The organism is Sphingomonas zeicaulis, from assembly GCF_050433225.1.
GTDB lineage: Bacteria > Pseudomonadota > Alphaproteobacteria > Sphingomonadales > Sphingomonadaceae > Sphingomonas_D > Sphingomonas_D zeicaulis.
The window spans coordinates 279,880-334,975 of record NZ_JBNPXQ010000004.1; the positions used below are offsets into that span (position 1 = coordinate 279,880).

At 66.7% G+C, this 55,096-nt stretch carries 56 protein-coding genes (2 of these 56 running past the window's edge); 29 read left to right on the top strand and 27 right to left on the bottom strand.

Annotated features, from left to right (window positions below):
* Window positions 1–30, top strand: the 3' end of a protein-coding gene (locus FHS96_RS16510) for a hypothetical protein (RefSeq protein WP_429593808.1). Its footprint begins 141 nt before the window's first position; 30 of the gene's 171 nt are visible here — the last part of the coding sequence; its start codon lies off the left edge, out of view; the stop codon is at window positions 28–30.
* 44 nt (window positions 31–74) lie between these two features.
* On the opposite strand, the gene FHS96_RS16515 is transcribed toward FHS96_RS16510, so the two are convergent.
* Both FHS96_RS16515 and FHS96_RS16520 read right to left on the bottom strand, forming a co-directional pair.
* Window positions 75–1,277, bottom strand: a complete 1,203-nt coding sequence (locus FHS96_RS16515; protein WP_429593811.1) for a hypothetical protein — start codon at window positions 1,275–1,277, stop codon at window positions 75–77.
* 104 nt (window positions 1,278–1,381) lie between these two features.
* Window positions 1,382–1,588: a helix-turn-helix transcriptional regulator gene (locus FHS96_RS16520; RefSeq protein ID WP_429593814.1), complete on the bottom strand. Its 207-nt coding sequence runs from the start codon at window positions 1,586–1,588 to the stop codon at window positions 1,382–1,384.
* A 735-nt stretch (window positions 1,589–2,323) separates the two neighbouring features.
* Between FHS96_RS16520 and FHS96_RS16525 the strand changes: the two genes are divergently transcribed.
* The 3 genes from FHS96_RS16525 to FHS96_RS16535 all read left to right on the top strand — a co-directional run bounded on the left by FHS96_RS16525 (window position 2,324) and on the right by FHS96_RS16535 (window position 5,345).
* Window positions 2,324–4,054, top strand: coding sequence for a ParB/RepB/Spo0J family partition protein (locus tag FHS96_RS16525; RefSeq protein WP_429593817.1), 1,731 nt, complete (start codon window positions 2,324–2,326; stop codon window positions 4,052–4,054).
* Between the two features lie 53 nt (window positions 4,055–4,107).
* Window positions 4,108–4,347 carry a sigma factor-like helix-turn-helix DNA-binding protein gene (locus tag FHS96_RS16530; protein ID WP_429593820.1) on the top strand — a complete coding sequence of 80 codons (240 nt, stop codon included), beginning with the start codon at window positions 4,108–4,110 and terminating at the stop codon, window positions 4,345–4,347.
* Window positions 4,348–4,421: 74 nt separating this feature from the next.
* Window positions 4,422–5,345 carry a HEPN domain-containing protein gene (locus FHS96_RS16535; protein WP_429593823.1) on the top strand — a complete coding sequence of 308 codons (924 nt, stop codon included), beginning with the start codon at window positions 4,422–4,424 and terminating at the stop codon, window positions 5,343–5,345.
* A 4-nt stretch (window positions 5,346–5,349) separates the two neighbouring features.
* On the opposite strand, the gene FHS96_RS16540 is transcribed toward FHS96_RS16535, so the two are convergent.
* The 3 genes from FHS96_RS16540 to FHS96_RS16550 are packed head-to-tail and all read right to left on the bottom strand — an operon-like array spanning window position 5,350 to window position 6,083.
* Entirely contained in the window at window positions 5,350–5,511 is a 162-nt protein-coding gene (locus FHS96_RS16540) for a hypothetical protein (RefSeq protein ID WP_429593826.1), read from the bottom strand.
* Between the two features lie 7 nt (window positions 5,512–5,518).
* On the bottom strand, window positions 5,519–5,743 hold the full coding sequence (locus tag FHS96_RS16545) for a conjugal transfer protein TraD (protein WP_429593828.1): 225 nt from the start codon (window positions 5,741–5,743) through the stop codon (window positions 5,519–5,521).
* Between the two features lie 19 nt (window positions 5,744–5,762).
* On the bottom strand, window positions 5,763–6,083 hold the full coding sequence (locus tag FHS96_RS16550; RefSeq protein WP_429593831.1) for a conjugal transfer protein TraD: 321 nt from the start codon (window positions 6,081–6,083) through the stop codon (window positions 5,763–5,765).
* A gap of 171 nt (window positions 6,084–6,254) precedes the next feature.
* Here FHS96_RS16550 and traA point away from each other — a divergent pair, with 171 nt between their 5' ends.
* Both traA and FHS96_RS16560 read left to right on the top strand, forming a co-directional pair.
* A complete protein-coding gene (gene traA / locus FHS96_RS16555) occupies window positions 6,255–9,278 on the top strand; it encodes a Ti-type conjugative transfer relaxase TraA (RefSeq protein ID WP_429593834.1) in 3,024 nt (1,007 codons plus the stop codon).
* Window positions 9,275–9,988: a DUF6118 family protein gene (locus tag FHS96_RS16560; protein ID WP_429593837.1), complete on the top strand. Its 714-nt coding sequence runs from the start codon at window positions 9,275–9,277 to the stop codon at window positions 9,986–9,988. Before traA ends, FHS96_RS16560 begins: the two co-directional genes overlap by 4 nt.
* A gap of 333 nt (window positions 9,989–10,321) precedes the next feature.
* Here the strand turns inward: FHS96_RS16560 and FHS96_RS16565 are convergent, their stop codons facing one another.
* Complete coding sequence (locus FHS96_RS16565; RefSeq protein WP_429593840.1) at window positions 10,322–10,486, bottom strand: hypothetical protein; 165 nt, start codon at window positions 10,484–10,486, stop codon at window positions 10,322–10,324.
* Between the two features lie 219 nt (window positions 10,487–10,705).
* Window positions 10,706–11,590: a hypothetical protein gene (locus FHS96_RS16570; RefSeq protein WP_110152417.1), complete on the bottom strand. Its 885-nt coding sequence runs from the start codon at window positions 11,588–11,590 to the stop codon at window positions 10,706–10,708.
* A gap of 190 nt (window positions 11,591–11,780) precedes the next feature.
* On the opposite strand from FHS96_RS16570, the gene FHS96_RS16575 reads away from it, so the two are divergent.
* The 4 genes from FHS96_RS16575 to FHS96_RS16590 all read left to right on the top strand — a co-directional run bounded on the left by FHS96_RS16575 (window position 11,781) and on the right by FHS96_RS16590 (window position 13,562).
* Entirely contained in the window at window positions 11,781–12,023 is a 243-nt protein-coding gene (locus FHS96_RS16575; protein WP_429593843.1) for a hypothetical protein, read from the top strand.
* Window positions 12,024–12,242: 219 nt separating this feature from the next.
* The gene (locus tag FHS96_RS16580; RefSeq protein ID WP_429593846.1) at window positions 12,243–12,500 is read left to right on the top strand and encodes a hypothetical protein; all 258 of its coding nucleotides are present in this window, start codon (window positions 12,243–12,245) and stop codon (window positions 12,498–12,500) included.
* A gap of 233 nt (window positions 12,501–12,733) precedes the next feature.
* Window positions 12,734–13,060: a hypothetical protein gene (locus FHS96_RS16585; RefSeq protein ID WP_219997740.1), complete on the top strand. Its 327-nt coding sequence runs from the start codon at window positions 12,734–12,736 to the stop codon at window positions 13,058–13,060.
* A 4-nt stretch (window positions 13,061–13,064) separates the two neighbouring features.
* Entirely contained in the window at window positions 13,065–13,562 is a 498-nt protein-coding gene (locus tag FHS96_RS16590) for a hypothetical protein (RefSeq protein WP_110152421.1), read from the top strand.
* Window positions 13,563–13,909: 347 nt separating this feature from the next.
* Here FHS96_RS16590 and FHS96_RS16595 read toward each other — a convergent pair whose 3' ends face one another.
* The 3 genes from FHS96_RS16595 to FHS96_RS16605 form a co-directional block, all read right to left on the bottom strand.
* Window positions 13,910–14,992, bottom strand: coding sequence for an HNH endonuclease family protein (locus FHS96_RS16595; RefSeq protein WP_429593849.1), 1,083 nt, complete (start codon window positions 14,990–14,992; stop codon window positions 13,910–13,912).
* Entirely contained in the window at window positions 14,989–16,203 is a 1,215-nt protein-coding gene (locus tag FHS96_RS16600) for an adenine-specific methyltransferase EcoRI family protein (RefSeq protein WP_429593852.1), read from the bottom strand. Before FHS96_RS16600 ends, FHS96_RS16595 begins: the two co-directional genes overlap by 4 nt.
* Window positions 16,204–17,546: 1,343 nt before the next feature.
* Window positions 17,547–18,926: a DUF418 domain-containing protein gene (locus FHS96_RS16605; RefSeq protein WP_429593855.1), complete on the bottom strand. Its 1,380-nt coding sequence runs from the start codon at window positions 18,924–18,926 to the stop codon at window positions 17,547–17,549.
* Between the two features lie 271 nt (window positions 18,927–19,197).
* Between FHS96_RS16605 and FHS96_RS16610 the strand changes: the two genes are divergently transcribed.
* Complete coding sequence (locus tag FHS96_RS16610; RefSeq protein WP_429593858.1) at window positions 19,198–19,569, top strand: nuclear transport factor 2 family protein; 372 nt, start codon at window positions 19,198–19,200, stop codon at window positions 19,567–19,569.
* A 3-nt stretch (window positions 19,570–19,572) separates the two neighbouring features.
* Here the strand turns inward: FHS96_RS16610 and chrA are convergent, their stop codons facing one another.
* Window positions 19,573–20,952, bottom strand: coding sequence for a chromate efflux transporter (gene chrA / locus FHS96_RS16615; protein WP_429593861.1), 1,380 nt, complete (start codon window positions 20,950–20,952; stop codon window positions 19,573–19,575).
* The gene (locus FHS96_RS16620; RefSeq protein ID WP_429593864.1) at window positions 20,949–21,899 is read right to left on the bottom strand and encodes a chromate resistance protein ChrB domain-containing protein; all 951 of its coding nucleotides are present in this window, start codon (window positions 21,897–21,899) and stop codon (window positions 20,949–20,951) included. Before FHS96_RS16620 ends, chrA begins: the two co-directional genes overlap by 4 nt.
* Window positions 21,900–21,947: 48 nt before the next feature.
* Here FHS96_RS16620 and FHS96_RS16625 point away from each other — a divergent pair, with 48 nt between their 5' ends.
* Window positions 21,948–23,300 carry an alginate export family protein gene (locus FHS96_RS16625; protein ID WP_429593867.1) on the top strand — a complete coding sequence of 451 codons (1,353 nt, stop codon included), beginning with the start codon at window positions 21,948–21,950 and terminating at the stop codon, window positions 23,298–23,300.
* Here the strand turns inward: FHS96_RS16625 and FHS96_RS16630 are convergent.
* Window positions 23,297–23,731: an ATP-binding protein gene (locus FHS96_RS16630; protein ID WP_429593870.1), complete on the bottom strand. Its 435-nt coding sequence runs from the start codon at window positions 23,729–23,731 to the stop codon at window positions 23,297–23,299. The genes FHS96_RS16625 and FHS96_RS16630 overlap by 4 nt on opposite strands.
* Window positions 23,732–23,850: 119 nt before the next feature.
* Between FHS96_RS16630 and FHS96_RS16635 the strand changes: the two genes are divergently transcribed.
* Window positions 23,851–24,285, top strand: a complete 435-nt coding sequence (locus tag FHS96_RS16635; RefSeq protein WP_429593873.1) for a FecR family protein — start codon at window positions 23,851–23,853, stop codon at window positions 24,283–24,285.
* Complete coding sequence (locus tag FHS96_RS16640) at window positions 24,282–24,887, top strand: OmpA family protein (RefSeq protein ID WP_429593876.1); 606 nt, start codon at window positions 24,282–24,284, stop codon at window positions 24,885–24,887. The genes FHS96_RS16635 and FHS96_RS16640 overlap by 4 nt, the downstream gene beginning before the upstream one ends.
* Window positions 24,888–24,941: 54 nt before the next feature.
* Here the strand turns inward: FHS96_RS16640 and FHS96_RS16645 are convergent, their stop codons facing one another.
* The 4 genes from FHS96_RS16645 to FHS96_RS16660 all read right to left on the bottom strand — a co-directional run bounded on the left by FHS96_RS16645 (window position 24,942) and on the right by FHS96_RS16660 (window position 29,799).
* On the bottom strand, window positions 24,942–27,041 hold the full coding sequence (locus FHS96_RS16645; RefSeq protein WP_429593879.1) for a CHASE2 domain-containing protein: 2,100 nt from the start codon (window positions 27,039–27,041) through the stop codon (window positions 24,942–24,944).
* A complete protein-coding gene (locus FHS96_RS16650) occupies window positions 27,016–27,978 on the bottom strand; it encodes an MBL fold metallo-hydrolase (protein ID WP_429593882.1) in 963 nt (320 codons plus the stop codon). The genes FHS96_RS16645 and FHS96_RS16650 overlap by 26 nt, the downstream gene beginning before the upstream one ends.
* Before the next feature lie 11 nt (window positions 27,979–27,989).
* The gene (locus FHS96_RS16655; protein ID WP_429593885.1) at window positions 27,990–28,316 is read right to left on the bottom strand and encodes an STAS domain-containing protein; all 327 of its coding nucleotides are present in this window, start codon (window positions 28,314–28,316) and stop codon (window positions 27,990–27,992) included.
* Window positions 28,317–28,464: 148 nt separating this feature from the next.
* Entirely contained in the window at window positions 28,465–29,799 is a 1,335-nt protein-coding gene (locus FHS96_RS16660; RefSeq protein WP_429593888.1) for a PQQ-dependent sugar dehydrogenase, read from the bottom strand.
* Between the two features lie 95 nt (window positions 29,800–29,894).
* On the opposite strand from FHS96_RS16660, the gene FHS96_RS16665 reads away from it, so the two are divergent.
* A complete protein-coding gene (locus tag FHS96_RS16665) occupies window positions 29,895–31,094 on the top strand; it encodes an MBL fold metallo-hydrolase (protein ID WP_429593891.1) in 1,200 nt (399 codons plus the stop codon).
* Between the two features lie 347 nt (window positions 31,095–31,441).
* Here the strand turns inward: FHS96_RS16665 and FHS96_RS16670 are convergent, their stop codons facing one another.
* Window positions 31,442–32,560 carry a 2OG-Fe(II) oxygenase gene (locus FHS96_RS16670; protein WP_429593893.1) on the bottom strand — a complete coding sequence of 373 codons (1,119 nt, stop codon included), beginning with the start codon at window positions 32,558–32,560 and terminating at the stop codon, window positions 31,442–31,444.
* Window positions 32,561–32,646: 86 nt separating this feature from the next.
* On the opposite strand from FHS96_RS16670, the gene FHS96_RS16675 reads away from it, so the two are divergent.
* Window positions 32,647–34,530, top strand: a complete 1,884-nt coding sequence (locus FHS96_RS16675; protein ID WP_429593896.1) for an ABC-F family ATP-binding cassette domain-containing protein — start codon at window positions 32,647–32,649, stop codon at window positions 34,528–34,530.
* 99 nt (window positions 34,531–34,629) lie between these two features.
* Here FHS96_RS16675 and FHS96_RS16680 read toward each other — a convergent pair whose 3' ends face one another.
* Window positions 34,630–35,385: an SDR family NAD(P)-dependent oxidoreductase gene (locus tag FHS96_RS16680; protein WP_429593899.1), complete on the bottom strand. Its 756-nt coding sequence runs from the start codon at window positions 35,383–35,385 to the stop codon at window positions 34,630–34,632.
* 110 nt (window positions 35,386–35,495) lie between these two features.
* On the opposite strand from FHS96_RS16680, the gene FHS96_RS16685 reads away from it, so the two are divergent.
* Entirely contained in the window at window positions 35,496–36,092 is a 597-nt protein-coding gene (locus FHS96_RS16685; protein ID WP_429593902.1) for a TetR/AcrR family transcriptional regulator, read from the top strand.
* 59 nt (window positions 36,093–36,151) lie between these two features.
* Here the strand turns inward: FHS96_RS16685 and FHS96_RS16690 are convergent, their stop codons facing one another.
* Both FHS96_RS16690 and FHS96_RS16695 read right to left on the bottom strand, forming a co-directional pair.
* Window positions 36,152–36,982, bottom strand: coding sequence for a 23S rRNA (adenine(2030)-N(6))-methyltransferase RlmJ (locus tag FHS96_RS16690; protein ID WP_429593905.1), 831 nt, complete (start codon window positions 36,980–36,982; stop codon window positions 36,152–36,154).
* A 224-nt stretch (window positions 36,983–37,206) separates the two neighbouring features.
* On the bottom strand, window positions 37,207–37,806 hold the full coding sequence (locus FHS96_RS16695; RefSeq protein WP_429594119.1) for a pseudouridine synthase: 600 nt from the start codon (window positions 37,804–37,806) through the stop codon (window positions 37,207–37,209).
* Window positions 37,807–37,985: 179 nt separating this feature from the next.
* Here FHS96_RS16695 and FHS96_RS16700 point away from each other — a divergent pair, with 179 nt between their 5' ends.
* The gene (locus FHS96_RS16700; RefSeq protein WP_429593908.1) at window positions 37,986–38,306 is read left to right on the top strand and encodes a hypothetical protein; all 321 of its coding nucleotides are present in this window, start codon (window positions 37,986–37,988) and stop codon (window positions 38,304–38,306) included.
* Between the two features lie 289 nt (window positions 38,307–38,595).
* Here the strand turns inward: FHS96_RS16700 and FHS96_RS16705 are convergent, their stop codons facing one another.
* Window positions 38,596–38,826 carry a hypothetical protein gene (locus FHS96_RS16705; RefSeq protein ID WP_429593911.1) on the bottom strand — a complete coding sequence of 77 codons (231 nt, stop codon included), beginning with the start codon at window positions 38,824–38,826 and terminating at the stop codon, window positions 38,596–38,598.
* Window positions 38,827–38,834: 8 nt separating this feature from the next.
* Here FHS96_RS16705 and FHS96_RS16710 point away from each other — a divergent pair, with 8 nt between their 5' ends.
* The gene (locus FHS96_RS16710) at window positions 38,835–39,194 is read left to right on the top strand and encodes a type 2 periplasmic-binding domain-containing protein (RefSeq protein WP_429593914.1); all 360 of its coding nucleotides are present in this window, start codon (window positions 38,835–38,837) and stop codon (window positions 39,192–39,194) included.
* Between the two features lie 54 nt (window positions 39,195–39,248).
* Here the strand turns inward: FHS96_RS16710 and glnA are convergent, their stop codons facing one another.
* The 3 genes from glnA to map all read right to left on the bottom strand — a co-directional run bounded on the left by glnA (window position 39,249) and on the right by map (window position 42,216).
* Window positions 39,249–40,661, bottom strand: coding sequence for a type I glutamate--ammonia ligase (glnA, locus tag FHS96_RS16715; RefSeq protein ID WP_429593917.1), 1,413 nt, complete (start codon window positions 40,659–40,661; stop codon window positions 39,249–39,251).
* A 62-nt stretch (window positions 40,662–40,723) separates the two neighbouring features.
* Complete coding sequence (locus tag FHS96_RS16720) at window positions 40,724–41,062, bottom strand: P-II family nitrogen regulator (protein WP_025293470.1); 339 nt, start codon at window positions 41,060–41,062, stop codon at window positions 40,724–40,726.
* Window positions 41,063–41,388: 326 nt separating this feature from the next.
* Window positions 41,389–42,216, bottom strand: a complete 828-nt coding sequence (gene map / locus FHS96_RS16725; RefSeq protein WP_429593921.1) for a type I methionyl aminopeptidase — start codon at window positions 42,214–42,216, stop codon at window positions 41,389–41,391.
* 134 nt (window positions 42,217–42,350) lie between these two features.
* Between map and FHS96_RS16730 the strand changes: the two genes are divergently transcribed.
* Both FHS96_RS16730 and FHS96_RS16735 read left to right on the top strand, forming a co-directional pair.
* Entirely contained in the window at window positions 42,351–43,112 is a 762-nt protein-coding gene (locus FHS96_RS16730; protein WP_429594122.1) for a competence/damage-inducible protein A, read from the top strand.
* Between the two features lie 9 nt (window positions 43,113–43,121).
* Window positions 43,122–44,300 (top strand): glycosyl transferase-like UDP-glucuronosyltransferase, encoded by a 1,179-nt coding sequence (locus tag FHS96_RS16735; protein ID WP_429593924.1) that lies wholly within the window; start codon window positions 43,122–43,124, stop codon window positions 44,298–44,300.
* A gap of 121 nt (window positions 44,301–44,421) precedes the next feature.
* Here the strand turns inward: FHS96_RS16735 and FHS96_RS16740 are convergent, their stop codons facing one another.
* Window positions 44,422–45,678 (bottom strand): TCR/Tet family MFS transporter, encoded by a 1,257-nt coding sequence (locus FHS96_RS16740; RefSeq protein WP_429593927.1) that lies wholly within the window; start codon window positions 45,676–45,678, stop codon window positions 44,422–44,424.
* Here FHS96_RS16740 and FHS96_RS16745 point away from each other — a divergent pair.
* From FHS96_RS16745 to FHS96_RS16775, 7 genes are all read left to right on the top strand, one after another.
* Window positions 45,602–46,897, top strand: a complete 1,296-nt coding sequence (locus tag FHS96_RS16745; RefSeq protein ID WP_429593930.1) for an AAA family ATPase — start codon at window positions 45,602–45,604, stop codon at window positions 46,895–46,897. The two genes, FHS96_RS16740 and FHS96_RS16745, sit on opposite strands and share 77 nt — an antisense overlap.
* A gap of 93 nt (window positions 46,898–46,990) precedes the next feature.
* Window positions 46,991–48,814, top strand: a complete 1,824-nt coding sequence (edd, locus tag FHS96_RS16750; protein ID WP_429593933.1) for a phosphogluconate dehydratase — start codon at window positions 46,991–46,993, stop codon at window positions 48,812–48,814.
* 4 nt (window positions 48,815–48,818) lie between these two features.
* Window positions 48,819–49,784 (top strand): glucokinase, encoded by a 966-nt coding sequence (gene glk / locus FHS96_RS16755; protein ID WP_429593936.1) that lies wholly within the window; start codon window positions 48,819–48,821, stop codon window positions 49,782–49,784.
* Complete coding sequence (eda, locus tag FHS96_RS16760) at window positions 49,784–50,395, top strand: bifunctional 4-hydroxy-2-oxoglutarate aldolase/2-dehydro-3-deoxy-phosphogluconate aldolase (RefSeq protein WP_429593939.1); 612 nt, start codon at window positions 49,784–49,786, stop codon at window positions 50,393–50,395. Before glk ends, eda begins: the two co-directional genes overlap by 1 nt.
* A 94-nt stretch (window positions 50,396–50,489) precedes the next feature.
* A complete protein-coding gene (locus tag FHS96_RS16765; RefSeq protein WP_429593942.1) occupies window positions 50,490–52,337 on the top strand; it encodes a cation:proton antiporter in 1,848 nt (615 codons plus the stop codon).
* Window positions 52,334–52,960, top strand: coding sequence for an OmpA family protein (locus tag FHS96_RS16770; RefSeq protein ID WP_429593945.1), 627 nt, complete (start codon window positions 52,334–52,336; stop codon window positions 52,958–52,960). Before FHS96_RS16765 ends, FHS96_RS16770 begins: the two co-directional genes overlap by 4 nt.
* A 52-nt stretch (window positions 52,961–53,012) precedes the next feature.
* The gene (locus FHS96_RS16775; RefSeq protein ID WP_429593948.1) at window positions 53,013–53,201 is read left to right on the top strand and encodes a hypothetical protein; all 189 of its coding nucleotides are present in this window, start codon (window positions 53,013–53,015) and stop codon (window positions 53,199–53,201) included.
* Between the two features lie 4 nt (window positions 53,202–53,205).
* Here FHS96_RS16775 and FHS96_RS16780 read toward each other — a convergent pair whose 3' ends face one another.
* The gene (locus FHS96_RS16780; RefSeq protein ID WP_429593951.1) at window positions 53,206–54,432 is read right to left on the bottom strand and encodes an NHL repeat-containing protein; all 1,227 of its coding nucleotides are present in this window, start codon (window positions 54,430–54,432) and stop codon (window positions 53,206–53,208) included.
* 156 nt (window positions 54,433–54,588) lie between these two features.
* On the opposite strand from FHS96_RS16780, the gene FHS96_RS16785 reads away from it, so the two are divergent.
* Window positions 54,589–55,096, top strand: partial view of a trimeric intracellular cation channel family protein gene (locus FHS96_RS16785; protein WP_429593954.1) — the 5' portion only. The gene runs 110 nt beyond the window's last position; only the first 508 of its 618 coding nucleotides appear in the window; it begins with the start codon at window positions 54,589–54,591; the stop codon falls past the right edge of the window.

Here is a 55,096-nt window from a genome sequence, read left to right on the forward strand (position 1 = left end):
AACGGTAAGCTTTCGCGCATTTGCGCCTGAACGGTGCGGACCGGGCGACCGCCTCGCCAAGTCCGCATTGGCCGCTACTGCCCTAGCGGTTTGACGATCAGGTGCTCGTCCACCTGTCCTGACATCACCGGATCGATCCGGTCGGCCTCTTTCGCCGCCCACTGCTTCCACTCGGCCAGAGCAGCCGGGTCGAGATCGCGACGCCCTTGCTCGATCGCCGCGCCCACCGAAGCGATCAGCGCCCGCAAGTCCTGCGCAGTGCGCAGCAGTTCGGCGCTTCGATGCAGGGCTGCGAGACGCTCCTGATTGCGTTTGGCGAGAGCCTCTTGCCGGCGCTCCTCGCGCCATGCCTCCATGTCGGCCTGCTGCTTCAGTCGCTCCCTGATGCTCAGGCGGTAGCGCGCTTCCCCCGCGGCGATGATGGCTGCCGCAATATCGGCGACGATCGCCTCCAGCTTGACCTCTCCGTCCTGCCACATTCGCGGAAACCCCTCGGGCAGCGTCGGGTACAGCTCGACGCGCAAGGGTTCCTTGGGTGGTGCTGGAAACGGGTCGCCGTGACGACGGTGGGTCAGCGACGTCTCGCTTGGGTGTCGGATATGCACTTGCACCTGATGATCGCCGATGGTGACGCGAAAGCCGGGTTCTTCACCCCAAAGCTCGCAATGGTGGCCCAGCCGGGTGAGTACCTGCATCAGCGCATCCGCGATCCGGAGCTTTCGCTGTTGCTCTGGCGGCTCGAACACCAGGGCAAGCTCCCATTTGGGAAAGCGCGATGCGGCAATCTTGTCGAGCCTCCGCTCATCGCGACGTAGCAACGTCTGCAGGGCGCGATGGGGCCGTTCCAGCTTCCGCGGCACAGACACCTTGCCGATCTGCTTGAGCGCGTCCTGCCTCAGCTGATGCAGATCTTCCGGCACGTTTTCGGTGGCGAACGGACCCTCCGGGCTCTCGGCTAGGCCCTGATCCTCGCGGAAACGATCGGCGAGTGTGCCATTGACCAGCAGGAGCATATCCTGCCCCGGCTTCCGCGCCGGTAGCGGCGTCCGCTGCACGGGCTTTCCGGCCTGCAGCTTGTTCCAATAGCCCGCCGGCGGAAGCGGGATGCCATGCTTCCGCAGCGCTGTCGTTAGCCGGTGTTCTGAAACGCCGAGTTCGGCCGAGAGCTGGCGCATCGGCCCGGACCAGGCAAGGTCGTACAGCCGAGCGCGGCTGACCCGCACTTCCGCCTGCTGCATCGGCCACCAGGTTGAGCTGGAGCCTCCGATGATCGACATACGACTCTCCGTCAGGACGGGAGTCTTGTTGCCTCAGCTGCCCTTCCTAGCCAACACCGCCGGAGCCGAGTCCTGCATGCGGACGGCCCCGTTACCGCGAGCGGCTAGCCGTCGCTGCGTTGGTAGAACATCGGGTTCCTGAGCCATTCGGCGATCGCGGACTCTCGCCAGCCGGCGCAGCGGGTGCTGATCTGGACGTTCTTCGGGAAGGTGCCGTTCTGCATCTTGCGGTACATGGTCGATCGGCTGAGGCCGGTGCGTTCGAGGACCGTTTTGATCCGGAGGATTCGGTCGGGTGTGTCGGTCTGCATTGGTATCACCTTGCATGGAGTGCGTGTCGGTGGTGCTCCCCGGACAAGGTTGTGCAGGATGGCGGCTGGAGAAAAGAGCCTCTCTGGGGTCAGTGGGGGCATTGGCGGTGCTTGGCGGTACAAAGGTAGGTTAGCGTAGCCTCCAGCTTTGCGAGGGGTTGGTTCAGGACGTCCCACGCTGCGCGTGGCCGCGCTCTACGCCGCGAACGCGACGCCGAGTCGCTGCGCGTCTCGGCCCTTTTGGGTAACGATCGCATGACGCGAGCGGCTGTCGCCGCGAGCAGAACGCGACGATTGATGGGCGTGCTCTGGCCGCTTCTGCGAAGCCGCCAGGGTCCGCAGCACCTTTGCTTTTCGCGTGGCACGCTCGATCCGGCCGGGAGGCGCGGCGGCGGCTGGCCCCCAGGCCCGCGCGCACGCCGCCGCGACGGCCGCCCGGATTCGAGAGAGCGACTCTGCTGGGCTCCTGGCGGAGCCGGACGCGCTTCGCGCTGATGACTGCGGACGCGCTGCTGCGCGGCGCGGCGTTTGGCCTCCGGCACTCGATCTGGCGGGGTGGGCGTCGCTACCCTCTAGTCGCGCCGCGGCGTGCCGCAAGCTGGCTGCGCCAGCTCCTCCTCTTAGTTGCGGCCCTTCGGGTGCGGCCCGCCTCTGCCGGCGGGACTGCCGGTCCGCTCCTGCCGCCCACCCCGCCATTCCGGCGCCGGTTGCGGTGGTTTTTGAGGAGTAGGGACAATGGAACTGAGGCATATCGATACCGCAAAGCTCTGCATCTCGGGCACCAACATGCGGGCCAAAGGCAAGCCGGACTTGTCGCACATCCTTCCGTCGATCCGGGCGCGGGGCGTGCTGGTGCCGCTGATCGTGCGGCCGGCGGACGAGGATCGGTTCGAGATCGTGGCGGGTAAGCGGCGCTATCATGCGGCGCTGGCGGTTGCGGCGGAGAGCGGCGAGGACGAGGCGCTTCCCTGTGCCGTCATGGCGGCAGGCGATGACGCGGCGGCGCTGGAGGCGTCGCTCATCGAGAATGTCGCGCGGCTTGACCCGGACGAGGTGACGCTGTGGGAGAGCTTCACCCGGCTGGTGCGCGAGGGGCGTTCGCCTGGGGATATCGCCCTCACCTTTGGGCTGACCGAGCTGCAGGTGAAGCGGACGCTGGCGTTGGGCAACCTGCTGCCGCGCATCCGCTCGCTCTACCGCAAGGGCGATCTTGATGCGGCGACGGTGCGGCATCTGACCCTCGCCTCCAAGGTTCGGCAGCGCGACTGGCTGGCGCTGTTTGACGATCCGGCGGCGCATTGCCCGACCGGGCACCAGTTGAAGGCGTGGCTGTTCGGCGGGGCATCGATCCCGGTAAGCGCGGCGCTGTTCGACATATCCGACTATCCGGGCGAAGTGGTCTGCGACCTGTTCGGCGACGAGCGCTGGTTCGCGGATAGCGCCAGCTTCTGGACGGCGCAGAATGCGGCCATCGCGGCAAAGGCCGAGAGTTTCCGGGATGCAGGCTGGCGCGAGGTAATCGTGCTGCCGACCGGCGAGACGTTTCAGCATTGGGAACATGAGCGCTGCCCCAAGCGGAAGGGCGGTAAGGTGTTCGTGGCGGTCAGTTCGCGGGGCGAGGTGACCGTGCACGAGGGCTATGTCACGCGTGCCGAGGCGCGGAAGGCGGAATTGGGCGATGCGCTGGTGAAGCCGGTGCGTCCCGAGATGAGCGCGCCGCTCCAGAACTATGTCGACCTCCACCGGCACGCGGCGGTGCGCGCCGACCTGATCGGCCAGCCTTCGGTGGCGCTGCGGCTGATGGTGGCGCATGCCATTGTCGGCTCGCCTTTGTGGGATGTTCGGGTCGAGGCGCAGCGTGCATCGAGCGATGCCATTGCGGAGAGCGTCGAATGCTGCGTTTCGGAAGCGCGGTTCGATGAGAAGCGGCGGGCGGTGCTGGCCCTGCTCGGCTTCGATCCCGAGACCCCGACGGTGCGCGGCGGCTTTGACGGCGACCTTGCCATTGCCGGTCTGTTCGTGCAGCTGTTGCAGCTTCCCGATCCTGCCTTGTTCGATGTGGCGGCGATCGTCATGGGCGAGACGCTGGAAGCCGGGAGCGCGCTGATCGAAGTGCTGGGGCCGTTGCTCGGCACCGACATGGCCAAGGTCTGGCAGGCCGACGACGCCTTGCTCGACTTGATCCGCGACCGCGAGGTGATCGGCTGCGTCCTGGCCGATGTCGCGGGGGAGCCGGTCGCCACTGCCAACGACGGCGCGACCGGCAAGGTGAAGCGCAAGATCGTGCGCGATTGCCTGACCGGCGAGAACGGGCGCGCCAAGGTCAAAGGCTGGGTGCCGAAGTGGATGGCGTTTCCCCCTGCCGCCTACACCGAGCGAGGTGGCGTTCCGACCGTTGCCCGCGCCGAAAAGGTGGCGACCCTCGCCATCACCCCCGAACCGCTGCCGCTGCGTGCGGCCGCGTGAGCGATGCTGGCGGTCGCGAGGCCGCCAGCTTCCTCTTTTGAGGGAGACCTCCGATGATCGAGACACCCGATCCCCGCACGCTGAAGCGGCTTCGGCGCGCGATCCGCAGGCTGCCGCGCAACCAGCACGAAGTGTTCTGCGCCGCCCGTTACGAGGACCTGAGCTATGAGCAGATCGCCGAACGCAATGGCCTCACCGTCCGCGAAGTAGAACAGCTGCTGGCGCAGGCACTGTTCGCAATCATGCGCGACATGGACCGTGCGCCGCGCCGCCGCTGGTGGCGCTTCTGGTAGCCGAGCCCTGGCCTCGCGGCGGGCGCGCCGCGAGGCTGTGCTTTGCTGCAATCACCCGATAGGATCGTTTCGCCATGCGCACCGACCTCGACCATCTGCCACCGGCCAAGCAGCGCGAGCTGGAGCGCGTCGTCCAAATCCTCTTCGAGGAGTTCGGCGACGCGACCGCCATCGCCAACTCCGAGTGGAAGAAGAACGCGCGCATCCTCAAGGTCATCCTCTACGGGAGCTATGCGCGCGGGGGCTGGGTCGATGAGCCACACACCGCCAAGGGCTATCAGTCAGACTTTGACCTGCTGATCATCGTCAACAACGACAAGCTGACCGACCGCGTCGAGTTCTGGGTCAACGCCGAGGACCGACTCAATCGCGAGCTTTCGATCACGAAGACGCTGCGCACGCCGGTCAATTTCATCGTCCACACGCTCGCGGAGGTGAACGACGGACTGGCGCACGGGCGCTACTTCTTCATGGACATCGCTCGGGACGGGATCGCGCTGTATCAGAGCGAGGATACCGAGTTTCACAAGCCGAAGCCCAAGACGCCGCCGCAGGCGTTGGCGATGGCTCGGGAGTATTTCGAGGAGTGGTATCCGAGCGCGATGCGCGCGCATATCAACTTCGGCGACGACCTAAGGCGGGGCTGGCTGAAGGAAGCTGCGTTCATGCTTCACCAGTCCACAGAGCGGCTCTACCATTGCGTGCTGCTGGTATGCACCTTCTACACGCCGCACGTGCACAATCTCGGCTTCCTCCGCACGCAGGCCGAGCGGATCGATCCGCGTCTGATCGACGCTTGGCCGCGCGACAATCGCGCCGACCGGTCGCGGTTCGAGAAGCTCAAGGAAGCCTATGTGAAGGCCCGCTACTCGAAGCACTACCGGATCAGTGAAGAGGAACTCGCATGGCTCGGCGAGCGTGTCGAAGTGCTCGGCCAGGCCGTGCAGGTGATCTGCGAAGAGCGCATTGCTGCGCTGGAGCAAAGCGCCGCCGCCTGATCCATCAGGAGCGTCCGGTCTCTTTCAGTGCCTTCGCAACCATGGCGCCGAGCGCTTCCTCGGCGCGGGCGCGGGTACTCTTTTCCTTGGACAGCAACTCCTGCCGAATCCAGTCAGGCGCCCGCGCGATGATGGCGGTGATCGTCACCTGCAGATCGTCAGCCATCGCGGCGCTATGGCTCCCCTGCGGCATCGTCCGCAAGCGCGAAGGCGCGCTTGCCACGGCGACGCCATAGCGCGAGCGCTTCGTCGCGTCGTTCGCTACGCAATGCCGCTGCTCCTTCGTCCAGTAGGCCGAAGATCACGGCGCGATCGTCGTCGGTTAGTTCGACGAGCCCGGCCTTGGCGACCAAGCCCCCAAGTTCGATCAGCTGGCGCGTTCGCTCGCGGCGTTTCACAACCCATTTCCGCCTGTCGTCACGCGCGATCTTGGCGTTCAGCCGGTGATGCGCCGCTGTCGCTCGCCTGAGCGCCGCGCGCGTTCTGGCGACCGCCGCCGCCAGTCCGACCCGACCCTTGAAAGAACGCTGCGCCCTGCTTGCGCCAGCCCTCCTTCACGGCAGCGTCTTTGCTTTGGACAGCGCTCAGCAAGGCGCCGGCGAGCTGCTCGATCGACAATGCATCGGCGCCGGTGGCGGCGACCAACTCGCCGAGCTGCTGCACCTTGCGTTCCTTGAGCTGTCTCGCCTTGTCGCCGAGTGCCTTCAGTTCAGAATCATAGTCGCGAGGTTTACGCATCGCACCGACCTCAATTGCTGCTTGAGAAGCACTCAGTTAGTAATTGCGTCGATCATCGTAAATATCTTGAAACATCGTGGGACAACCGTGTCCCGAAGAAGATGAAATCTTTTGAGGGCGCGCTTATACGTTGTGCCAACGTCGCTTGGATCGTGTAAGTGGATTGCCGTCATGGCGATCTACCACTTCTCCGCCAAGATCATCAGCCGCGCGAACGGCTCGTCGGCTTTAGCGTCGGCGGCCTACCGGTCCGCGTCGCGGCTGCACGACGAGCGGCTCGACCGGCACCACGACTTCTCGAACAAGGCCGGCGTCGTCCACTCCGAAGTGATGCTGCCGGATGGCGCGCCGGAGCATTTCGCCGATCGCGAAAAGCTGTGGAATGCGGTCGAGGCGGCCGAGCTGCGCAAGGATGCGCAGCTGTCGCGCGAGGTGGAGTTCGCGATCCCGCGTGAACTGGACCAAGCCGAAGGAATTCGGCTGGCGCGCGAGTTCGTCGAACGCGAATTCGTGGCGCGCGGGATGATCGCCGACCTCAATGTGCATTGGGATGTTGGTGCTGAAGGCGAGCCCAAGCCGCACGCGCACGTGATGCTAACCCTGCGCGATGTCGACGAGAACGGGTTCGGCAAGAAGAACCGCGACTGGAACCGCACCGACCTTCTGGAGAAATGGCGCGAGCGCTGGGCCGAACATGCCAACCAGCGGCTCGCCGAACTCGATATCGATGCGCGCATCGATCATCGCAGCTTCGAAGCACAAGGCATCGGCCTGGAACCACAGCATAAGATCGGCCCGGCGGCGTCGCGCATGGCCGCAAAGGGGCTCGAACTCGAACGCGTCGACGAGCATCGCGAGATTGCCCGCTCGAACGGCGCGAAGATCATCGTGCAGCCGCGCATCGCACTCGATGCGATCACTCACAACCAGGCAACCTTCACGACGCGTGACCTCGCGATGTTCGTACACCGGCATAGCGTAGGTAAGGAGCAGTTCGACCACGTCATGGCCGCGGTGCACGGTTCTTCCGACCTGATCGCGCTCGGCAAGGACGGGCGCGGCCAGGATCGCTTCACCAGCCGGGACATGATCGAGACCGAACAGCGGCTCGCACACGAGGCGCAGATGCTCGCGGAGCGCGACCGGCATCGCGTCTCCCAGCAGGATCGCGAGCGCGCCATCATGGGTGCGGAACGGCGCGGTCTCGTCCTTTCCGCCGAGCAGCGGTCAGCGTTCGAACACGTGACCAGCTCGAAAGATCTCGGCGTGGTGCTTGGCTACGCCGGCACCGGAAAGTCGGCGATGCTCGGCATTGCCCGCGAAGCATGGGAGAGTGCCGGCTATCAGGTGCAGGGACTCGCCCTCTCGGGCATCGCCGCCGAGAATCTCGAGAACGGCTCCGGCATAACTTCGCGCACGGTCGCGAGCCTTGAACATCAGTGGGGACAGGGCCGCGAACAGCTGATGCCCGATCATGTGCTGGTGATTGATGAAGCCGGCATGATTGGCTCGCGCCAGATGGAGCGCGTGATTGCCGAGGCGGAGAAGCGAGGCGCCAAGGTCGTGCTCGTCGGCGACCCCGAGCAGCTTCAGGCGATCGAGGCCGGCGCCGCGTTCCGCTCGATTGCCGAGCGGCATGGCAGTGTCGAGATCACCGGCATTCGCCGCCAGCGCGAGGACTGGCAGCGCGACGCCACACGCCAGCTCGCTACCGGCCGCACAGCAGAGGCGCTGGACTCTTACCGAAGCGCCGGGATGGTGGTCGAGTCGGAGACCCGAGAAGCTGCCCGAAGCGCACTGATCGACCGCTGGGACAGCGACCGCACCGACGATCCGGCGCTCTCGCGCATCATCCTGACGCATACCCGGGAAGAATGCGATGAACTGAATGGGTTGGCCCGGGACCGGATGAAGCAGCATGGGATGTTAGTCACTGATATTGCGGTCAAAACCTCGCGCGGCGAGCGCTTGTTTGCCGCAGAGGACCGCATCATGTTCCTCCGCAACGAACGCGAACTGGGCGTGAAGAATGGCTCGCTTGGCACCGTTGAACAGGTGGATCGCAGCCGCATGGCAGTGCTGCTCGATGACGGCCGGCGCGTCGCCTTCGACCTCAAGGACTATGCGGACGTCGCCCACGGCTACGCCGCCACAATTCACAAGGCGCAGGGAGTCACCGTCGACCGGACCCATGTGCTGGCCACCCCCGGGCTCGACCGGCACGCGACCTATGTCGCGCTGTCGCGGCACCGCGACGCCGTTCATCTGCATTATGGCCGCGACGACTTTGCCGATGGCGATCGGCTCGCCCGCACGCTGTCGCGTGACCGGCCGAAGGACAACGCGCTCGATTACGAACAGAGCACGACCTGCTTTGCCGAGCGGCGGGGTTTCGACCGGTCCGCAATCCTCGACGCTCTCGCGCAGGAGCGGCTGGTCGACCGCAGCCATACCGCGCCGGAGCCGGAACGCCGTCGAGGCAGGTTCGACGGACTGCGCCTGCGCGTGCCCGCTGCCGATGTCGAGCAGAAGCGGGGCAGGTTCGACGGGCTCAGGCTGTCGGCGCCAGCCGAGCCGCAGCCGGTGGAGCGGGGCAGCGGGCTCGCTGCCGCTGTCCAGCGCTACGCCCGCGCGCTCGAGGACATCGATCGAATGACTGGGCAGCGTCTTCCCGCGCTGGAATATCAGAAGGCTGCCCGCGTGCAGGCAGCGCAGGCGCTAGACGCTGTACAGCAGCACGGCGCTCTCGATCTGGACGCCGCATTCGCGCGCGAGCCCGCATTGGTCAGCGAGGCCGCCAATGGCCGCACAGCGATCGCCATTCGCCAGATGCAGCTCGAGACCGAGCTGCGCATCAATCCCGAGTTGCGCGCCGACCGGTTCGTGCAGGCATGGCAGCAGCTCAGGAGTCAGCGCGACAAGCTGAACGGCTGGCAAAACGAGGAAGCTCGCGGCGCGGTCGAGAACCGCATGCGGGCAATGGCGAAGAGCTTGGAGAAGGACCCGGCGTTAGGCGCTGCGCTCAGCAAGCGGGGCAACCAACTGCTCGGCCGGCAATGGTCCCCCGAATGGTCGCCGGGCAGCCGCGACGGTGGCATCGGCATGGCGATCGGGGATCAGGTGCGCACGCGAGCAGTAATCCAGCAACTGACGTTCTCGATCGAACGAGGGCGCGATCTGGGGATCGGACTATGACCGCTGAGACCGCAAGTCCACCTGCGGACGCGATCGACGATCCGGAGGTGGCATTCGCGGCGATGAGCCGGAAACTTTCGGGGCTGACTGCGGCGGTTGAGGGGTTTGCGGCACGCCAGCAGGAGCTGCATGCGCGCGACTATGGACCAGATCTCGCCACGATCCACGAGCGGCTGGAGAAAATGAAAGACGCAATCCTGACGCTCAACGAGCGTCCGGCGATGCAGCTCACGCCCGAGAAGATCGGATCGCAGATCAGGTTCGCGGGTGAGCAAGGTCGCGCAGCCGACCACCAGGCATGGGACATCGCTAATCAGCAACTCGGCTGCGCGATCAGGTCCTTGAACGGCGTCGTGGCCTCCGCGCGGATGGCCGAGACGCAAAGGCGGTGGATTGCAGGCGCCGCGGCGCTCGCGCTGACAGTCGGGTTTGTCCTCGGAACGGTTCTGCCCACCCGGATCGCGCAGGCCGTGCCGGAGAGCTGGCATTGGCCGGAGGCGAGGGCCGCGCGCATTTTGCAACGTGATGGCTGGAGCGCCGGAGAGCGATTGCTCCAGGTCTCGAACCTCCCGCGGTGGAATGAAATGGTCGATGCCATCAGGATCGTCGACCAAAACGCGGAGGCGTTGACGAACTGCCGCGAACGCATCGCACGAAAGGGCAAACCTGTCGATTGTGCTATCCAGGTAGGCACAGCGCCATCTCGCTAGCGGAGCGACGGCAGTTTTGAGCCGACACCCGCCGTTCGGCCGCCAGCTTCGTTTGGCCAGAAGCGGTCATCCGTTTAATTAAAAACCGGTCGGACGCAGTCTCGACCGTAACCACCGCCATTGCCACTGCCGGAGAAGGCGTTTGGGCAATAAGTTGCATGCTCCAGGGCGGATGACCGCCCAAGCCGACCCTTGCTATTCCAGGGGCGGATCTGTTCGAGCCACACCTTCGTGGACGTTCCGCGACCCTCGTGACTCGGGGTAGTGCCCGGGGACGCGGATATGCGCAGAAGACGCGGACCTCCGTGAAGAGGCCCGCGTCCGTTGTGCTAGTCAGCGCTTCTTCGGCGCCTGTCCGGCGGTCTGGTCCTGCCCGAGAGCAGTGGCTGCGAGGGTGTTGATCTGCGCCTTGGTGGGGGTCACCCGCCCGGCGAGCACGTTGGAGGCCAGCGTCGAGACCTTGCTCGACGTCTGACGCGGGGGCGTCGACTTCGACATTGTGTAAGCTCCGTTTTTGACTTGGTAACGCGGGAAGCGTAGACGGAGCCCGCGAGGCGCGCCGCTCGCGACGCGCCTAGCGGGCTTCAGCTAACCGCTGTTGTTCGGGCCATGAACCACATGGCGCACCTCCTTTCCTCCGGGAAGGACATCCGCACGAACCCGGCCAAGGACTGCCGTGCGGTGTCAGGGAGATTGTGACGGCGGCTGGTCATCCGATCAGCCGCCGTTGTCTTGTAGGGGCGGACGCGGCCCAGCCGGTGCGGGCTCTCCGCCGGACACCTTGATGGTTCCCTCGCCCGTGTAGATGAGCTTGAACATCGTCGCCGCCGCCGTCAGCCAGTCGACGCGCTTGTCTACGGACCATGCCGTCTTCGCGGGTGGCAGCTCGTGCAAGAGGCCGACGATGAAGGGGTGCAGACCCGGCGGGAGCTCGGAGCCAGCCCCACCAGCCCCCCCGCCGTTCCCGCCGCCACCATTGCCGTTTCCATTGCCGCCGCTCTCGCCGTTCTGACGCTCATCGGGGCGATCAGCCGGAGGCGACGGCGCCGCAAACGCGGGCTTGGTGAGCCGACCGGTCTGCCCGTCAATGTAGCCAGCGTACTGAGCGGATTTCGTGAAGGTCTGCCTCGCCCGGTCCTTCTGCTTGGGCGCAACGCCCATGCTCTCCATCTGGCTCTCAATCGCGCCGGGGGGCGGAAGCGCGTAACCTTTGTACTTCTCGTACATCTGACGGTAAAGCGGCACACGAAGGAACGCCTCAGCCAGCGCGGGCGCCGAGCGGTCGCCGTCGAGAGCGTCGAGGCCCATAGACGTGACCGTAATGTGCGGCCCGCTCGTCTCGATCAGCCCGAACATGCGCCCCGCCGAAAGCCGCGAGCGGAAGCCGCCGCCGGAGGCAGTCTGATTCATCCATGCCGCAAGCTGGACGTCCTCGGCCTGGGTGCCGGCCTTGGTGTGGAGGGTGCGCACCATCTCCACGGTGGACTCAAGATCGCTGTAGGGGAACTCGATGGTCGATCGCTCACGCGTCCGCTTCGCGGGCGCCTCCTGAGGAGCGTCGCCACCGAGCAATTCTTCGAACTCGTCGCCCGTGTCGGCCACCCGGACCTCCCAATATTCGCGAGCACAGCACCCGCAGCAGCATCCATATGCTACTCCGCAGACGAACTGTCAATCATGACCGGGATTTTCGTATTGCGATGCAGACGGTGACGGCTGCGGACTCGTCTTTTTCTGGGTTGCGGCGCAGACGGCGGGCATAGCTTACGCCTTCACCAGCGCGTTCACACCGGTGGCCAGCTACCGTCAGCGGCATGGCAACGGCATCCCACTGTCAGTCGAACGCAAGGCGGCGTTCCCGGCGCCGAGCTTGCGCCGTTCTTCGGCTTCCTCGGTCACCGCCTTGGAGGCCGCACGATTTGGAGCGACGCCCTGCGCGGCCTCGGTGCCCAGCTACACGGCGCGGCAACGGGCAACGCGCGAGCAGGCGGCCGCGCTGGGCATCGCGCAGATGGTCGCCGACCTGCCGTCGTGAGTCACCGCCCGTCACGCATCTACCACGGCGCGGACTGGCAAAGGCCGCCGATCACCCGCCGGCCCTACTTCCGGTGTCGCCGCGCCTTCTACAGCCACGGCCCAGGCAACCGGATGTGCGAGCCGTGCGCGTGAGGTCGGCGCACGCGAGCCCCTTTACCGTCCGATACTCCTCCTCAAAGTCGTTGGCCACGAGGCCATCAGAGCCTATATCGACGGTATGGCAAAGACCCCCTCCAAGAGTTGGCTTCCCAAGCGCAGCGGGTCCTCAGGTCCCTTTCTGACAGCCAAGGAGGGAAGTGACAGGGCGCGAACCACTGAAACCGAGAAAATCGGCAGCGAGGGTCGTTCCAGCAACACCCACTATCGCAGCAGCGTGTCAGGGCGCTTTGTTCTCCCGAACGGCGAGTACATCACCACCGTGCGCAAGGACGTGATGGACCGAGCGTTGGGCCGCGGCGAGTTTAAGAAGAAATGAACGAGGCTGCGCCTAATCAGGAGGCGCGAGCCCCAGCACACAGCCGAGCCTTCGAGGCACTTGTTCAGGGACCAGATGACCTTGTGGGGCTTCTTGCGTACGCGACCTACAAGCAGTCGGTGCGAGAGGCCGCTCTGGCCGGGCAAGCTTTGCCTGACAGGGCGGCGCGGAGCCTTCCGCCCGCGTTGGTTGCGGCGCTCCGCTCTTCCGCAGAGCAGACACTCACGAAGGTCGTGAGCGACGGTATCGCGCAGGCAACACCCGACATTCAGAACAGCGCTATGATCGCGACCCTCAATGGCAATCAGAAGGAGCTGTTGAGTGCCCTTCAAGGCGAGCGCCAGAGGATCGAGGGGCACATCACGTCACGCACGGGAGTGATCTCGTCCTTTCTGACGAACTTGGCCGCTTGGGGCGTCACCCTTCTGATCGCCGTCGCTATCCTCTATCTCTCCAACCGGCCGTCGGTGGAGTCGACAATCCTGAAGTCGATTGACAAGCCTGCGGCTCCTCAGCCGCGGCAAGGTGCGCTCCCGCCTTCGGCTCCCACGAAAGGATAAGCGTGTGTTACTGGGCATCGAACGTGTCGTCCCCAACCGCGAGATTGAGCCCGGAAGGTTCTACTTGGCGCCGCACTACGATGATGAGTCGGTGCTTTTTCAGTGCATCAGGATTGGGGAGACAGGCGATGGCGAGCCTGACCTGCGGGCGCTGAGGTTCTCGCCCGGCACGCAGTACCCCATATCGCTCGAAAGCATCCCTCACAACGGTCCGCTCGTCGCCCTTCCTGAGGTCCACGTCCGAGTAGATGCGCCCTCGCTGACGGCCACGAGCCACACATCGAGTGTACGCTCCGGCATGTTCCTTGTTGCCGGCAACGAAGCCTTCGTCGCCGCTCCTCAGGGCTTCCGGGAGTGGGCTCTGATAAACATTTCGACCGGTCGCCCGACCGTTGGACGCTGGCGAGCGGATTGGGCAGCGTTCTCGCGCTGGCTGCTCGTAATCGAGGACAACGGCGAAGAGATACCTATCGCCGATTTCACGGGGACCGAGAGCGCCTGAATCGGACCGTGAACAGGCCGAGCTTATCCGCCGAGATTTTCCGCGAGGCGCGGCGCTCATATTGCCCGGGGAGCTACCCCGTCTAAGGCCGCCCGGACGGGCGGCCTTACAAACTACCTGTTCGGCACGCCGCACTCTACAATAGCAGCTATTGGGCCGGTTCAGGACTGGCAGGTTTCAGCCGACCATGTCGGGAAAGCCGCCGCAGAAATCGACTGACCCACGCATGACGGCTTCCAACCAACATGCGTCGTTCGCGATGCCGTTTTCAACGTCAGCTAGCACCGGAACCTGCCGTTCGCTCAGAGCGAGGCTGTGTGGCAGCAACGCGCCCCAATTACGGACATTCAGCGACCACCCTTGCGGCGGTTGTCCTCCAAGCAGAGCATCTGGCAATTGGCGGCAGTCGTTTTGCCGCCAGCGTGCCAAGGCGTAATGTGGTCGGCTTCCATGCCCTCAATCTCGTAATGCTTCTCGCAGTCGGGGCAGATGCCCTTTTGGCGCTCATACGCCTCGCGCCGCATTGCTGGGCTGAACGCGCGAATGCTCAGGTGCTTCTCCTTGCCGTCGAGCAGGTAGGAGTAGATGCCTCGCTTCCGCTCCACGTCCTCGTCCAGCATGAGCCGCGTGACCTCGTCCTCCAGCTTCTTGGAGTCGAAGGGAACGGTCTTGAACTGGTTGAAGAGTTCACCCCAGGAAACGCCCTTCATCTCCTTGCGGTAATGCGGGAAGGTCGCCTGCACCCACGCGATTACGCCTTGAAAGTAGAGCCATAGTTCGTTGGCGTTCGGGTCATGCTGATGCTTGGCCATGTAGCCTTCGACATAACCATCGTTGATCCAACCGATCGCCGTTTCCAGGTACGCCTGGCGGTTCAGTTCGCCGTTGATGTATTTGCTACCCAGGCCGTAGGCCGCGCATCCGTTCTTGCTGAAGTACCGCTTGGCATCCGTCACCCAAGATCCGGCATACACGGCGTTGCGGAGTTCCTGGTGGGTCAGCTGGACGCCGGCGATGTTGATCGTCTGAAACCAGTCCAGCTTCTCGCTGTCCGTGCCGCTGCACTGATAGACCATCAACTCGTAGGCGAGCACCTTCGCCTTCTCGTCGGGCTGGAGATTGTAGAAGTAGCGGCCCTTGAACGAGAACTCACCGTTCACGTACTGGCAGATTGAGATGGTGCGTTGCTGGCCGTCGATGACCTCGAAGTCGCCATCCTCGCGAACCGCCCAATACATTACGTTCAGGGGGAAGCCCTTAAACACGGTCTCGATGACCGCGGCGCGTTGCTTGTCCTTATAGATGAACTCGCGCTGGTACGGAGGGCGAATGTCCAGCTTTCCGCCGAAGCCGACAACGCCATTCTCGGCGTTGTCCTCATAGTCGGCCGTCAGGTCGCCAATCGTGATCCGCTCCAGCTCGATCTTCACGAAACCGCTCCCTTTCGCCGAATGAACAAGCGCCTGTAGATGCCTCGAACCGGATAACCCACGTCGAAATGAGTGCCCGCGCCGAAGGTGTCCGTCCGCACAACGCAACCAAGCGTCCCAGTGTTGGATTTCTGTCGCACACCGTCGACGACGCGCTCCTTCGTCCCGTAGTTTTTTGTTCTAGGATAATCCAAACCGCTGAGTCCCAGTATCTCGAACTGCTCAGGGTTGTACTTGTCCAAAAACGTCAGCGGGACACCCATAACCCCATCGTAATCCGCTGGTATGTCGGCGACTCTGGCTACTTCGATCGCGTCATAGTTGTCGTATGTGGGATACTCTTCCGGTGAGTAGGTCCGGTAGAGGATCAAGTTCTCATGCCGCTTTGCAATGTCGAGATTCGTGAACCAGCACGCATTTCCGAGACTTCGCCACTTCTTACCTTCCTCATCGACCCAGAAGCGCGTCTCGCGAGGTGGATAGGAATCTGGCACGCGGAAACTCATGTCGCCGTTGTGGTTTCCTAGCCACATCTTATCTTCCTGAATCAGGCGGAAGATTTCTTTGTAGCTGATAGCGTTCTGGTTACCCACCAAGATGAACTTCTTGTCATGCTTGTTCAGGAGCGTGACGAACTCGCGAAACAGTGAGAAAGGTGGATTGGTGACGACGATGTCAGCCTGCTTGAGAAGTTCAATGCTCTCCGGGCTACGAAAGTCACCGTTACCTTCAAGTGGCTGAACGCCGATCTCGCTAGGATCGGGAACCATGTTGTGATTCTTGTCCCCGTTGTATTCGAGGAAGATCGCCTTCTCCGAGTTGTTCTGGCTGAACAGGTCGGCATCCTGATTCTTGTAGCAGGTGGCGATGAGTCGCTTGAGGCCCAACTCCTCGAACGAGTAGCTAAAATAGTGGAAGAAGTTGCTGACGCGAGGGTCGTCGCAGTTGCAGTAGACAACCTGGCCCTTGAAGTGCTTCTTGTAGTGTCGCAGTTCGCGCTCAATGTCGGGAAGCTGGGTGTAAAACTCGTCTTCCTTGGCCTTCTTCGCGTCCGCAAGATTACTGTTCAGACTCTTACTCGCCACGCTGGTCTCCGTTGCTGGTCGTACCCAGCCATGTTCAATTCCAGTTTGTTCCTCCCACACCTGGTCGCCAGCGGCAAGGAAAGGATCACCGCCGCGACCTGCTAACCCTATGTCAGTCGACGTCACACCGTCTCGTCATCGCCGTGCTGAAGCAGCGACAACGCTAAGTCGGCTTCTGACAAGGGCTGACATCGACTTTTGGCTTGGGAACGGGGGCTAAGTCCCAAACTCAGCCATGCCCCCGTCGCATCAGCGAACGGCGGCTTTCAGGCTTGACCTGACGGGTTCCGCATGACTGGGATTGGGCGCAAAGCGGTCGCGGGCCGTACCGCATTGTGCCGTGAAATCTCGCCCGAAGTGTGGGGGAAAGTGTGGGGCAGCGAGCAGTGGGGGAGTAGATTCCGCTGGAAAATCAATTCGCTACGAAACGCTCCGGGATTCCTCCCGCTCCGCCAGTCAATCCCGAGGATCGCCGGAGTGCGAGGGTCGGAAGGCGCGCCGCCGCCAGCACCAGCTTATCTTTTTTCACGCATCGACATGGGAACCTTCGGCCGGGTTCGGCCATTTTCCCGACATCTGCGGCGCCCCCTTTGCCCCCCCCCGCTCGGGCGCCGCGGATCCCAATTGATAGGCGGCAGGGCTCCGGCTCTGCCGCCCTTTTTGTGTCGGAAGATCCTGCGCCGACTCGTCGCCCGGCCGGATATGCGGCCAGCCGATAGATGAAGATTAGGGACAGCCGCCGGCTTGTGCTGCATGAGCCGCGCACTGCTGCTGAGCATCGCTCGCGCGGTGGCTCGGCGGTATCGTGGGGTACCGCCGAGCCTCTTCGTCATGCCCGCCAGCCGCGCGATCCGCAGGATGCGACGCGGGCGGCGGCGTCTTTCGGATCGGGTTGCGTGAACTTGCTGTTTGTTGATGCGCGACGATTGCGTTTCATGCATCCCGGGCTCAGCCGGGCTGCTCTCCCCACGAGCTTATGCCCGGCAGGTCTGGCACAATCCTATCGCACATCGCCAGGCCGCGTCACCGAACGAATCTGGCGTTCGGTGATTTCGACGGCGCGCGCCCCACACGCGCGTCGCAGCATATATGCGCCGGAACTTGCAGCGGCGGAGCCTTCGGCTCCGTCGCTTTTTCCCCGCGCGCCCACTCACCACAGACTTCCTGCAAACCGCTCTGCCAGCCGCTGCGTGCGGACGGCGTCTGCAACCCAGTCGATGAAGGCGCAGGTCTTGCGCGGCAGCAAGGATCTGATCGCCCGCGCGCGACAGGCCGGCCACACCCGCATCGTCTGCGAAATTAACGCCCACCCGCCGAACCCGGCTTTCCGAAGCCTTCCATCGCAAGCTGGGCTTCACCGTCGTGGGATCGGCGATGCTGTCGGGCGGAACGATCGTGGCGCATCAGGAATTGCGGCTGGCCGACTGAGCCCCGCCGTTGGGGGCATAAGCCGGACCAGCCCCCTTCCCTCAGCCGGCCACCCGGCTGAGCAGCATCGGCTGCGGCTTCCAGTAGACCAGCGAGCGCCAGCCCCATTCGAGTGGGCCATAGGCGAAGGTGCGGAGCCACAGCGCGCTGAAGACGAGGTTTAGCATCCACACCGCGGCGACGACATAGAGCTGCTGATAATATTCGATGGCGCCATACAGCTTCCACGGTCCCCAGGCGAACAGCAACTGACACAGCAGGCTGGTGGCGATATAGTTGCTGAACGCCGTCCGCCCGACATTGCCGAGCAGCCCGGTGACGGGTTTCAGCCAGCCGCTGCGCACGATCAGCAGCAGGATGGAGGCATTGGCAACTGCCCCGGCAAATATCTGGAGACTATAGGGGAGGACCAACCAGCGCACGACCGCGGGGGCGGAAAAGCCATCGGCATGCGCCATCGAAATGCCGAGGAAGGCGATCGGCAGCGCGATCGCATAGCCGGTCGCCGCAACAGACAGGTAGAGGCGGCGGGATCGCATGCCGGTCAGATAACCGCCTTTGAACAGCCCCATGCCCAGCATCATGCTGCCCACCACCTCAAGAATGAGGCCGTTGGTGAAGAGGGCCGTGACAAAGCCTGTATAGCCAGATGCCCGATGCCCGATGCTGTCGAGAAAGGAGAGCCGGCCGGTCTGAACCGCCTGCGCGATCTGCGCCGGGGCCTCCGCTTTCTCCTTCGCCTCCGCGGCGATCGCAGCCGCCTGTTCGGCCGTCGGCGTGCGGTGCGCGGCAAGCGCGGCGCGGCCTTCGATCCGCAATTGCTCGGCGGCAAGCGTGGCCGGCGCGCCGACGAAGTTGGCGAGTCCGATCAATCCGCCGATGATTCCGATCGCCAGCCCCAGGATGATCAGCGTACGCGCGACGAGCCGGCGCAGCGGATACATGCACAGCAGCGCGACCAGCGCATATTGGCTCAGGATATCGCCGCCCCAGATCAACGTGCCGTGGATGGCACCGAACAGCAGCAGCCACAAATTGCGCCGGTAGAAGATGTCGGCCGCCTCGGCGCCCTGTCCACGATGTTCGAAACGCTCGGTCAGCAGCACGATACCGGCACCGAACAGCATCGAGAACAAGGTGCGCATCTTGCCTTCGAAGAACATCCATTTGACCGCCAGGATCACGACGTCCAGTTGCGCATGCCAGCCGACAAAGGCCGGTAGCGCGGTGCCCACGGGCACGTCGTGCACCGCCTCCGGCCCGCTGAAATTATCGATGTTGAGCACGAGGATGCCCAGCAGCGCCAAGCCGCGGAGGATGTCCAGCGTCGCGATCCGCTGGTTCGGCGCGGTGGGTCCGGCGACCGGGCGGATGCTGCCCGCGCCGCGAGGCGCTGTCTGGGGAACGGCGGATGGAAGCACATTCTACTCCTGCTATTCGGTAGGAGCCCGGTTCGCGAGGCGGCACTGCGCATGCGTTGCTTCGGCTGGATTTCAGGTTTCGGTGGTAACGACCGGTGCGGCGGCGCGGGCATCCTCCGTGCTTTGCGGCCGGCACGCCGATCGACCGGTCGGGTTTTTTCGGGATAGATCCCAGGTTGCTGGTTATCGGCGGCCGGCTCGTCCAGTTTCCAGGGGGCCCGCTGCCTGCGCTCAACCTCGTCCGCATCGGCTGATTTCAGGAGGATCGATCATGTCCACGAACCAACCCGAGCAGTTGCTCCACGCCAATCTGCAACGTGTGTTCAACGAACGCGACACGGCGTTGCGGGATCGCGCCGTTGCCGAACTCTATGTCGCGATGCCAGTGATGTATGAGCCCGACGCGGTGGTCGAAGGCGGCGCTGCGATCTCCGCGGTCGCCGGCAAATTGCTCGAACAGTTCGGCGCCGATTTCGCCTTCGTGCCCGCGGCGCCCGTGGTGGCGCATCACGGCCTTGCCGCGCTGCGCTGGCACGCCGGGCCGCGCAACGGCCCCGTCGCCGTCACCGGCATGGACGTCGCCGAGATCGTCGATGGCCGCATCGCCCGGCTGTGGGTGATGCTGGATCCGCCGGCGGCATGAGGATCAGGCGGCGCCGGCGAGCACAATGATCGCGCCGAGCGCCGCCGACAGGAGCAGCACGATCGGCACGCCGAGGCGGAAGCGGAACAGCGCCGCCGCGGCGGCGAGCGCGAGGATCGCCGCCGGCGCGTTGAAACTGGCGAGCACCGGCACGTCGAGGCGACCGCCGGCAAAGGCGACGGGCTCGACCCGGCCGAACAAGGTGTGGATCGCGAACCACAGCGCGAGGTTGAGGATCACGCCCACCACCGCCGCCGCGATCGCCGCCAGCGCAGCGGAGAGCGCCTGGTTGCTGCGCAGCCGCTCCACGAAGGGCGCACCCGCGAAGATCCACAGGAAGCAGGGCAGGAAGGTGACCCAGGTGGTCAGCAGCCCGCCCAGCGTGGCGGCGAGCAGCGGCGGCAGCGATCCGGCGTTGCGGAAGGCGGCGAGGAAGCCGACGAACTGTGTCACCATGATCAGCGGCCCCGGCGTGGTTTCGGCCATGCCGAGCCCATCGAGCATCTCGCCGGGGCGCAGCCAGCCATAGCCCTCCACCGCCTGCTGCGCGACATAGGCGAGCACCGCATAGGCGCCCCCGAAAGTGACGACGGCCATCTGGCTGAAGAAGATCGCGATCCGCGAAAACACATCGTCGGGGCCGCGCAGCAGCGCCAGCGCCGCGACCGGCGCCAGCCATAGCAAAAGCAGCGCTCCACAGATGGAGAGCGACCAGCGCGCATCGGGGCGGGCATGCGCCGGCAGCGCTTCGCCCAGCGCGGAATCGCGATCCTCAAGCACCGCGCCGCCCGCCCGCCGGTGCCCGCCACCGCCGCTGAACGCCGCCAACCCCGCACGACCACCCAGAAAGCCGATCAGTCCCGCCAGCAGCACGACGAGCGGGAAGGGCAGGCCGAACAGGAAGATCGCTGCAAAGGCGAAGGCGGCGATCGCGCGCATCGTGCCATTGCCCAGCGCGCGCGATCCCACCCGGATCACCGCCTGCACGACGATCGCCAGCACCGCCGCCTTCAGCCCGAAGAACAAACCCTCGATCAGCGGCAGATGGCCGAGCAGCACATAGGCATAGCTCAGCGCGAGGATCGCGATCAGCCCCGGCAGCACGAACAGCGCGCCCGCGACCAGCCCGCCCTTCGTGCGGTGGAGCAGCCAGCCGATGTAGATCGCCAGTTGCTGCGCCTCGGGCCCCGGCAGCAGCATGCAATAGTTGAGCGCGTGGAGGAAGCGCGCCTCTCCGATCCAGCGTTTCTCGTCGACGAGGATGCGGTGCATCACCGCGATCTGCCCCGCGGGCCCGCCGAAGCTCAGCGCCGCGATCCGTGCCCAGACCGCCACGGCCTCGCCGAAGCCGATGCCATGATCGTCCGCAGTGTTGCTCATCATCCGGCCTTTCGCGCGCTGAAGAAGGCGTGGAACTGGTCGAGTATGTCGCTGGCGCGCGCGATGCGCTCGCCATCCTCGTCGCTGGTCGCACAGATCGCCTGCAGCATCGCTCCCAGTCCTGGCGTTTCGGGGCGGCCGAACCTGCCGTCGCGGATGTCGAGATCGTGGATGATCTCGCCGATCGCGACGAGCGAGGCATCCTCGGTCAGCCCCGCGCGCAGCAGCAGCGTTTCGAAGCTGCACCGTTCTTCCTCATGGGTGAATTCGGCATCGGCCATGTCGAAGCGCAATTCGTTCGCGCCGGGCATATGGCTGCGGCCGGCGACGAAGCGGAAGCGGGCGTCACGATCAATGAAGCGGCGGATCAGCCACGCGCAGGCGATGCGATCGACATGGACGCCGCTGCGCGTCACCCATACCCGCCCCTTGAGGTCGCCCGGCGTCGCCGGCGCTACCATGGTACGGCCGATATCGGGATGCTGGTCGCGCCGCCGGTCGAGCTCGGCGAGTGCGGCCTCCGCCTGCTGGCGACCATGCGCGCCGAACGGATCGAGCGCACCCACCTCGGCGAAGCGCTTGTGCAGCCGGGCTACCTCGGCCTCGCTGGCGGGGCCGGTCTCGATCAGCCGCTGCGCGGTCTCGACGATGTCGGCATAATCGGCATCCCGCGCGGCATCGAACAGCGCTCGAACATCCTCATCGTTTTGCCCGGCGAGCAGCACCCCATCGATCAGCGTGGCATCCCCGCCGCTGGCGACGACCTCATCGAGCAGCGCACGAAACACGGCCTCGTTGGCGCTCGTCCGCGGCAGCACATGCACCGCATTCTTCAGCGGCACCGCGCCGATCGCCTGCAGACGTCGCCAGATCTTCACGCGGAGGTAAGGGGGCTTCGTCGGCAACTGATGGAGCAGCGCGAGCCAGCGAGCAGGGCGGGTTGTCGGCATGATGATATAGGTATATCATGCGATGCAGGGATAAGGAATAGCTATATCATGAGATTGTCGGCGGCTTGTTTCTGGCTTTGCGCGGCTGGCGCCGGTGCGGCGCTGTGGAGCGCGCCGGCAGCGGCGCAGAAGGAGGGGCTGTCGCTCTCGGGCGCGGTGCGGCTGCGTTACGAGACGATCGCCGGCCAGCCGCGGGTCGGGTTCGATCGCAAGGATGGTCTGCTCAACCTGCGCACCAACATTCTGGCGATGTACCGTGCGGACCGGGTGCGGGTCGGGCTCGAGCTTTATGACAGCCGGGTGTGGGGGGATGATCCGGGCACGCCGGTAACGACCGGCGAGGTCAACGCGCTGGAGCCGGTGCAGGCCTATGTCGCCGCCGATTTCGACGGCGCGCTCGGACCCGGCAGCCGGCTGGCGCTGACCGCGGGGCGGATGATGCTCAACCTCGGCTCGCGGCGGCTGGTCGCCGCCGACGATTACCGCAACACCACCAACAGCTATACCGGGCTGCGTGCGGACGCGGCGCTCAAGGGCGGCTGGGCGGCGACGCTCATCTACATGCTGCCGCAGCAGCGCCGGCCGGAGGATGATGCCGGCATCCGCCGCGCAGCGGTGCGGCTGGATCGCGAGGGCTTCGACACCGTTCTGTGGGGCGGGCAGGTGACAAAGGCGCGGGCGATCGGCCCGGCAACGGCGGAACTCACCTATTTCCACCTCGGCGAACGCGACGCCGCTGATCGGCCGACGCGGGACCGGTCGCTCGACACGTTCGGCGGCCGCATCGTCGCCGAGCCGCATGCCGGTGCGTTCGATTATGAGGTCGAGATGCTCTACCAGACGGGGCATGTCAGCACGGGCCTCGCCGCCAATGCGCCGCGTCAGTCGGTGGGCGCCAGCTTCGTCCATGCGGATGTCGGCTACAGCTTCAAGGGCCCGTGGAAGCCGCGGCTGTCGATCGAATTCGATCGTGCCAGCGGCGATCGTCGCGGCGGCCGCAATGGCCGGTTCGACACGCTGTATGGCATGCGCCGCGCCGATTTCGCCCCCTCGGGCCTCTATGCCGCAATCGGGCGGACCAACATCGTGACGCCCGGCGTGCGGGTGGAAGCGACGCCGAGCCCGCGGCTCGACGGCTTCGCGGTCTATCGCGCGATGTGGCTGGCGGCGGACGAAGACGCCTTCTCCACCACCGGCGTGCGCGACGCCACCGGCGGCTCCGGCGCCTTCGCCGGCCACCAGATCGAGGCGCGCCTGCGCTACTGGATCCTGCGCGAACGGCTGCGCTTCGAGTTCGATGGCCTGCTGCTCGCCAAGGGCCGATTCCTCCGCGACGCACCCAACGCGCCCGCCGGCCGCTGGACGCGCTATGGCTCGTTCAACCTGACCGCGTCGTTCTAGGCGGGCCGCGCGATCTCGATCGTCAGCCGGTTCGCGCCGTCGGCACTGTCATAGCCGGTGATCACCGCCCACGCCGCAAGCAGCCGCAGTCCGGCGCCACCGCCCTCCTCGGGCGGGAGGTCGTCATTGTCGGGCGGCGCCGTGCGCGGATCGAAGGGGCGGCCGCGATCGACGATGTCCAGCCGGATCGCATCCTCCGCGCGCGCCAGTGCCAGCGTGATGCTGCTGTCCACCGGTAACGCGCCATGGTCGATGAGGTTGGCGACCAATTCCTCGACGAGGATGAGCAGCCGCATGCACCATTCGCCGTCGCAGCCGGCGCCGGCGGCAAAGCGTTCGGCCATGTCGATCGCGGCGGCGATCGCGCTGCCGTCGGTCGGCAGATCCGCAATGCCCGTCGGGCAGGTCGCGTGCCGATGCAGGCCGCTCATCGCCGGCACGACGCCCTCTTGCACGCGCCCCCAAACCGGGCGCGACCGTATGAGGGTGGCGGATTGCATCGCATCGCGCGGCAGCCTATCGTGAATGCGACCAGATCGGGAGAGGTGTGATGGGCCGTCTCGCCGTTTTTGCCGTGCTGTATCTGCTGCTGACCGGCGCCGCGCCCGCGGATCGGGTGATCGGGCGCGTCAAGATCGCCAGTGGGCAAGCCTCGATCCTGCGCGCCGGCGTGCCGATGCCCGCGAAGGTGGGCGCGACGCTCAAGAGCGGGGACATCCTCGACACCGGACGAGACGGGCGCATCGGCGTGACGTTCGTCGACAACAGCCGCTTCGCCGCCGGGCCGAACAGCCGCATCGATCTCGCGCGCTTCGAATTCGATCCGCGCACGCATGACGGCGAATTCCTCACCAAGGTCGATCGCGGCTCGCTTGCGGTGATCTCCGGCCAGATCGCCAAGCGCAGGCGGGATGCGATGCGCGTCCGCACGCCCACCGCGCTGCTCGGCGTGCGGGGCACGCGGTTCGTGGTCACGGTGGAATGACGCGCATCGCAGCGGCGCTGGTCCTGCCGGCGCTGGTGATGCTGGCCGGTTGCGCGCACCGCGAAACGCTCACCTTGCTGCACCATGAGGGCGGCACGCCCGGCGATGCCGGCGCGGTCGCGGTGCTCGATCCTGATACGGGCCGGGAGATCGGCCTCGTCGACCGCGCGGACAGCCGCGCGAAGCTCAGGCCCGGCAGCGCGGATGTGCGCACGAGCGGCAAATCGCTCGAGCCCCGCCACGCCGCGCTGTTCTCGGCAATGCCCCGCGCGCCCGAGCCCTTCGTGCTGACCTTCGACACGAATGACGTTGCGCTCGACGCCGCCTCCCAGGCGCTGGTGCCGAAGCTCGTCCAGACCGTTCTCGACTGGCCCGGCGCCGATCTCGCGATCGTCGGCCACACCGATTCCGCGGGCGAGGATGACTATAACGACACCCTCTCCGAAGATCGTGCCCAGGCGGTCGCACGGATCATCGAGGCAGCGGGCGTCGATGTGATGATCGTCGAGGTCGTCGGCCGCGGCGAGCGCCAACCGCTGGTGCCCAATCCGCCCGATGGGCATGAACGGCGCAACCGGCGGGTCGAGGTGATCGTTCGGTAGATAGGTCGGGCGGGCGTGAATAACCTCTCGAATAATAGCTCAATACACGACCCCTTATCTCCCACTCCCTCGATACCGGAACGCCAGAACCGTCAGGTCGTCCGTGGCCTCGCCGCCATGCTCGAGCGTACGCACCGCGGCATGAAGGCGGTGGCACGCGTCGTCGACGGGGCCGGCATTGCCCCAGCCCTGCAGCGTCTCTGCGACACCCGCCTTGCCGAAGGTCCGGCCGATGGCGTCCTGTGCTTCGGTGACGCCGTCAGACAGCAGGATTACCGTGTCGCCGGGGCTCAGCCGCACCGTGGCGGTGCCGTAGATCATGTCCTCCGCCGCGCCGAAGGGCGGGCCGCCGTCCGAGCGGAGCGGGGCGGGGGTGCCCTCCGCGGGCACAAGCCAAGGGTCCTCATGGCCGACGCCGGCATAGCTGAGATCGCCGGTACGACAGTCGAGCAGCGCGATCGCCATGGTCACGAACATGTCCTCGACATTGTCGCGCATGATCTCCGCGTTGAGCGTTTCGAGCGCCGGCGCCAGGTCCGAGACTCCGCGCGACAGCACGCTGCGCGTCAATGCGCGGGATAGCGCCATGAACAGCGCCGCCGACATGCCCTTGCCGGTAACGTCGCCGACGAACAGGCAGAGCCGGTCGGCATCGAGGCGGATAACGTCGTAGAAATCGCCGCCGGTGTCCCGCGCCGGCTCGATCAGTCCGCCGATCTCGACGCGGTGGTCAAGTGTGGCGAGCAGCGTCGCATCGGGCAGCATCGCCTGCTGCATGTCACGCGCGGCGGTGAGTTCGCCAGCGCTGTGCGCGGCGGCGAGTTGCTCGGCCCACAGGGCGCGCTGCAGCGCCGCCTGGTGCCGGCGGCCCTCGGCGTAGAGCAGCAGCACGGTCACCCCGCCCGCGGCGAGGCCGGAGAGCAGCGGCAGTACCGGATCGAGCAACAGCCCGCCGCGGCCGAACGCTGCCGCGCTGGCTGCGATCGTCGCCAGCACCGCCGTCAGCGCCAGCAGCGCCACCCGCCACGGCCGCCGCTGGGGCGAGAAGGTGCCGAACAGCAGCAGCAGTGCCAGCGCCGCCGCGCGCTCCGCCCACAGCGCCCAGCCGGGTCGCGACAGGCTGTCGCCGGCGAGGATCGCGTCCACCGCCATCGCCTGCACGCTGACGCCATAGCCCTGTGGCGCAAGCGGCGTGGATACCATGTCGGCAGTGCCCGCGCCGCCCAGCCCTACCAGAACGATGCGGTTGCGGAACTGGGCGGCGGGGGCCGGATCGCCGAGCACGCTCGCCGCCGAGAATTGCGCGCTGGCGGGCAGCGTACCGAACCGCATCCGCATCGCGCCATCAGGATCGACCGCCAGTCGACGGCCACCCATCTCCACCGCGTGCAGCCGCCCGTTGCGGATGACGGGCGTCACCGACTGCGTGCGGCTGGCGACGCGTGCCAGTTCCAGCGCGAAGCCGGGATTGGGGATGCCCGCCACGGTCGCGACCAGCGGCACGCGGCGCTGGGTGCCATCGGCATCGGCAGCGCCGTTGAGCAGGCCATGCCCCTCGGCGACATCGTCGATCGTCTGGATGTTGGCGAGTGCCCGGTCCCATGCGCGGACGCCGGGGGGGAGGGGGGCGGTGAACTGCGCCTCGACCGCGAGCGGCGCCGCCGCCGCATCCTTTTCAGCAGCGATTCCAGCGCGGCCGAGCACTACCGGCGAACGGCCGATGACCTGTGCGAGCACGCGATCCATCGAGGGCAGTCCGCGCACCTCCTCCGCCACCGGCGCGGGCAGTTCGTCATAGAAGGCGGCGAAACCGACCGGGTCGCGCGGATCGGGTTCCGATAGCAGCATGTCCAGCCCGATCACCGCGGCGCCGCGATCGTGGATGGTTTCGACCAGCCGGGCGATGGCATAGCGGGACCAGGGCCAGGGGCCGATCTGGTCGATGCTGGCATCGTCGATCAGCACCACCGCGACGCGGGTGTCGGTGAAGTCGCGCGGCATCATTTGCTGCCACAGGTCGAACAGCGGCCGGCGCAGCGCATCGGCCTGCGGCGCGAAACTTGCCGCCAGCACCAGCAGCCCCGCGACGATGCCCGCCAGCCTCGCGCGGCCGGCGCGGATGCCGGGATCAGACGTCGAGTTCGAGTCCGTCATAGGCGCACACCACCTCGATCGGCGGGCCGTCGCCACGGCCCAGTTCCTCATAGCGGATGGTCTCGCGATGCACCGTCTCGATCATCGCATCGCTGGCGGCGGGCTCGTGGTGGAACATCACCAGCCGGCCCGCGCCCGCGGCCCGGCACAGGTCGACCGCGGTCAGGCTGCTCGAATGGCCCCAATCCTCGCGCAGCGTAACCGCGTCGGCCAGCGAATACATGGTGTCGCAGATCACCGTGTCGGCGCCGCCGAAGAAGCGCTCGAACCGCGTCTCGCCTTCCATATCGTCGATGGGATGCTCGGAATCGGTGCTGTAGATCAATGTCCGGCCATCGCCCTCGATGCGGAAGCCATAGCTGTCATGATCGTGGAACTGGCGGATCACCGAAACCGTCAGCCCTTCGACCTCGATCGGCTCGCCCGGCGTCAAGGTGACGAACTCGATCGTGGCGCCCAGCGCCGCGAACGGCACCGGAAAGGAGATCGCCTCCTGCTGGCGCACCAGAGCCTCGCGCGCCTCGGCATGGCCGGCATAGATGGTGATGCGCGCCTGCGGGTCATAGGCTGGCCCGAAGAAGGGGAAGCCCATGATATGGTCCCAATGCGGGTGCGACAGGAAGATGCGGAAGTCGCGCGGCCGCCCCTCGGCGTAGCGCGCGATTGCGCTGCCGCCGAACCCACGCAGGCCCGAGCCGAGGTCGCACAGCAGGAAGGGGCCGGTGCCGCGGTCGATCTCGACGCAGCTCGTCGCGCCGCCATAGCCGCCCCCCACGGAGAAGGGGAGTTCGCCGGTGACGAAGGCGAGCGCGGCTTGTTCGTCGTCGAACCGCCGCCCGCCGGCTGCAACCAGCGCGCGGGCGATCTTGCCGGCGACGGTGGCGGCATCGGCCGCGACGGGCAGCGATCCGCGGGTTCCCCAGAAACGCAGGCGCACGGACGTCGCTCCTATGGCTGGATGGTCTCGCGAATCTCGAAGATCTTGTCGTAGCGGCTGATCGCCAGGATCTCCCGCATCGGCGCCGAGGGGCGGGCGAGCGCGATCGGCGTGTCACTCTCGCCGGCTTCGCGCCGCGCGATCGTCAGCACCCGCAATCCGCGAGACGACATGTAGGGCACCGCGCCGAGATCGATGACCAGCGCCAGGCCGGCGTCGCGCGCCTCCGCCAGCGCCGCGGTCAGCGCATCGCGAAACGCCTCCCATTGCGTCTCGTCGATCCGGCCGACGGGGCGGACGACCAGGGCCTCGGCGGTTCGGCTGCTCGTCGTGTCCATCTCCGCCCTCGTTCGCTCAGGCGCGCATAGCCGCACAGCGGCAATGCGGCGTCAAGCGGTGTGTTTCACCCTCCGTCCGTCCGGATGAGCAAAAAGCCCTTTCCCGCGAAGTGCGGGAGAGGGCTCGTCATGCGCTTTCCAGCCAGCCTTACCGCGCCGCGCTCACCCGCCACACGGTGTTGCCGACATCGTCCGCCACCAGCAGCGCGCCCTTGCCGTCGATGATCGTGCCGACCGGGCGGCCGCGGGCGTCGCCCTCGACGAGGAAGCCGGTCAGCACGTCGATCGGCTTGGCGTTCTTCGCGGGGAAGCCATCCGGCCCGAACGGCACGAACACCACCTTGTAGCCGGAGGCCGGCTTGCGGTTCCACGAACCATGCTGGCCGATGAAGGCGCCGCGCACGAAGCGGCCGCCCAGCTGCGCGCGATCGGCGAAGGCGAGGCCGAGCGAGGCGGTGTGCGGCCCCAGCGCATAATCGGGGCGACGGGTATATTCGAGCATGTCCGGCCGCTCGGGCTGGACGCGCTTGTCGGGATAGCCGCTCCAATAGGCCCAGGGCCAGCCGAAGAAATCGCCCTCGTTGACCTGGGTCAGATAATCCGGTGCCAGGTCGCCGCCGAGCATGTCGCGTTCGTTGACGGTGGTCCACAAGGTGCCGCTCACGGGCTCCCACGCCAAGCCGTTGGGGTTGCGCAGCCCGCTGGCGAACACGCGGCGGCGGCCGGTCTTGGGATCGACCTCGAGGATCGCGGCGCGGTTGACCTCGGTCTCCATGCCGTTCTCGCCGATATTGCTGTTCGACCCGACCGTCACATACAGCCGCGTGCCGTCCGCGTTGGCGAGCACGTTGCGCGTCCAGTGATTGTTGGGCTGGGTCGCGGGCAGATCGATGATCTTGCGGCCCTTGGCGCTGATCTTCGTCTCACCCACCTTGAACGGGAAGGCCATCAGCGCATCGGTGTTGCCGACGTAGAGCGTGTCGCCGACCAGCGCCATGCCGAAGGGGGAGTTGAGCCCCTCGAGCAGCGCGAACTTCTGCTCCGCGATGCCGTCGCCATTGGCGTCGCGCAGCAGCGAGATGCGGTTGGCGGAAGGCACGCCGGCGCCGGCGCGGCCCATCAGCCAGCCCATGATCCGCTGGGTGACGCTGCCCCCGGCTTCGCTTTTGGGCTTGTTCGATTCGGCCACCAGCACGTCGCCGTTGGGCAGCAACGTCATCCAGCGCGGGTGATCGAGCCCGGTGGCGAAGGGCTGGACCTTCAACCCGCCCGCGGGCGTCGGCATCTGCCCCTCTTTCCAGCCGACCGGATCGGCGATGTTCACCGTCGGAATCGATTCGTTGGAAGGGCGGGTGATGGTGGGCTTGGCGCCCGTCACCGCCTCCACCGAAAGCGTGGCGGATTGCCCGCGCAGGAAGAAGAACCATCCGGCGAACAGGAAGACAGCCAGGACGGCGACGAGGATCAGGACGCGCTTCAGCATGCGCCTTATCTAGGCGGTCGCGACGCCGCCGAACAGGTGGTGCTTGATTTCAAAAGACGATTGCGGAGAGATCCGCCCGCCGCCTGCCCGGGAGCATGACCATCTCGATCCTCCGCCGTACCGCCGCGATCGCCGGGCGCGTCCTGTTCTTCACCGTCGTCGCCGCGCTGCTCGCGGTGCAGATCGTGCCGCCCTTCCTCGATCGCATCTATTATCGCGGCCCCGAAAGCGGCCATTTCGATGGCGCGCGCTTCTTCAATCCGGATGGCGACGATCTGGCGGGGCCGCCGGGGTCGAACCGCGGCGGCCGCGCCGGCTTCTTCTACCGCTGGATCACCGGTGCGGATGGTCGCCCTGCGTGGCCCGCGACCGTGCCCGTCACCCCGTCGCGGCCCGCCGCGCGCGTGGAGGGCGATGCGCTGGTCGTCACATGGGTCGGGCATGCGACGGTGCTGGTGCAGACGCGCGGGCTCAACATACTGACCGACCCGATCTGGGCGCCAACCGCCGGCCCGTTCGGCTTCGGCCCGCCGCGCGTCGCCGAACCCGGCATCCGGCTGGCGGACCTGCCGCCGATCGACCTGATCCTCGTCAGCCACAATCATTATGACCATATGGATCTGGCCACGCTGAAGACGCTGTGGGATCGCGATCATCCGCGCATCGTGACGAGCCCCGGCAACGACACGCTGCTGCGCGATGCGGGGATCGACGGGGCGACGGCGCTGGACTGGGGCGGCCATGTCGCCGTGCGCAACGGCGTCGGCGTGGCGGTGACGCGCAACCATCATTGGGGCAGCCGCTGGTTCACCGATCGCAACCGCGCGCTCTGGTCCAGCTTCGTCGTCACCGCGCCGGGCGGCAATATCTTCTTCGCCGGCGATACCGGCGCGGGCGACCTGCAATGGCCGGTCGAGGCGCGCAAATGGGGCAGGGTGCGCCTCGCGCTGCTGCCGATCGGCGCGTTCCGCTTCTCCGAAGGACAGATGGAAACTGGCGCGCATGTCGGCCCGATCGATTCCGCCGAGGTCTTCGCGCGGCTCGGCGCGCCGACCGGGCTTGCGGTCCACTGGGGCACCTTCCGGCTGAGCTACGAAGGCTATGACACGCCGCCGCGGCTGCTCGACGCGGTGATGCGCTGCCGCCCGGATATCGCTGGCAGCTTCTCCGCCGTGGCGATCGGCAGGCCGGTAACGGTGGCGGCGCTGGGGGCGGAAGCGGCGCCTCGGCCTGCCGTGTCACGCGCGGAGGTGGTGCGCTGCCTCGATACGGATGCGGTAAGGGCGATGCGCTAACCCTTCTCCCTCTCCCCTCGGGGGCGTGCGGTAAATCTGACGGGTCGATCATGCCCCCGGCATGATCTGCGGGATGCCGGGGGCATTCCGCACCGGTCAGATTTGCCGCACGGGCCGGGGAGAGGGGGAGCCGCGCGACGCGTAAAGGTTAGGAGGGCTTGGCACTGCTGCCCGGTCGGCCCATTTTTAGAACGAACTCATCAGAGCATTACGCTTGGCGCGACTGCCCCTCTCCCTGGTCCGCTACGCGGACCTTTCCCTCTCCCCATAGGGGCGAGGGCAAAAAATCGGCCGCAATCGGGATGTGTGAACGCCGTAGCCCCCGAGGGGAGAGGGACTGGTCCGCGCTACTCCGCCGCTTCCGTCTCCTCCCGCGGCTTGTCGGCATATCCCGCGACATCCTCGCCCAGGAACTTGCTGTTCTCCGCCCGGATCCGCGCCGCGGCATCGTCGTAGAAGAAGGGCAGGAAGGCGTAGCGCCGGCCGCTGCGCACCGGCAGCGCCTCGTGCAGCAACGAGCAGGAGAAGACCACCGCGCCGCCCGTCTCCGCGCGATAGGAAGCGCGGCCGAATTCGGGAAAGCGGAGCTCGCCGCCTTCATAGTCCTCGGCGTTGAGGTTGATCGTGCAGGCGAAGCGGCGGTGCGCGGTGCCCTTGGTGGTGTTGTCGCGGTGCGGGCGGAAATAGCCACCCACCGACGAATCATAGCAGGCCACCGTCCAGCGCTCGATGCGGGTGACGTGGAACTGGAAGGCGCGCTGGATCGCCGGCACCAATGTGCGGATGATGCGGCGGTTGATCGTCTTGCGCAGATCCTCGTCCATGATCTCGAAGTCGGACCGGCGCTTGTGGGTATAGTCGCGGCGCAGCACGGTCATCCCGTCCTCCTCGCGCATGAAGCCCGATTCGGTGCCGCCGCCGGCGTCGTAAAGCGCGATCAGGTGACGGCAGAGATCGGGCTCCAGCACGCGCGGCACCATCAGCACCGGCGCATGGCCCTGCGCCAGCGGCTCGGCGACCAGTTCGCGAAGCTGCGCGAAGATCTTTTCGCCTTCCGCCACCGGCATCACCGCCAGCGTGCGCAGCGCCGGATCGAGCAGAACCCAGTGCGGCAGATAGGCGTCGGGCTTCTCGGCATCGGGCAGCGCGCCATACATCGCGCTGATCTTGCGATCATAGTCGAGGAAATGGCGGACACCCGGCACTTCAGCGGCCACACGGCCCTCGGCCTCGTCGCCCGGATCGATGGTGACGCCGAAGAAGCAGGCGCGATCATCGTCGAACAGCGCGCGGTTGGCCTTGACCAGCGCCAGTGCCTGCCGCGCGGCGGGGTGCGCGGCGCTGCCGTAGAACAGCATCAGCACATAATGGCCGCCCGCGGTGTTGAATGCGAAGTTCGGGTTTCCCGCAAGCGCGGGGGCGTGGAACCAGGGGGCCGGCTGGCCGAAGTTGAGCAGCGTTGGCATGGCCAAGGTTCTATGGCGGCGAAAAGGCCGCGGCAAGCATCCGCGGACATGCTGACTTCGGCCCAAGTCGCTGCTATCGGCGCGCAATGCTTTCACTCAACGGCATCACCGTGCGCCTCGGCGGCCGCACGATCCTCGACAGCGCCACCGCCGCGCTGCCCCCGCGTTCGCGCGTCGGCCTGATCGGCCGCAACGGCGCGGGCAAATCGACCCTGATGAAGGTCATCGCCCGGCAGAGCGAGCCGGACGGCGGCAGCTGCGACATGCCCAAGGGCGCGCGCATCGGCTATATCGCGCAGGAGGCGCCCTCGGGCGACGCGACCCCGTTCGAAACGGTGCTCGCCGCCGATACCGAGCGCGCGGCGCTGCTGGAGGAGGCCGAGCACAGCCATGATCCCGATCGCCTCGGCGAACTGCATGAGCGGCTGAACGCGATCGACGCGCACACCGCGCCGGCGCGCGCGGCGCGGATCCTCGTGGGTCTCGGTTTCGATGAAGAGATGCAGCAGCGCCCGCTCGACAGCTATTCGGGCGGCTGGAAGATGCGCGTCGCGCTCGCCTCGCTGCTGTTTTCCGCGCCGGACCTGCTGCTGCTCGACGAGCCCTCCAACCACCTCGACCTCGAAGCGACGTTGTGGCTGGAGAATTTCCTCAAGAGCTATCGCGCGACGATGGTGATCGTCAGCCATGAGCGCGACCTGCTCAACAATGTCGTCGATCACATCCTCCACCTCGAACAGGGCAAGGTAACGCTCTATCCGGGCGGCTATGACGCGTTCGAAACGCAGCGCGCCGAACGGCTCGCGCAGCTCGAATCGGCGCGCGAGAAGCAGGCAGCCGAGCGCGCCAAGCTGCAGGATTATATCGCCCGCAACAGCGCGCGGGCGAGCACCGCGAAGCAGGCGCAGTCGCGCGTGAAGGCGCTGGCGAAGATGAAGCCGATCGCCGCGGTGGCGGAAGATCCCAGCCTGTCGTTCGACTTCCCCAGCCCGCAGCAGGCGCTGCGCCCGCCGCTGATCACGCTGGATATGGCCGCGGTCGGCTACACCGCCGGCAAGCCGATCCTCAAGCGGCTGAACCTGCGGCTGGACCCGGAAGAGCGGATCGCGCTGCTCGGCCGCAACGGCAACGGCAAGACCACGCTCGCCCGCCTGCTCGCCGCGCAGCTCGCGCCGATGGAAGGGGAGATGAACGCCAGCGGCAAGATGCGCGTCGGTTATTTCACCCAGTATCAGGTCGAGGAACTCGACGGCGCAGATACGCCGCTGGAGCATATGACGCGCCAGATGAAGGGCGCGTCGCCGGCCGCTGTGCGCGCGCAGCTCGGCCGTTTCGGCTTCTCCGGCCCCAAGGCGACCACCGAGGTGCGCAAGCTTTCGGGGGGTGAGCGTGCGCGGCTGGCGCTGGCGCTGATCACGCGGGAGGCGCCGCACATGCTGATCCTCGACGAGCCGACCAACCACCTGGACGTCGACGCCCGTGAGGCGCTGGTCCAGGCGCTCAACGCCTATGAGGGCGCGGTGGTGGTGGTCAGCCACGATCGCCACATGATCGAGGCGGCGGCGGACCGGCTGGTGCTGGTCGACAGCGGCACCGCGACCGATTTCGACGGCAGCATCGAGGATTATACCGACTTCATCCTCGGCAAGGGCCCGACGACCGGGGCAGGGGGCAAGCCCAAGGTTTCCGGCAAGGAAGCGCGCAAGGCCGCCGCCGAGGCGCGCGAGCGCAGCAAGGCGCTGCGCGAGGCGGTGAAGGCCGCCGAGGCCGAGGTGAAGAAGCTTAGCGATCGCCGCACGCAGATCGACCGCACCATGTTCGACCGGTCGACCGCCACCCCGGCGGACGCGAAGCTGACCACCAGCCAGCTCATGCTGGAACGCGGCCGCGTGGAACGCGCGCTTGAGGACGCCGAGGCGCGCTGGCTGGCGGCGAGCGAAGCCTTGGAGGCCGCAGTCGAGGCGGCGTGAGGACGCTGTTTTTCCTCCCCGGCGCTTAGCGTCGGGGAGGAGAGATCTACACAGCGCTCCCGATCAACCGCTAATTGTTCGCCGACAACCGCGCGCCGGTCAGATCTGGAAGCCGCCGGCGATGTCGAGCACGCCACCGGTGACGTAGCCGGCGTCAGGGCCGGCGAGGAAGCAGATCGTGGCGGCGACTTCCTCCACGGTCGCGATGCGGCGGATCGCGTGCAAGTCCATCATCGCGGGGGGCAGGTTGTGCGCCGCCTCCGCTGCCATGTCGGTGGGCATGATGCCGGGCTGGACGACGTTGACGGTGATATCGCGCGGGCCCAGGTCGCGCGCAACGCCCTTGGCATAGCCGGCAATCGCCGCCTTGGTGCCGGCATAGTCCGCAGCGCCGGAGAAGGCGACGCGCGACGCGAGCGCTGATCCGATGAAGAGGATGCGGCCGCCGTCCGCCAGCCGGGGCGCCGCGGCGCGGGTGGTTGCCACCGCACCCAGCACGTTGATCTGCCACTGCCGGTCGAGCGCGTCGCCGTCGAGCGCGGGATCGTCGACACGCTGGCCCTGTACCGCAATCGCGGCATTGTTGACGAGGATGTCGAGCCGGCCGAACGCGGCGATTACCGCATCGACCAGCGGCTGCGCGGCCTGCGGATCCCCTTGGTCGCTGCGGATCGCGATGGCGCGGCTGCCCGTCGCCTCGATCTCGCGCACAACCGCCTCGGCCTTTTCCGGCGATGCGACATAGCTGATCGCCACGGCCGCGCCCTGCGCCGCCAGCGCAACCGCGGTCGCTGCGCCCAAGCCTCGAGATCCGCCGGTGACCAGCGCAACCTTGCCTTCCAAACGTCTCGACATGAACAGCCTTTCCATAACAGTCGTTACGTAACGATCGGTATGAAACCTGGACACGGCCTGTCAAGCTATTTATTAACGCTCGTTATGAAACGGATCGGAACGAGCGTTTGATGGGTCGCCCGCGCGAATTCGATGTGGATCGGGCATTGGACGCGGCGCTGAGCGTGTTCTGGCGCAAGGGCTATGAAGGCGCCTCCTATGCGGACCTGACCGCGGCGACCGGCGTCGAACGCCCGGCGCTCTACTCAGCGTTCGGCAACAAGGAAGCGCTCTTCCGCAAGGCGCTGGACCGCTATTACGAGCGCCACCTCCATTATATTCCGGAAGCGTTCGCGCTGCCCACCGCGCGCGAAGTGGTGGCGCACATCCTCTACAACGCCGTGGCGCTCAACACCCGTTATCCGGACCATACCGGCTGCCTGGGCATCAGCGGCGTGCTGGCGGGATCGGACGATGCCGAACCGGTCCGGCAAGCGCTGATCGAAGCCCGCGCGGCCGGCGAGGCGCAATTGCGCGACCGCCTCGAACGCGCGCAGGCGGAGGGCGATCTGCCGGCCAGCGCGAAGCCCGATGTGCTGGCCGCTTATGTGATGGCGGTGCTGCACGGCATGGCGGTGCAGGCTAAGGCGGGGTTCAGCCGCGAACGGCTGGAGGCGGTGGTGGAGCAGGCGCTGACGGCGTGGCCGGGGGCAGGGGCGCACCGCTGACGCGATATACAAGCTGCAGTGTGTCCATCCTTCGGTTTAAGGCCGAATGTGCATCTACTTTAATCGTTCAACCAATCCGCTGTGATCTCGCCCCTATGTCCTTCCGGCGCAAGCCCGGCGCGGAGGGTTTCCAACAGTGGCGGCAGCGCCTGCGTGAAGGCGTATGGCGGGTTGACGATGAAAAGACCCGCGCCGTTATAGGAGCCAGGCTGAACGCTGTCGTAAAGCCAATGCTCCACATTCATGAATTTGGGGATGCCAAGCCTACGCAACTGCTCCTTCCACCGCCGATGCGTGTCGCGTTCTTTCAGCGGATACCAGATTACGGTCACGCCATGGGCCCATTTGCGGCAAGCGGCGGCGAGGGTGGCCGTGATACGGGCGCGTTCGTCTGTCTGTTCGTAGGGTGGATCGACCACCACCACACCGCGCCCGGTGCGGGTCGGGAGCATCGCCAACCAAAGCTCGTAGGCGTCGCGCTCATGCACGGCAGCGGGTGTGCCGCGCATCGCGCCGCGCAGGGCACTGGCGTCCTCGGGATGTTTTTCATTGAGGATCAGCACGTCCTGCGGGCGCAGCAACTGCGCGAGAATGAGCGGTGAGCCAGGGTAGAGATGCGGCTCGGGCCCCGCATTCACCGCCTGCACGGCGGCGCGATAATCGTTCAGTAAAGGATTTGGGTCGGCGAAGGTCCGCAGCACGCCCTGCATGGCCTCGCCGGTGCGTTGCGCCTGGTCGCCGTCAAGGTCGTAGAGCCCGCAACCGGCATGGGTGTCGATCAGGGTCAGCGCGCCCTCTTTGATCTGCAGGGCTCGGACGAGAGCGATCAGGAGGCTGTGCTTCACGACATCGGCGCTGTTGCCAGCATGGAAGGAATGGCGATAATTCATTGAAATCCAAACTCTGCCGATCGGCCTTTGTACGAACTGCGAGACGCGGAGGCCAGGCGCGAGACGCCAGACGCGGGACGATTTAGGCGACCCGTCCGGAGCTCGGATGAGCCAGACGGAACCCTTCAAAGCCCGTCTGCGCGAAGTCTCAAATCCACTTTGGCGGTCGGGGCGACGGGCGGCAGGTACGGCTTCGATCCGCAATCTCGCCAGCCGGTTCGCCATCACCCGCCAGAACGGCGTCGTCGGCCATAGGTGCCGCTGCCGATCTCGCCAAGACTGGCGACCTCTTCGAATTGGCCCGGCGCGATCCCGGCGACCGCCCAGTCGCCGATCGACCAGCGCACCAGCCTGAGGGTGGGCAACCCGACCGCCGCCGTCATTCGGCGCACTTGCCGGTTGCGCCCCTCGCGGATGGTGATTTTCAGCCAACTGTCGGGAATGAACCTGCGCTGGCGGATCGGCGGATCGCGCGGCCACAGGTCCGGCTCGTCGATGCGCGAAACATCGGACGGCAGGGTCATGCCATCGTTGAGCCGAACGCCCCGCCGCAAGCGCTCCAGTCCCGGCTCCTCCGGATCGCCTTCGACCTGCACCAGATAGGTCTTCGGCAGCTTGAAGCGTGGATCTGAAATGCGCGCCTGCAGCCGCCCATCATCGCATAGCAGCAGCAGGCCCTCACTGTCCCGATCGAGCCTCCCGGCGGGGTAGACGCCCTTCACCGCAATGAAATCCGACAATGTCGAGCGAGCCGTTGGTGATCCGCGGTCGGTGAATTGCGACAGGACCCCGAAGGGTTTGTTGAACAGGAGGAGTCGGGCCATCCAGAGCTCATATCGTTCGGTTGGGGCCATGTCTTGGGCCATGCCGCCGGATAACGCGGCCTCGCGCGCCCCGATCGCGCCCGGCCGGCAAGCGCGGGCATCGTCTGCTCCTTGGGCATGACGCCGCCCCCGCCCCCGCACCTGTCCTTCGGCACGGCTGCTATGCTAGTGCCGGCCACATGTCGAACTCCCGAAGCAATGCCGGCACCGTAGATGTCGATGGCGTATCATATGACTGGCACCTTCAACGCGAACCGCATATGTCGGATGACGAAGGCTGGAAGGGAATGACGATTTCCATTCTCCAGCAGGATGCCAAGCGCGAAGCATTGGTGGAATTTCCGCCTCCCAAGCGGCTGTTGAAGGGGTTGCCACGCGGTCGTCTTCAACTCGATGACGCCACGATCTCGCGGTGCGTGCGCGCCGCCATGTCGGCCGGTTGGGAGCCGATGTCGCGCGGCAGGCCGATGGTGTTTATGGTCGATGCCGATGGCAATTGAGGCCCAAGAGCCGTCAGGTGGTAATCGGCCCCGTTTCCGCCCTCCTGCGACATCGGTCGAGCGAAGGTTGAACGTCGGGTCGGTTCCGGACCCGGCCCTTCCCAGCCGCGCGGCATTTCATCAACGGTGGATTTCAGCATCGACGATAGAGCTGCCGGCCATCCGGAATTGAAGCGCGTGCGGGCGTATCCAGCCCCTTCCGCCGTGCCCGTCCTGCATCCCACCCCCACCACGGCTGGGGGCAATTCGACTTCGCCCCCTTTCCCCTCCCATCAGAAAATATTCGCCTTCACTCCCAGCGGGAAGCGCGGGCCATGCCGTTGGCGGGGGTGAGGAAGGCGACGCCGTCGATGCCGCGATAGGTGCCGATGCGGCGTGAGTCATAGATCGGATCGGTGACGCGCTTGTAGAAGGCACCCGCCGAGATCACCCCGTCATTGCCGAAATAATATTCCACCATCAGGTCGAGATTGGCGGACCGGCCGGGCGGTGCTGGTACGCGAGGCGAACTCGCGGACACTGGCGGCGATGAACCGGCTGCTGGCGGAAGCGGAGGTGGTGCCGCGCCAGACGATGGAATTGCGCACCCGCGAGATGAACCGCGAGGCGGTGGCACAGGGCATCGGCATGAGCCTGATTGTCGAAAAGGAATGCCCGCCCGACAGCCGCATCCGCGTGCTGCCGTTGGCCACCGATTTCCCGGCGCTGATCATGAAGGGTTATCTGGCGGCGCGCAGCGAGCGCAAGCGGATGCCGCTGATTTGCCGGTCGCTCGCGGTACCGACGCGGATGGCGGGTGGGGGGGGCATCCCCCGGCAGGCACCCCGGGCATTCGCGCCGGGCTGCAACACCCAATACGCCCACCGCGAAGTGCGGAAGAGCGCTTAAAAAGGCCGGACGGTTTCCCGTCCGGCCCCTTTTCTGTCGTTCAACCGGGTTGGATCAGTTCGAGAAGTACATGTCGAACTCGACCGGGCTCGGGGTCATCTCCCAGCGGTAGACTTCCGGCCACTTGAGTTCGAGATAGGCTTCGATCTGGTCCTCGGTGAACACGCCGCCCTTGGTCAGGAAGCTGTGATCGGCCTTCAGGCTGTCCAGCGCTTCGCGCAGCGAACCGCAGACGGTGGGGACGGTCGCCAGTTCTTCCGGCGGCAGATCATAGAGGTTCTTGTCCATCGCGTCGCCGGGATGGATTTTGTTCTCGATGCCGTCGAGGCCGGCCATCAGCAGCGCCGAGTAGCACAGATACGGATTCGCCATCGCGTCCGGAAAGCGGAACTCGACGCGCTTCGCCTTGGCGCCGGCGCCATAGGGGATGCGGCACGAGGCCGAGCGGTTGCGCGCCGAATAGGCGAGCAGCACGGGGGCTTCGTAACCCGGCACCAGGCGCTTGTAGCTGTTGGTGGTCGGGTTGGTGAACGCGTTCAGCGCCTTGGCGTGCTTGATGACGCCGCCGATGAAGTACAGGCACATGTCCGAAAGGCCCGCATAGCCGTTGCCGGCGAACAGCGGATTGCCCTTGTCCCAGATGGACATGTGGGTGTGCATGCCCGAGCCATTATCTTCCTTGATCGGCTTCGGCATGAAGGTCACGGTCTTGCCGTAAGCCTGCGCGACCTGCCAGCAGACATATTTGTAGATCTGCATGCGATCGGCGGTGGTCACCAGCGTGCCGAAGGTCAGGCCCAGCTCATGCTGCGCCGCGGCAACCTCGTGGTGATGCTTGTCGCAGGGCAGGCCCATCTCGATCATCGTCGAGACCATCTCGGCGCGGATGTCGACGGCGGAGTCGACAGGCGCGACCGGGAAATAGCCGCCCTTGGCGCGCGGACGGTGGCCCAGGTTGCCGCCTTCCAGCGCCTTGCCGCTATTGGTCGGCAGCTCGACATCGTCCAGCTTGTAATAGCTCGTCGAATAGCTCGTCTCGAACTGCACGTCGTCGAACATGAAGAACTCGGCCTCGGGGCCGACATAGACGGTGTCGCCGAAGCCGGCCGACTGCACATAGGCTTCTGCGCGCTTCGCGGTCGAGCGCGGGTCACGGCCGTAAAGCTCGCCGGTCGAGGGTTCGACGATGTCGCACACCAGGATCAGCATCGGGGTGGCCGAGAACGGATCGACCCACACCGCGTCGAGATCCGGCTTGAGGATCATGTCGGACTCGTTGATCGCCTTCCAGCCCTCGATCGAGGAGCCGTCGAACATGAAGCCATCGGTCAGTTCATCCTCGCCGACGACGCTCGCAACCATCGTCAGATGCTGCCACTTGCCCTTCGGATCGGTGAAGCGAAGATCGACCCACTCGATCTCCTTGTCCTTGATCAGCTTCAGAACCGTGCTGGCGTCATTGGCCATTTTGTAACCTTCCTCGCTCTAAAATGTCTTGTCACGAACGGCTCCGGCGTGGAGCCGAACGATCAGATCGCGTCGGCGTCGCGTTCCCCGGTACGGATACGGAGGGCCGTTTCCACCGGGATCACGAAGATCTTGCCGTCCCCGATCCGGCCGGTCTGCGCGGCGGCGGCGATCGCCTCCACCACGCGTTCCGCCAGACCGTCCTCGACGACCACCTCAAGCTTCACCTTGGGGAGGAAATCGACGACATATTCGGCGCCGCGATAGAGTTCCGTATGGCCCTTCTGACGGCCGAAACCCTTCGCCTCGGTGACGGTGATGCCGCTCACGCCCACTTCGTGCAGCGCTTCCTTCACCTCATCCAGCTTGAACGGCTTGATGATCGCCTCGATCTTCTTCATCCGCGTCTTTCACCCCCGAGGCCCGAACGCATCGGAACCTGCTTTCAAGTCTTATGCCAACACGCGATTCGCGAGATGCCGCAGAATTGCGCCATTCGTCCAATGCTGCAATGCCGAAATAGGCGGCAGATGCAACCATAATGCCTCAAAAATGGGCAGGGAGATGCGCAGCAATTGTGCGCCCGGATGCGGCAGAGGCCAGTCCGCGGGCCTGCAAGGCGCCGGGGCGCGACACATTATTGCAGGAAGCGTGCCGAGCGGTCCGGTCACGCTACGTGTTGCGATGGTAATGCTCCGCCCCGCCGAAAAGCGCGCCGCAGCGCCGCTCAATAGGGCGGGCGATCCATTCCCGTCGGGCTCTTGGTGAAGATCTCGCAGCCATCCTCGGTGATGCCGATCGAATGCTCGAACTGCGCCGAGAGCGACTTGTCGCGGGTCACCGCCGTCCAGCCATCGTCAAGCACCTTCACGTCGGGGCGGCCGATGTTGATCATCGGCTCGATCGTGAAGAACATGCCCGGGCGCAGTTCCGGCCCGGTGCCGGGGCGGCCGGCATGGATCACCTCCGGCGCGTCGTGAAACAGGCGGCCGAGGCCATGGCCGCAGAAATCGCGGACCACGCCGTAGCGGTGCTTCTCGGCATAGGTCTGAATCGCATGCGCCACGTCGCCCATGCGGTTGCCGGGCTTCGCCTGCTCGATCCCGAGCATCATCGCCTCATAGGTCACGTCGACGAGGCGCTTCGCCTTCACGCCGACATTGCCGACCAGGAACATGCGGCTGGTATCGCCGTGCCAGCCGTCGACCAGCGGGGTCACGTCGATATTGACGATGTCGCCGTCCTTCAGCGTCTTGGCGCCGGGAATGCCGTGGCACACGACATGGTTGATCGAGATGCAGCAGCTGTGCGTGTAGCCGCGATAACCGAGCGTCGCGGGCACGCCGCCGCCCTTCAGCATATGGTCGCGCACGATATCGTCGAGCTCGCCGGTGGTGACGCCGGGCACCACATGCGGCGCCAGCGCGTCGAGCACTTCGGCGGCGAGGCGGCCGGCGCGGCGCATGCCGTCGAACCCATCCGGCCCGTGGAGCTTGATCGCACCGGTGCGGGTGGCGACCGGGCTGTCGGCGGTAACGTTCACATAGCTGTCCATGCGCGCGATATAGCGCTCCCGGCGCGCTTTTGCGAGGGGGGCGCGAACCGTCCGCTCGTCCCAAGCCCACTTCCCTTCCGCGCGGCAACGGCTAGAGACAGGCGCACATCTACCCGCGAACCGCGGATCGGAGGATCGTGAGCGAAGAGCGCATCTGGACTGCCGCCGTGGTGGTGATCGGCGACGAGATCCTGTCGGGACGCACGCAGGACAGGAACGTCGCGCAGATCGCGCTGTGGCTGAACCTGCAGGGCATCCGGCTGGCCGAGGTCCGCGTCGTGGCGGACCGGACGGAGGCGATCGTGGAAGCGGTCAACACGCTTAGGGTGCGCAACGATTATCTGTTCACCACGGGCGGCATCGGCCCCACGCATGACGACATCACCGTTGATGCGATCGCCGAGGCGCTGGGCGTGCCGGTGATCGTTCACCCGCAGGCGCGCGCGGCGCTGACCGATTATTATGCGACGCGCGGCGGGCTCACCGAGGCCCGGCTGAGGATGGCGCGGGTGCCCGAAGGCGCCGAACTGATCGAAAACAAGCTGTCGGGCGCGCCCGGCATCCGCCACGGCAACATCTTCATCATGGCCGGCGTGCCGCACATCGCCGCGATGATGCTCGATGCGCTCGGCGGCACGCTGGAAGGCGGCCGGCCGCTGGCGTCGCGCACGATGGGCTGCTGGGTCGCCGAGAGCGAGGTGGCGGACATGCTGGGCGCTGCCGAGCGCGCGTTCGAAGGCGTGCAGATCGGCAGCTATCCCTTCTTCCGCGATGGTCGCACCGGCGCCAATTTTGTCATCCGCTCCACCGATCAGGCGCTGATCGACGCCTGCTATGCGCGGCTTGCGGCGGAGCTTGCGGCGGCCGGGCACGGCGTGGTCGACGGCGGCATCTGAGCGCCGGCGATGGCGCGGATCCTGATCGGCTGGGAACTCGGCGCCAATCGCGGCCATATCGAGCGCATCACGCGCATCGCCGAGGCGCTGGCCGCGACCGGACATGAAGTGGCGCTGGTGCTCCAGCGGCTCGATGCGCCCGCGGGCACGCTGCACCCGCGCATCACCTTGTGGCAGGCGCCGGTCTGGCCGCGGCTGCTCGTCAATGCCGCGCGCCCCAACGGCCGGCCCGTCGCGACGATGGGGGACATCCTCGCACGCGTCGGCCTCGACCGCCGCGAGACGACCGCGGGGATGGTCGCCGGCTGGCAGGCGATCCTCGCTGCGGTGGCGCCCGCGGTGGTGATCGCGGACTATGCGCCGATGCTGCTCACCGCCGCGCGCGGGCGCGTGCCGACGATCGGCGTGGGCACGGGGTTCGAACGCGTTCCCGCCGGCATGGACCATTTTCCCAGCCTCAATGGGCGCGAGGCCGCGCATGACGAGGCGGCACTGCTCGACGGCGTCAACCGCGGGCTCGCCGGGCTGGGGGTCGCGCCGCTGCCGGGGCTGCCGGACCTCTTCCACGCCGATGTCTCGCTGTCGGGCTGCTTCGCCGAGCTCGATCCCTATGCCGCATGGCGCCGGGAGGCGGTGGTCTCCCCCACGATCGCGCGCAGCCTGCCCGAACAGGCGGGCGGGCGCGGGGATGAACTGTTCGTCTACGGTTTCGAGATCGCGATGGCCGAATCGCCGCTGTGGGAGGGGCTCGCACGTACCGGCCTGCCGGTGCGCGTGCACGTGCCCAATGCCACGGTCGAACTGCAGGCGCGCTTCGCCGCGGCGGGCTTTGCCTATGAGCCGCGTCCGCTGGGGTTCGATCGCATCGCCGAACGCTCGCGCATATTGCTCAGCCATGGCGGCAACGGCTTCGTCTCTTCCGCGCTGGTCGCGGGCATTCCGCAGGCGGTAACGCATTATGATCTGGAAAAGCGCATCGCCGGCCATGGCGTGATGCGTCTGGGCGTGGGCGGGCAGGTCGCGCTGCAGACGATCAGGCCGGAGATCTTCGCCGACTCGCTGCGCGCACTCTACGAGGACGAGACGATCCGCCAGCGCTGCCTCGACCTGGCCCCCTCCTTCCGTACCCGCGCCGCGCGCCCGCTTGAGGTGGAAGCAGTCGCCGCCACGATCCGCCTGGCCGCGTAGGCGTCAGCGAACGAGTTTCGGGGACATCGAGTTTCGGGGACATAATACTAAACTCAGACGAACTCTATTCGCGATCGAGTTTGGTATTGTGTCCCCGAAATACACGCGGTTCGAGGGCCGCTTATGGCGCGCCGAGAGACTTCTCGCTTTCCGCCGCAACCTGCTCCTCTCCCCGGCGCGCGCGTGGCGTCGCCACCAGCACCGCCAGCGCGCACAGCGCCGCGACGATGGCGATCGCGAACACCACCCCCGGAAAGCGGAACGGCGCATCGTCGCTGGTGAACCATGCCAACGCCGGGCTGTAGGTTACAGGTGCCACGATCGCCCCCAGCGACATCAGGCTGCCGCCGAAGCCCTGCAACTCGCCCTGCTGGTCCGCCGGCACGCGGCGTGACAGCATCGCGGAGAGCGAGGGTTGGACGACCGATTGCAGCGCCACCACCGCCATTACCGGAAACGCCATCCAGCCCTGCGGGATCAGCATGAACAACGCGAAGCCCAATATGGCGCCGGCAATGCCGATCTCCGCCGTCCGCCGTTCCCCGACCTTCGCGACGATGCGCCCGGTGAGGCCGACCTGGACGATCACCATCGTCACGCCGACAAAGGCGAGTGAGGCGCCGATCATCAGGCTGGACCAGTCGAAGCGTGCGATCGCGAACCAGGACCAGGCGGTCGGATAGACGAGGCTTGCCACCTGCCAGAGGAAATAGACCGCGGCGACCGGCAGCAGCCCCGGAATGGCGGAAAAGGAGATCAGCGCGCCCAGCGGATTGGCGCGCTTCCAGTCGAACCGGCGGCGCAATTGCGCCGGCAGCGTCTCCGGGAAGAAGAAGAGGCCGTAGAACAGGTTGAACGCGGCGAGCGCGGCCGCGGCATAGAAGGGCGCGCGCGGGCCGAACGCGCCCAGCAACCCGCCCACCGCCGGTCCCGCAATGAAGCCTATGCCGAAGGCCGCGCCGATATAGCCGAACAGCTTCGCGCGCTCGGCGGGTGCCGTGATGTCGGCGATCGCCGCCTGCGCCGGTCCATAGGTGCCGCCGAACACGCCGGCGAGCGCGCGGCCGACGAACAGCCAGGCGAGCGTCGGCGCGAAGGCCATCAGCACATAGTCCACGGCGTAGCCGGCAAGCGAGCCCAGCAGGATCGGGCGCCGCCCGAACCGGTCGGCAAGATTGCCGATCGCGGGGCCGAGCAGGAACTGGAACACCGCATAGAGCAGCGCCAGCCAGCCGCCGATCCGCGTCGCATCGGCCAGCCCGACCTTGCCCACCGTCATCACCAGATCGGGCAGCACCGGGATGACGATACCGAAGCCGACCGCATCGATCAGTATCGTCATCAGCACGAAGCGGACGGTGGAAGGGGCGGCGGACATCGCGGTTGCTAAGCTGAGCGCGATGGGCGACGTCAAGCGGCGGTTTGCGGCTGAGCGGCGGGGACGCGAAAAGATGATCAACCGGCTGGCGATTGCGGGGTATCGATCGCTGCGCGACATCGTCGTCGAGCTTGGCGCGCTCACCATCGTCACCGGTGCGAACGGTGTCGGCAAATCCAGCCTCTATCGCGCGCTGCGGCTGCTGGCGGAGATCGCGCAGGGCCGTGCCATCGCCTCGCTGGCGGGGGAGGGCGGGCTGCAATCGACCCTGTGGGCCGGTCCCGAAAAGTTCAGCCGCGCGATGATCGAGGGCGAGCAGCAGGTGCAGGGCACGCAGCGATCGGCACCGGTCGCGCTCAGGCTGGGCTTTTCCGCCGACGATTATGGCTATGCCATTGACCTCGGGCTGCCAACGCCGTCGCTGTCGCGCTTCGGGCACGATCCCGAAATCAAGGTGGAAACCGCGTGGACCGGCCCGATCATCGGCCGTGCGAACGTCTTTGCGGAGCGGCGCGGCGGCCATATGCGGCTGCGCAGCCTGGAAGATGGGCGCTGGCGGGATCTCGACCACCAGCTCGCCACCCATGACTCGATGGTCACCCACGCCGCCGATCCGCGCGACGGGCTCGACCTGCTGCTGCTGCGCGAACGGATGCGCGGTTGGCGCTTCTACGACAATCTCCGCACCGATCGCGACGCCCCCGCGCGGCGCGCGCAGATCGGCACCTACACGCCGGTGCTTGCTGGAGACGGCAGCGATCTCGGCGCGGCGATCCAGACCATCATCGAGGTGGGCGAGGGGGAGGCACTGGCGGAGACCATTGCCGACGCGTTCGACGGCGCGACGCTGGCGGTCGGCGATCGCTTCACCGTCGAGATGCGCCAATACGGACTGCTCCGCCCGCTCGACGCCGCCGAGCTGTCGGACGGCACATTGCATTATATCCTGCTTGCCGCCGCGCTGCTCTCGCCGCGCCCGCCCGAACTGATGGTGCTCAACGAACCGGAGGCGAGCCTTCATCCCGACCTGCTGGCCCCGCTCGCGCGGCTGCTGGTGCGCGCGGCGCGGGCGACGCAGATCATCGTGGTCTCGCACGCCACGGCTTTGGTCGAGGCACTGGAGGCCGCAGGTGACGTGCGATCGATCCGCCTCGCGAAACGTCTCGGCGAAACCATCGTTGATGATGAAACACCCGCCTGGCGCTGGCCCTCGCGTTAATCCGTTTGGCGAGGGTGACGCTGGCGTTTTCAGCGCCTATGTGCGGTGCACCATCCCAGCCAGATGACGTGCGAACAGAACAGGAGACGGTCCATGAGCGAGCTTCATCCCGAGATTGCCGCGGTCACCGCGCGCGTCATCGAGCGCTCCGCTGCGAGCCGCGCCGCCTATCTCGATCTGATCGGGCGCGAGGGCGAGCATGGCATGGACCGCGCGCATCTTTCGTGCGGCAACCTCGCGCACGGCTTCGCCGCCTCGGGAGACGACAAGCCGGCGATCCGCGGCGGCCGCACGATGAACATCGGCATCGTCACCGCCTATAACGACATGCTCTCGGCGCATCAGCCCTACGGGCGCTACCCGGAGCAGATCAAGATCTTCGCGCGCGAAGCCGGTGCCACCGCGCAGGTGGCCGGCGGCGTGCCGGCGATGTGCGACGGCGTGACGCAGGGCCAGCGCGGCATGGAGCTCAGCCTGTTCAGCCGCGACGTGATCGCGCTCTCCACCGGCGTCGCGCTCAGCCACGCGATGTTCGAAGGCGCGCTGCTGCTCGGCATCTGCGACAAGATCGTGCCCGGCCTGCTGATCGGCGCGCTGCGCTTCGGCCATCTGCCGATGATCCTGGTGCCCGGCGGCCCGATGCCCTCGGGTCTCGCCAACAAGGAAAAGGTGCGCGTCCGCCAGCTCTATGCCGAAGGCAAGGTCGGCCGCGAGGAACTGCTGGAGGCGGAATCGGCCAGCTATCATGGCGCCGGCACCTGCACCTTCTATGGCACCGCCAATTCCAACCAGATGATGATGGAGGTGATGGGGCTGCACGTGCCCAATGCCGCCTTCATCAATCCCGGCACCAAGCTGCGCACCGAACTGACCCGCGCCGCGGTTCACCGCGTGGCCGAGATCGGCCGCGGCGGCAATGATTTCCGCCCGATCGGCCGGGTCGTCGACGAGAAGGCGATCGTCAACGCCGCGGTCGGCCTGCTCGCCACCGGCGGCTCCACCAACCACGCGATCCATCTGCCGGCGATCGCGCGCGCGGCCGGCATCGTCATCGACTGGACGGATATCGACCGGCTCTCCGCGGCGGTGCCGCTGATCGCGCGCGTCTATCCCAACGGCCAGGGCGACGTGAACCATTTCCAGGCGGCGGGCGGCATGGCCTTCACCATCAGCACATTGCTCGAAGCCGGCATGCTTCATCGCGACATCATGACCGTGTGGGAAGGCGGCCTCGAGGCCTATACGCGCGAACCGGTGATCGAAGGCGAAACGCTCGGCTGGAGCGCGCCGATCGCGGCCTCGCGCGACGAGGCGATGCTGCGCCCGGTGACCGCGCCGTTCCAGCCCGATGGCGGGATGCGGCTGGTCGAGGGCAATCTCGGCCGCGGCGTGATGAAGGTGAGCGCGGTCGATCCGGCGCGCTGGACGATCGAAGCGCCGGCGCGGATCTTTTCCGATCAGGATGAGGTGGTGAAGGCGTTCAAGGCGGGCGAGCTGGAGCGCGACGTCGTCGTCGTCGTGCGCTTCCAGGGGCCGCGCGCCAACGGCATGCCCGAACTGCACAAGCTCACCCCGCCGCTCGGCGTGCTGCAGGATCGCGGCTTCAAGGTGGCGCTGGTGACCGATGGCCGCATGTCGGGCGCGTCAGGCAAGGTGCCGGCGGCGATCCACATCAGCCCCGAGGCGCTGGGCGGCGGGCCGCTCGCCAAGCTGCGCGACGGGGATATCGTCCGCGTCTGCGCCGAACATGGCGAACTCACCGCGCTGGTCGACGCCGCCGAGTGGGAGGCGCGCGAGCATGCACCGCCGCCGCCCCCGACGATGGGCACCAGCCGCGAAATCTTCGCCTTCATGCGTCATGGCGCCGACGAGGCCGAACGCGGCGCCTCGGCGATGCTCGCCGCAGCCGAGCTCTGAATCCATGGAGATCGTTGCGGTCGACATCGGGGGAACGCATGCCCGCTTCGCGCTCGCCGAGGTGGAGGATGGTCGGGTCGTTTCGCTGGGGGAGCCGGTCAAGCTCAAGACCGCCGAGCATGCCAGCTTCAAGACGGCGTGGACCGCCTATGGCCAGACGCTGGGGCGGCCGATCCCGCGCCACGCCGGGATCGCCGTCGCCACGCCGATCGGTGCGGCGACGCTGAAGTTTACAAACAATCCCTGGACGATACACCCTGCAACCCTGGACGAGACGCTGGGCATCGACAGCCACGTGCTGGTCAATGATTTCGCTGCGGTCGCGCATGCGGTTGCGCGGCTGCCCCAGGACGGCTTCAGGCATATCTGCGGGCCGGACGTGCCGTTGCCGGAAAAAGGGCCGATCAGCATCCTCGGCCCCGGCACCGGGCTGGGCGTCGCGCAACTGCTGCGCACCGCCTATGGCTATCACGTCATCGCGACCGAGGGCGGCCATATCGATTTCGCACCGGTTGACGCGATTGAGGATGCCATCCTGGTGCGGCTGCGCCAGCGCTATCGCCGCGTCTCCGTGGAACGGATCGTGTGCGGGCCGGGGCTGGTCAACATCTATGAGGCGCTCGCCGGAATCGAGAATCGCGCAATGCTGGTGCGCGACGACAAGACGCTTTGGGCGGCTGCGCTCGACGGAACGGACGAACTCGCGATCGCGGCGTTCGAGCGCTTCTGCATGAGCCTCGGAACCGTCGCCGGAGACATCGCGCTGGCGCAGGGCGGGCAGGCGGTGGTGATCGGCGGCGGCATCGGCCAGCGCATCGCCGATCGGCTGCCGCATTCGGGCTTCGGCCAGCGCTTCACCGCCAAGGGCCGGTTCGAGGCGATGATGGCCGGCATCCCGGTAAAACTGATCCTTCACCCCGAGCCGGGCCTGTTCGGTGCCGCGGCCGCCTTTTCCAGGGAGCATGGTTGATGAATGTCGAGCAGGTAATGCGGCTCGCGCCGGTTGTACCGGTGCTGGTGATCGAGGATGTCGCGCATGCGGCGCCGATCGCCGAGGCGCTGGTAAAGGGCGGCCTCCGGGCGCTCGAAGTGACCCTGCGCACCCCTGCCGCGCTCGACGTGATCCGGGAGATGTCGAAGGTGGAGGGCGCCGTGGTCGGCGCCGGCACCGTGCTCAACCCGCAGCAGCTCGATGCGGCGCTGGAAGCCGGCGCGAAGTTCATCGTCTCGCCCGGCCTCACCGAGCCGCTCGCCAAGGCGGCGATCGCCTCGGGCACCGCCTTCCTGCCCGGCACCGCGACCGCGGGCGACATCATGCGCGGTCTCGACCTCGGTCTCACCCATTTCAAATTCTTCCCCGCCGAAACCTCGGGCGGCCTCAAGGCGCTGAAGGCGCTCGCCGCGCCGCTGCTGCAGGCCCGCTTCTGCCCCACCGGCGGCATCACCGCCGCGAGCGCCTCCGAATGGCTGGCGTTCGATCCGGTGCTGTGCGTCGGCGGCTCGTGGGTGGTGCCGGCCGGCGCGCCGGACGTGGCGCTGATCGAAGCGCGCGCGAAGGAAGCCGTGGCGCTGGGGCGGTAAGGAAGAACGCTTCTTCCCCCTCTTCCCTTTGGTGGAGGGGGAATGCACCCATCAGGGGTACCCTTCTCCCCCCAACCCCGCTATCCCCGCCCCAATGCAGTCAGATGCTCTCGTCATCGCGCTGATCGGCGCGCTTGGCATCGGCGCGCAGTGGGTGGCGTGGCGGACCGGGTGGCCGGCGATCGCGTTGATGCTCGCCGCCGGTGTCGTCGCAGGTCCGCTTACCGGGCTGGTCGAACCCCATGCGCTGTTCGGCGAACTGCTCGAACCGATGATCTCGATCGCGGTCGCGCTCATCCTGTTCGAAGGCGGCCTCAGCCTCAATTTCCGCGAGTTGCGCAAGACGGAAGGGGCGGTGACTCGGCTGGTCGTCGTCGGCGCGCCGGTCGGCTGGGTGCTCGGCACGCTCGCGCTCTATTATGTCGCCGGGCTGGTGTGGCCGGTGGCGATCCTGTTCGCGGGCATCCTCGTCGTCACGGGGCCGACCGTGGTGCTGCCGCTGCTGCGCCAGAGCAATGTCGCCGCGCGGCCGCGCGCGATCCTGAAATGGGAAGCGATCGTCAACGATCCGATCGGCGCGCTGCTCGCGGTCGTCACTTATGAATATCTTCGCCGCTCGGAACAGGGCGGCACGCTGATCGCGGTCGTGATCGCGATGATCGGTGCTGCGATCGTCGCCGCCCTCATCGGCTACGCCGCCGCGCGCGCGATCGCCTGGGCCTTCCCGCGCGGGCATGTGCCCGAATATCTCAAGGCGCCGGTGCTGCTCGTCGCGGTGATCGGCACCTTCGTGCTGTCCAACCTGATCCAGCAGGAAACCGGGCTGCTTACCGTCACCGTCATGGGCATCGCGCTGGCCAATATGCGGCTGGACAGCCTGCGCGACATTCATCCGTTCAAGGAGAATGTCACCGTCCTGCTCATTTCCGGCCTGTTCGTGCTGCTGTCCGCCTCGCTCAACCTTGCGGTGCTGCAGAAGTTCGAATGGCGCTTCCTCGCCTATCTGCTGGTGCTGCTGTTCGTCGTGCGCCCGGTGACGGTGCTGATCAGCCTGGTCTTCACCCGGGTGCCATGGAACGAGCGGCTGCTGATCGCGTGGATCGCGCCGCGCGGCGTCGTCGCGGTCGCGGTTTCCGGCCTCTTCGCGCTGCGGCTCACCCATCTCGGCTATGGCGACGGCAGCATCCTCGTCACCTTGTCCTTTTCGGTGGTGATCGCCACCATCATCGCGCACGGTTTCAGCATCCGCACCGTCGCGCGCTGGCTGGGCGTGGTCGGCGCGGCGCAGAAGGGGCTGCTGATCGTCGGCGCCACGCGCTGGAGCCTGTCGCTGGCCGAACAGCTCCGCCAGCTCGAGGTGCCGGTGACGATCAGCGACACCAGCTGGCAGCGGCTGGCCGCCGCGCGGCAAGCGGGCATTCCGATCTTCCATGGCGAGATCCTGGCGGAATCGACCGACGAGCGGCTCGACCTCGCCCAGTTCCAGGTGCTCGCCGCGACCTCCGACAACGAGGCCTATAACGCGCTGGTGTGCAGCGAATTCGCGCCCGAGATCGGGCGTGATGCGGTCTATCAGCTGGGCGATGCCGGGCGGGACGATCCGCGCAGCCTGCCCGAATCGCTGCGCGGTCGCGCGCTGTTCGCCTCCGGCCTCGGCGTCGAGGAGATCGCGGCCCGCGAGGAGGCCGGCTGGACGTTCCGCAAGACGCGGATCAGCGACCAGTTCGATTTCGAGGCAGCGCAGGCCAAGCTGCCCGACGATGCGGACATGCTGCTGCTCGTCCGCAGGAACGGTGCGCTGCGCTTCTTCACCCACGCCTCGCGCCCCACCGCGCAGCCCGGCGACGTGGTGATTTCCTACGCACCCCCGAAACATGCCGAAACCGGGGCGGCGACCCCGGAGGAAGGGCCACCGCCCGAACTGGAGAAGGAGAGCTCATGAGCGCGCGATCGATCGGCAGGGTGGCGCTGGCGCTACTGGCAGGGTGCGCGGCATCGGCATGCCAGCCGGATGCAGCGCCGGATCCGGTGGTCAACGCCGCCGATCCCGCCGCCAATGCCAGCGTGATCGAGGCCCCCGAGCCCGAGGCGGAAGCCACGCCCGCGCCCAAGTCGATCATTCGCGAGGGCGTGTCCGCGGAAACCGATGAGGATGCGGTGCCCCCGCTCGAGCCCGCCAGCCTGACCGTGCCCTTCGGCGACCGCACGACGACGAGCCTGGACGATGCCGCCCGCGCCGCGATCGACGGGCTGCTGGCGAACCCGGTGGTGGCCGCCGGCGGGCCAATCCTGCTGCGCGGCCATTCGGACACGCGTGGCAGCGACGCCGACAATCTCGCCGCCTCGCGCCGCCGCGCGGAAACCGTGCGCGCCTATCTCGTCGAAAAGGGCGTGGATGCGAAGCGGGTCACCATCGTCGCGCTCGGCGAGAACCGACCGATCGCGCCCAATATGAAGCTGGACGGCAGCGACGACCCCGAAGGCCGCGCGAAGAACCGCCGCGTCGAGGTGGAGGTCCAGCCGCCGGCGCCCGCGCCCGCACCCCCCGCGCCCGAAGCGGATTGAACGACCGCGCGCTTCCGGCGTTTTCTCCTGGCGGGCGGCCATGGAGAAGCGCATGAGCAAGGTCTATGACGAAGTCGGCACGGTCACCGCATCGGAGGGTCATGTGCTGATGAGCGGCCCCAACGGCCTCGCGGTGACGCTTACGCCCGACGCCGCATCGGCCATGGCCGAACAGCTTATCGAAGCTGCTCGCATGGCCCGCGAGCAACTGCCGGGGGATGAAGGCTTCCGCGCCGGATAACCCCTCATTCTACCCCGGTGAACACCAGTTTCTGTACCCGCCGACCCGTGTTCACCTCGGTGACGTAGAGATTGCCCTTCGAATCGACCGCCATGCTGTGCAGCCAGGTGAATTCGCCGGCATAGCGACCGATCCGGCCGATCGCGGCGATCGGCTGGTGGGTCGCGCGCAGCAGGATCCAGATCCGGCTGTTCATCATGTCGGCGACGTAGAGATATTTGCCGTCGGGGGAGAGCGCGATGTCGGTCACGGTGCGGGTGCCGCCCGTCTTGGGGGCGATCACCACGTCGCGCACGAAGCTGAGCTTGCCGTCGGCGGCCTGGCGGAAGAGTTGCGCGCGGTTGTTGCGGCGGTCGCAGACATAGACATGGCCGTCACCGGTGGGCACGACGCAATGGACGATGTCGCCGAACCGGCGGGAGGCGGGGTCGGCGCCGCCGTCCGCATTGCTCGATGCCTGGCTCTGGTCGAAATGGCCGGAGCGGCTCTCCCCCGAGGGCGGCTCGGCATAGGCGCCCCAGAAGCCGCCGAAGCTGCCGTCCTTGCCCGTAAAGCGGATCACGCGCTTGTTGGTATAGCCGTCCGCCACCAGGATCTGGCCGTTGCCGGCATAGACGTCCGCGGGGTTGCCGAGCAGCGCCTGGTCCTGGTTGCCGTTGGTCTTGTCGCGCCGGCCGAAGCTGCGGATGAATTTTCCGTCCGCCGTGTAGTTGAGCACGGCATGGTCGCCATCGCCATTGCCGCCGAACCACACCGTCTTGCCCGCATCGACATAGATGCCATGCACGCTCTTGGGCCATTGGTTGACGCCGTCGATCGTCGGCGCGCTTTCCGGTCCGCCCCAGCCGGCGAGGTAGCGCCCGTCATTGGCGAAGCGGACGACGGTGGGCGCGGGCTTGCAGCAGACCGCGATGGGCGGGGACTGCGCGGCACCGGTATCGGTGGCGGTGAGCGAATGCGGGCGGTGGACGACCCAGACATCGTCATCCTTGTCCACCGCCACGCCCGAGACCTGCCCCAACAGCATATCTGCCGGCATCTGCGGCCAGGCGGCATCTACCTTGAAGCGGGGGAAGGGGGTGCCGGCGGCGATCACCTCGGTCGCCATCGGCACCAGCGCCCGGGCGGGTGCTGCGGCCTTCTGCGCGGAGAGCGAACTGCCCGCCAGCGGCGCGGCGGCGGCGGTGACGAACAAGCCGATGCGGGTGATGGTCCGGCGAAGTGCGCGCATGTTGCTGCCTCCCTGTCTGTGTTGCCCGATGCCCCGGGAATCACGCGATGCATGATGCGGTGCGGCACCCGCCGGGGCAATCGCTTGCCGCCGGGCCGCTGAAGGAAATGACATAAGCGGTCGTGACGGCGGCGAAACCGCGGTTTATGCGGCGCTATGATCGTCGAGATCGAAACCTTGTTGCGCGTGCTCAACATCGCCGGCGTCGCGGTGTTCGCGGCGTCCGGCGCGCTCGTTGCGGCACGTAGCCGGCGCGATTTCGTGGGGGCCTGCTTCTTCGCGCTGATCACCGCGACCGGCGGCGGCACCGTGCGCGACCTGCTGATCGGCGCCCCCGTTTTCTGGATGCGCGATCCGACGCCGATCGTGCTGTGCGTAGTGATCGCGATCGCCGCCTGGGCGATCCCGCTCCGCTGGTGGCCGGACCGCGCGCTGGACTGGTTCGATGCCGCAGGCCTCGCCGCCTATGCCGTCTATGGCGCGGGCAAGGCGCTGCATTACGGCATCAACCCGCTCGCGGCGATCACCGCGGGAATCTTCACCGCCTGCATCGGCGGCGTGATCCGCGATATCACCGCAGGAGTGCCGTCGATCCTGCTGCGGCATGAGCTGTATGTCACCGCCGCCATCGCCGCCGCCGCCACCTTCGTCGCGCTTACCGCGC

Bases quoted from the DNA above. Each gene is read 5' to 3' on its own strand.
- glnA (WP_429593917.1), bottom strand. From the start codon at position 40,661: ATGGCCAATGACGCCAGCACGGTTCTGAAGCTGATCAAGGACAAGGAG.
- FHS96_RS16710 (WP_429593914.1), top strand. From the start codon at position 38,835: ATGAACCGGCTGCTGGCGGAAGCGGAGGTGGTGCCGCGCCAGACGATG.
- FHS96_RS16655 (WP_429593885.1), bottom strand. From the start codon at position 28,316: ATGGACACGACGAGCAGCCGAACCGCCGAGGCCCTGGTCGTCCGCCCC.
- FHS96_RS16610 (WP_429593858.1), top strand. From the start codon at position 19,198: ATGTCCACGAACCAACCCGAGCAGTTGCTCCACGCCAATCTGCAACGT.
- FHS96_RS16635 (WP_429593873.1), top strand. From the start codon at position 23,851: ATGGGCCGTCTCGCCGTTTTTGCCGTGCTGTATCTGCTGCTGACCGGC.
- map (WP_429593921.1), bottom strand. From the start codon at position 42,216: ATGGACAGCTATGTGAACGTTACCGCCGACAGCCCGGTCGCCACCCGC.
- eda (WP_429593939.1), top strand. From the start codon at position 49,784: ATGAATGTCGAGCAGGTAATGCGGCTCGCGCCGGTTGTACCGGTGCTG.
- FHS96_RS16735 (WP_429593924.1), top strand. From the start codon at position 43,122: ATGGCGCGGATCCTGATCGGCTGGGAACTCGGCGCCAATCGCGGCCAT.
- FHS96_RS16530 (WP_429593820.1), top strand. From the start codon at position 4,108: ATGATCGAGACACCCGATCCCCGCACGCTGAAGCGGCTTCGGCGCGCG.
- FHS96_RS16765 (WP_429593942.1), top strand. From the start codon at position 50,490: ATGCAGTCAGATGCTCTCGTCATCGCGCTGATCGGCGCGCTTGGCATC.
- FHS96_RS16780 (WP_429593951.1), bottom strand. From the start codon at position 54,432: ATGCGCGCACTTCGCCGGACCATCACCCGCATCGGCTTGTTCGTCACC.
- FHS96_RS16535 (WP_429593823.1), top strand. From the start codon at position 4,422: ATGCGCACCGACCTCGACCATCTGCCACCGGCCAAGCAGCGCGAGCTG.
- edd (WP_429593933.1), top strand. From the start codon at position 46,991: ATGAGCGAGCTTCATCCCGAGATTGCCGCGGTCACCGCGCGCGTCATC.
- FHS96_RS16690 (WP_429593905.1), bottom strand. From the start codon at position 36,982: ATGAATTATCGCCATTCCTTCCATGCTGGCAACAGCGCCGATGTCGTG.
- FHS96_RS16665 (WP_429593891.1), top strand. From the start codon at position 29,895: ATGACCATCTCGATCCTCCGCCGTACCGCCGCGATCGCCGGGCGCGTC.
- FHS96_RS16675 (WP_429593896.1), top strand. From the start codon at position 32,647: ATGCTTTCACTCAACGGCATCACCGTGCGCCTCGGCGGCCGCACGATC.
- FHS96_RS16740 (WP_429593927.1), bottom strand. From the start codon at position 45,678: ATGTCCGCCGCCCCTTCCACCGTCCGCTTCGTGCTGATGACGATACTG.
- FHS96_RS16770 (WP_429593945.1), top strand. From the start codon at position 52,334: ATGAGCGCGCGATCGATCGGCAGGGTGGCGCTGGCGCTACTGGCAGGG.
- FHS96_RS16515 (WP_429593811.1), bottom strand. From the start codon at position 1,277: ATGTCGATCATCGGAGGCTCCAGCTCAACCTGGTGGCCGATGCAGCAG.
- FHS96_RS16525 (WP_429593817.1), top strand. From the start codon at position 2,324: ATGGAACTGAGGCATATCGATACCGCAAAGCTCTGCATCTCGGGCACC.
- FHS96_RS16560 (WP_429593837.1), top strand. From the start codon at position 9,275: ATGACCGCTGAGACCGCAAGTCCACCTGCGGACGCGATCGACGATCCG.
- FHS96_RS16645 (WP_429593879.1), bottom strand. From the start codon at position 27,041: ATGACGGACTCGAACTCGACGTCTGATCCCGGCATCCGCGCCGGCCGC.
- FHS96_RS16660 (WP_429593888.1), bottom strand. From the start codon at position 29,799: ATGCTGAAGCGCGTCCTGATCCTCGTCGCCGTCCTGGCTGTCTTCCTG.
- FHS96_RS16720 (WP_025293470.1), bottom strand. From the start codon at position 41,062: ATGAAGAAGATCGAGGCGATCATCAAGCCGTTCAAGCTGGATGAGGTG.
- FHS96_RS16670 (WP_429593893.1), bottom strand. From the start codon at position 32,560: ATGCCAACGCTGCTCAACTTCGGCCAGCCGGCCCCCTGGTTCCACGCC.
- FHS96_RS16625 (WP_429593867.1), top strand. From the start codon at position 21,948: ATGAGATTGTCGGCGGCTTGTTTCTGGCTTTGCGCGGCTGGCGCCGGT.
- FHS96_RS16520 (WP_429593814.1), bottom strand. From the start codon at position 1,588: ATGCAGACCGACACACCCGACCGAATCCTCCGGATCAAAACGGTCCTC.
- FHS96_RS16700 (WP_429593908.1), top strand. From the start codon at position 37,986: ATGTCGAACTCCCGAAGCAATGCCGGCACCGTAGATGTCGATGGCGTA.
- FHS96_RS16685 (WP_429593902.1), top strand. From the start codon at position 35,496: ATGGGTCGCCCGCGCGAATTCGATGTGGATCGGGCATTGGACGCGGCG.
- FHS96_RS16550 (WP_429593831.1), bottom strand. From the start codon at position 6,083: ATGCGTAAACCTCGCGACTATGATTCTGAACTGAAGGCACTCGGCGAC.
- traA (WP_429593834.1), top strand. From the start codon at position 6,255: ATGGCGATCTACCACTTCTCCGCCAAGATCATCAGCCGCGCGAACGGC.
- FHS96_RS16745 (WP_429593930.1), top strand. From the start codon at position 45,602: ATGACGATACCGAAGCCGACCGCATCGATCAGTATCGTCATCAGCACG.
- FHS96_RS16580 (WP_429593846.1), top strand. From the start codon at position 12,243: ATGGCAAAGACCCCCTCCAAGAGTTGGCTTCCCAAGCGCAGCGGGTCC.
- FHS96_RS16565 (WP_429593840.1), bottom strand. From the start codon at position 10,486: ATGTCGAAGTCGACGCCCCCGCGTCAGACGTCGAGCAAGGTCTCGACG.
- FHS96_RS16775 (WP_429593948.1), top strand. From the start codon at position 53,013: ATGAGCAAGGTCTATGACGAAGTCGGCACGGTCACCGCATCGGAGGGT.
- FHS96_RS16540 (WP_429593826.1), bottom strand. From the start codon at position 5,511: ATGGCTGACGATCTGCAGGTGACGATCACCGCCATCATCGCGCGGGCG.
- FHS96_RS16630 (WP_429593870.1), bottom strand. From the start codon at position 23,731: ATGAGCGGCCTGCATCGGCACGCGACCTGCCCGACGGGCATTGCGGAT.
- FHS96_RS16680 (WP_429593899.1), bottom strand. From the start codon at position 35,385: ATGTCGAGACGTTTGGAAGGCAAGGTTGCGCTGGTCACCGGCGGATCT.
- FHS96_RS16640 (WP_429593876.1), top strand. From the start codon at position 24,282: ATGACGCGCATCGCAGCGGCGCTGGTCCTGCCGGCGCTGGTGATGCTG.
- chrA (WP_429593861.1), bottom strand. From the start codon at position 20,952: ATGATGAGCAACACTGCGGACGATCATGGCATCGGCTTCGGCGAGGCC.
- glk (WP_429593936.1), top strand. From the start codon at position 48,819: ATGGAGATCGTTGCGGTCGACATCGGGGGAACGCATGCCCGCTTCGCG.
- FHS96_RS16620 (WP_429593864.1), bottom strand. From the start codon at position 21,899: ATGCCGACAACCCGCCCTGCTCGCTGGCTCGCGCTGCTCCATCAGTTG.
- FHS96_RS16695 (WP_429594119.1), bottom strand. From the start codon at position 37,806: ATGGCCCGACTCCTCCTGTTCAACAAACCCTTCGGGGTCCTGTCGCAA.